The sequence below is a fragment of the Pseudanabaena sp. PCC 6802 genome, from assembly GCF_000332175.1.
Taxonomy (GTDB): Bacteria; Cyanobacteriota; Cyanobacteriia; order Pseudanabaenales; family Pseudanabaenaceae; genus PCC-6802.
In genome coordinates, this window is record NZ_KB235914.1 from 1893068 (window position 1) to 1950738 (window position 57671).

Annotated in this window: 49 protein-coding genes (1 of these 49 cut by a window edge); 17 read left to right on the plus strand and 32 right to left on the minus strand. The window is 47.7% G+C overall.

What is annotated here, in order from left to right:
* Positions 1-77: 77 nt before the first annotated feature.
* Together PSE6802_RS0113945 and PSE6802_RS0113950 are read right to left on the minus strand one after the other, a co-directional pair.
* Positions 78-290 carry a hypothetical protein gene (locus PSE6802_RS0113945; protein WP_019500675.1) on the minus strand — a complete coding sequence of 71 codons (213 nt, stop codon included), beginning with the start codon at positions 288-290 and terminating at the stop codon, positions 78-80.
* A 278-nt stretch (positions 291-568) separates the two neighbouring features.
* Positions 569-1555, minus strand: a complete 987-nt coding sequence (locus PSE6802_RS0113950) for a DNA polymerase III subunit delta' (RefSeq protein WP_019500676.1) — start codon at positions 1553-1555, stop codon at positions 569-571.
* A gap of 155 nt (positions 1556-1710) precedes the next feature.
* On the opposite strand from PSE6802_RS0113950, the gene rdgB reads away from it, so the two are divergent.
* The 3 genes from rdgB to PSE6802_RS0113965 all read left to right on the plus strand — a co-directional run bounded on the left by rdgB (position 1711) and on the right by PSE6802_RS0113965 (position 4262).
* Complete coding sequence (rdgB, locus tag PSE6802_RS0113955; protein WP_019500677.1) at positions 1711-2310, plus strand: RdgB/HAM1 family non-canonical purine NTP pyrophosphatase; 600 nt, start codon at positions 1711-1713, stop codon at positions 2308-2310.
* Between the two features lie 23 nt (positions 2311-2333).
* Entirely contained in the window at positions 2334-2936 is a 603-nt protein-coding gene (locus PSE6802_RS0113960; protein WP_019500678.1) for a Uma2 family endonuclease, read from the plus strand.
* Positions 2937-3101: 165 nt separating this feature from the next.
* A complete protein-coding gene (locus PSE6802_RS0113965; protein WP_019500679.1) occupies positions 3102-4262 on the plus strand; it encodes a SpoIIE family protein phosphatase in 1161 nt (386 codons plus the stop codon).
* Positions 4263-4269: 7 nt separating this feature from the next.
* Here PSE6802_RS0113965 and trxA read toward each other — a convergent pair whose 3' ends face one another.
* The 3 genes from trxA to PSE6802_RS28975 all read right to left on the minus strand — a co-directional run bounded on the left by trxA (position 4270) and on the right by PSE6802_RS28975 (position 6491).
* Positions 4270-4587, minus strand: a complete 318-nt coding sequence (trxA, locus tag PSE6802_RS0113970) for a thioredoxin (protein WP_019500680.1) — start codon at positions 4585-4587, stop codon at positions 4270-4272.
* Positions 4588-4609: 22 nt separating this feature from the next.
* A complete protein-coding gene (locus PSE6802_RS0113975) occupies positions 4610-5851 on the minus strand; it encodes a tetratricopeptide repeat protein (RefSeq protein WP_019500681.1) in 1242 nt (413 codons plus the stop codon).
* A gap of 67 nt (positions 5852-5918) precedes the next feature.
* A complete protein-coding gene (locus PSE6802_RS28975; protein ID WP_019500682.1) occupies positions 5919-6491 on the minus strand; it encodes a type IV pilin-like G/H family protein in 573 nt (190 codons plus the stop codon).
* Between the two features lie 280 nt (positions 6492-6771).
* Between PSE6802_RS28975 and PSE6802_RS28980 the strand changes: the two genes are divergently transcribed.
* Positions 6772-8724, plus strand: coding sequence for an ABC1 kinase family protein (locus tag PSE6802_RS28980; protein ID WP_019500683.1), 1953 nt, complete (start codon positions 6772-6774; stop codon positions 8722-8724).
* Positions 8725-8729: 5 nt separating this feature from the next.
* Entirely contained in the window at positions 8730-9035 is a 306-nt protein-coding gene (locus PSE6802_RS0113990; protein ID WP_026103301.1) for a hypothetical protein, read from the plus strand.
* Between the two features lie 149 nt (positions 9036-9184).
* Here PSE6802_RS0113990 and psbO read toward each other — a convergent pair whose 3' ends face one another.
* On the minus strand, positions 9185-10012 hold the full coding sequence (gene psbO / locus PSE6802_RS0113995) for a photosystem II manganese-stabilizing polypeptide (RefSeq protein ID WP_019500685.1): 828 nt from the start codon (positions 10010-10012) through the stop codon (positions 9185-9187).
* A gap of 120 nt (positions 10013-10132) precedes the next feature.
* Between psbO and PSE6802_RS34095 the strand changes: the two genes are divergently transcribed.
* Positions 10133-10441: a hypothetical protein gene (locus PSE6802_RS34095; protein WP_019500686.1), complete on the plus strand. Its 309-nt coding sequence runs from the start codon at positions 10133-10135 to the stop codon at positions 10439-10441.
* Here the strand turns inward: PSE6802_RS34095 and aat are convergent.
* Both aat and PSE6802_RS35360 read right to left on the minus strand, forming a co-directional pair.
* Entirely contained in the window at positions 10431-11009 is a 579-nt protein-coding gene (gene aat / locus PSE6802_RS0114005) for a leucyl/phenylalanyl-tRNA--protein transferase (RefSeq protein ID WP_019500687.1), read from the minus strand. The two genes, PSE6802_RS34095 and aat, sit on opposite strands and share 11 nt — an antisense overlap.
* A gap of 400 nt (positions 11010-11409) precedes the next feature.
* Positions 11410-11535: a hypothetical protein gene (locus PSE6802_RS35360; protein ID WP_263970349.1), complete on the minus strand. Its 126-nt coding sequence runs from the start codon at positions 11533-11535 to the stop codon at positions 11410-11412.
* A gap of 31 nt (positions 11536-11566) precedes the next feature.
* Between PSE6802_RS35360 and clpB the strand changes: the two genes are divergently transcribed.
* The gene (gene clpB / locus PSE6802_RS0114010; RefSeq protein ID WP_019500688.1) at positions 11567-14194 is read left to right on the plus strand and encodes an ATP-dependent chaperone ClpB; all 2628 of its coding nucleotides are present in this window, start codon (positions 11567-11569) and stop codon (positions 14192-14194) included.
* A gap of 96 nt (positions 14195-14290) precedes the next feature.
* Here clpB and ubiE read toward each other — a convergent pair whose 3' ends face one another.
* Positions 14291-14995 (minus strand): bifunctional demethylmenaquinone methyltransferase/2-methoxy-6-polyprenyl-1,4-benzoquinol methylase UbiE, encoded by a 705-nt coding sequence (gene ubiE, locus PSE6802_RS0114015; protein ID WP_019500689.1) that lies wholly within the window; start codon positions 14993-14995, stop codon positions 14291-14293.
* A gap of 120 nt (positions 14996-15115) precedes the next feature.
* Between ubiE and PSE6802_RS0114020 the strand changes: the two genes are divergently transcribed.
* Positions 15116-15772 carry a hypothetical protein gene (locus tag PSE6802_RS0114020; RefSeq protein ID WP_156815519.1) on the plus strand — a complete coding sequence of 219 codons (657 nt, stop codon included), beginning with the start codon at positions 15116-15118 and terminating at the stop codon, positions 15770-15772.
* 422 nt (positions 15773-16194) lie between these two features.
* Here the strand turns inward: PSE6802_RS0114020 and PSE6802_RS0114025 are convergent, their stop codons facing one another.
* Positions 16195-16698 carry a DM13 domain-containing protein gene (locus PSE6802_RS0114025; RefSeq protein ID WP_019500691.1) on the minus strand — a complete coding sequence of 168 codons (504 nt, stop codon included), beginning with the start codon at positions 16696-16698 and terminating at the stop codon, positions 16195-16197.
* 357 nt (positions 16699-17055) lie between these two features.
* Between PSE6802_RS0114025 and PSE6802_RS0114030 the strand changes: the two genes are divergently transcribed.
* On the plus strand, positions 17056-18102 hold the full coding sequence (locus PSE6802_RS0114030; RefSeq protein ID WP_019500692.1) for a CobW family GTP-binding protein: 1047 nt from the start codon (positions 17056-17058) through the stop codon (positions 18100-18102).
* 196 nt (positions 18103-18298) lie between these two features.
* Positions 18299-19600: an NF041680 family putative transposase gene (locus tag PSE6802_RS0114035; RefSeq protein ID WP_019498766.1), complete on the plus strand. Its 1302-nt coding sequence runs from the start codon at positions 18299-18301 to the stop codon at positions 19598-19600.
* An 86-nt stretch (positions 19601-19686) separates the two neighbouring features.
* On the opposite strand, the gene PSE6802_RS0114040 is transcribed toward PSE6802_RS0114035, so the two are convergent.
* The 10 genes from PSE6802_RS0114040 to PSE6802_RS28990 form a co-directional block, all read right to left on the minus strand.
* Positions 19687-20016 (minus strand): hypothetical protein, encoded by a 330-nt coding sequence (locus tag PSE6802_RS0114040; protein ID WP_019500693.1) that lies wholly within the window; start codon positions 20014-20016, stop codon positions 19687-19689.
* A gap of 226 nt (positions 20017-20242) precedes the next feature.
* Positions 20243-21718 (minus strand): carotenoid oxygenase family protein, encoded by a 1476-nt coding sequence (locus PSE6802_RS0114045; protein ID WP_019500694.1) that lies wholly within the window; start codon positions 21716-21718, stop codon positions 20243-20245.
* A gap of 241 nt (positions 21719-21959) precedes the next feature.
* Complete coding sequence (locus PSE6802_RS0114050) at positions 21960-22781, minus strand: ADYC domain-containing protein (protein ID WP_019500695.1); 822 nt, start codon at positions 22779-22781, stop codon at positions 21960-21962.
* A gap of 4 nt (positions 22782-22785) precedes the next feature.
* Positions 22786-23388 carry a hypothetical protein gene (locus PSE6802_RS0114055; protein ID WP_019500696.1) on the minus strand — a complete coding sequence of 201 codons (603 nt, stop codon included), beginning with the start codon at positions 23386-23388 and terminating at the stop codon, positions 22786-22788.
* Between the two features lie 62 nt (positions 23389-23450).
* A complete protein-coding gene (locus PSE6802_RS0114060) occupies positions 23451-23639 on the minus strand; it encodes a hypothetical protein (protein ID WP_019500697.1) in 189 nt (62 codons plus the stop codon).
* A 121-nt stretch (positions 23640-23760) separates the two neighbouring features.
* On the minus strand, positions 23761-24243 hold the full coding sequence (locus tag PSE6802_RS0114065) for a hypothetical protein (protein ID WP_019500698.1): 483 nt from the start codon (positions 24241-24243) through the stop codon (positions 23761-23763).
* A 341-nt stretch (positions 24244-24584) separates the two neighbouring features.
* The gene (locus tag PSE6802_RS31115) at positions 24585-26243 is read right to left on the minus strand and encodes a C1 family peptidase (protein ID WP_019500699.1); all 1659 of its coding nucleotides are present in this window, start codon (positions 26241-26243) and stop codon (positions 24585-24587) included.
* Between the two features lie 103 nt (positions 26244-26346).
* The gene (locus PSE6802_RS0114075; RefSeq protein WP_019500700.1) at positions 26347-26652 is read right to left on the minus strand and encodes a protease inhibitor I42 family protein; all 306 of its coding nucleotides are present in this window, start codon (positions 26650-26652) and stop codon (positions 26347-26349) included.
* A gap of 98 nt (positions 26653-26750) precedes the next feature.
* Positions 26751-27161, minus strand: coding sequence for a hypothetical protein (locus tag PSE6802_RS0114080; protein ID WP_019500701.1), 411 nt, complete (start codon positions 27159-27161; stop codon positions 26751-26753).
* A 188-nt stretch (positions 27162-27349) separates the two neighbouring features.
* A complete protein-coding gene (locus tag PSE6802_RS28990; RefSeq protein WP_019500702.1) occupies positions 27350-28645 on the minus strand; it encodes a calcium-binding protein in 1296 nt (431 codons plus the stop codon).
* Positions 28646-28875: 230 nt separating this feature from the next.
* Here PSE6802_RS28990 and PSE6802_RS0114090 point away from each other — a divergent pair, with 230 nt between their 5' ends.
* Positions 28876-32601, plus strand: coding sequence for a WD40 domain-containing protein (locus tag PSE6802_RS0114090; RefSeq protein ID WP_019500703.1), 3726 nt, complete (start codon positions 28876-28878; stop codon positions 32599-32601).
* Between the two features lie 61 nt (positions 32602-32662).
* Here PSE6802_RS0114090 and PSE6802_RS0114095 read toward each other — a convergent pair whose 3' ends face one another.
* The 7 genes from PSE6802_RS0114095 to PSE6802_RS0114125 all read right to left on the minus strand — a co-directional run bounded on the left by PSE6802_RS0114095 (position 32663) and on the right by PSE6802_RS0114125 (position 41581).
* Entirely contained in the window at positions 32663-33286 is a 624-nt protein-coding gene (locus PSE6802_RS0114095; RefSeq protein WP_019500704.1) for a Uma2 family endonuclease, read from the minus strand.
* Positions 33287-33993: 707 nt separating this feature from the next.
* Entirely contained in the window at positions 33994-36162 is a 2169-nt protein-coding gene (locus PSE6802_RS0114100; protein ID WP_019500705.1) for a peptidase domain-containing ABC transporter, read from the minus strand.
* Positions 36163-36313: 151 nt separating this feature from the next.
* The gene (locus PSE6802_RS0114105; protein WP_156815520.1) at positions 36314-36997 is read right to left on the minus strand and encodes a hypothetical protein; all 684 of its coding nucleotides are present in this window, start codon (positions 36995-36997) and stop codon (positions 36314-36316) included.
* Positions 36998-37002: 5 nt separating this feature from the next.
* Entirely contained in the window at positions 37003-40323 is a 3321-nt protein-coding gene (locus PSE6802_RS0114110) for a type 2 lanthipeptide synthetase LanM family protein (protein ID WP_019500707.1), read from the minus strand.
* A 287-nt stretch (positions 40324-40610) separates the two neighbouring features.
* Positions 40611-40904, minus strand: a complete 294-nt coding sequence (locus PSE6802_RS28995; protein WP_019500708.1) for a hypothetical protein — start codon at positions 40902-40904, stop codon at positions 40611-40613.
* 90 nt (positions 40905-40994) lie between these two features.
* Positions 40995-41261: a hypothetical protein gene (locus tag PSE6802_RS0114120; protein WP_019500709.1), complete on the minus strand. Its 267-nt coding sequence runs from the start codon at positions 41259-41261 to the stop codon at positions 40995-40997.
* Positions 41262-41305: 44 nt separating this feature from the next.
* Positions 41306-41581: a hypothetical protein gene (locus tag PSE6802_RS0114125; protein WP_019500710.1), complete on the minus strand. Its 276-nt coding sequence runs from the start codon at positions 41579-41581 to the stop codon at positions 41306-41308.
* A 203-nt stretch (positions 41582-41784) separates the two neighbouring features.
* On the opposite strand from PSE6802_RS0114125, the gene PSE6802_RS0114130 reads away from it, so the two are divergent.
* Positions 41785-45510, plus strand: a complete 3726-nt coding sequence (locus PSE6802_RS0114130; RefSeq protein WP_019500711.1) for a WD40 domain-containing protein — start codon at positions 41785-41787, stop codon at positions 45508-45510.
* On the opposite strand, the gene PSE6802_RS0114135 is transcribed toward PSE6802_RS0114130, so the two are convergent.
* Together PSE6802_RS0114135 and psbN are read right to left on the minus strand one after the other, a co-directional pair.
* Positions 45494-46900 carry an MFS transporter gene (locus PSE6802_RS0114135; RefSeq protein WP_019500712.1) on the minus strand — a complete coding sequence of 469 codons (1407 nt, stop codon included), beginning with the start codon at positions 46898-46900 and terminating at the stop codon, positions 45494-45496. The two genes, PSE6802_RS0114130 and PSE6802_RS0114135, sit on opposite strands and share 17 nt — an antisense overlap.
* A gap of 107 nt (positions 46901-47007) precedes the next feature.
* Positions 47008-47088: a photosystem II reaction center protein PsbN gene (gene psbN, locus PSE6802_RS34465; protein ID WP_071592296.1), complete on the minus strand. Its 81-nt coding sequence runs from the start codon at positions 47086-47088 to the stop codon at positions 47008-47010.
* Here psbN and PSE6802_RS34100 point away from each other — a divergent pair.
* From PSE6802_RS34100 to PSE6802_RS0114145, 3 genes are all read left to right on the plus strand, one after another.
* Positions 47087-47254 carry a WD40 repeat domain-containing protein gene (locus PSE6802_RS34100; RefSeq protein WP_019500713.1) on the plus strand — a complete coding sequence of 56 codons (168 nt, stop codon included), beginning with the start codon at positions 47087-47089 and terminating at the stop codon, positions 47252-47254. The genes psbN and PSE6802_RS34100 overlap by 2 nt on opposite strands.
* On the plus strand, positions 47221-47427 hold the full coding sequence (locus tag PSE6802_RS33450; RefSeq protein ID WP_156815521.1) for a WD40 repeat domain-containing protein: 207 nt from the start codon (positions 47221-47223) through the stop codon (positions 47425-47427). Before PSE6802_RS34100 ends, PSE6802_RS33450 begins: the two co-directional genes overlap by 34 nt.
* Positions 47428-47860: 433 nt before the next feature.
* Positions 47861-49876 carry a S8 family serine peptidase gene (locus tag PSE6802_RS0114145; RefSeq protein ID WP_019500714.1) on the plus strand — a complete coding sequence of 672 codons (2016 nt, stop codon included), beginning with the start codon at positions 47861-47863 and terminating at the stop codon, positions 49874-49876.
* Positions 49877-50014: 138 nt separating this feature from the next.
* Here PSE6802_RS0114145 and PSE6802_RS0114150 read toward each other — a convergent pair whose 3' ends face one another.
* The 3 genes from PSE6802_RS0114150 to PSE6802_RS0114160 form a co-directional block, all read right to left on the minus strand.
* Positions 50015-51001 (minus strand): NAD-dependent epimerase/dehydratase family protein, encoded by a 987-nt coding sequence (locus tag PSE6802_RS0114150; protein ID WP_019500715.1) that lies wholly within the window; start codon positions 50999-51001, stop codon positions 50015-50017.
* Positions 51002-51016: 15 nt separating this feature from the next.
* Positions 51017-51694: a hypothetical protein gene (locus tag PSE6802_RS0114155; protein ID WP_019500716.1), complete on the minus strand. Its 678-nt coding sequence runs from the start codon at positions 51692-51694 to the stop codon at positions 51017-51019.
* Positions 51695-51766: 72 nt separating this feature from the next.
* On the minus strand, positions 51767-52120 hold the full coding sequence (locus tag PSE6802_RS0114160) for a hypothetical protein (protein ID WP_019500717.1): 354 nt from the start codon (positions 52118-52120) through the stop codon (positions 51767-51769).
* Positions 52121-52302: 182 nt separating this feature from the next.
* Here PSE6802_RS0114160 and PSE6802_RS0114165 point away from each other — a divergent pair, with 182 nt between their 5' ends.
* Both PSE6802_RS0114165 and PSE6802_RS0114170 read left to right on the plus strand, forming a co-directional pair.
* Positions 52303-55953, plus strand: coding sequence for a WD40 domain-containing protein (locus tag PSE6802_RS0114165; RefSeq protein WP_019500718.1), 3651 nt, complete (start codon positions 52303-52305; stop codon positions 55951-55953).
* A gap of 611 nt (positions 55954-56564) precedes the next feature.
* On the plus strand, positions 56565-57671 hold the beginning of the coding sequence (locus PSE6802_RS0114170; protein ID WP_019500719.1) for a transglutaminase TgpA family protein. It continues 1212 nt past the right edge of the window; 1107 of the gene's 2319 nt are visible here — the first part of the coding sequence; it begins with the start codon at positions 56565-56567; its stop codon lies beyond the right edge, outside the window.

Below are 57671 nucleotides of genomic sequence, written 5' to 3' on the forward strand. Positions count from 1 at the left end.
TGCTTGCTAGTGGAATAGGGCTAATGGGATTCTAAACTATCAGGACTGCTCCTCACCGGACAGTAGTATCGTGCGGTTTACTCCTGGTCAAGGATTTCAATTAAAGCATCAGCTTCAAACACGGCTGCCCTGGCTTTTTGGTAGACATCTTCAAATTGCAAGTTGGCTGTTGCCAGCCCTTGCATAATCATGATGGCAAAGTATTCGCGCTTAGTGATGCCCGCAACATACGTGTCTTGATCTTTGTGGTAGCCCACCGGAAATGCACTATCATTACGCCTGGTTGTCATTGCCATTACTCCTCAATTTTTCATATGTTAAATCATAGCCGTAGACAGATTCGGTTAATACAGGGGGCGTAATTTATAGCCATAGACAGATCTGTTAGGACAGGGGGTGTGGGGGCTGCGCCCCCACGCAGGGGTGAAACCCCTGCACCCCGTCCTAAGACTGTTGACAGCTATACCTAAAGTTAACTGCTATAGAAAAAACCCATAGCAGACTTTGCTATGGGTGTATGCGACTGAAAATATTTGAACAATTTTATATTACCCAGCCTAAACTTTTATTACTCGGCAAATTCGCGTAGATTCGACGCATATTGCAAAAATGTTATTTCCCATACCAGACGAGGTTGCACGTAGCTGTTTAGTTGTTGCCTTGCTGCTTCCAGGCTCTGCATCATATTCAGTAACAATGCGGAATTGTCCGTTTTAGATAGCAAACTCGACTGCCAGTAATAGTTTTGCAGGTAGTCGATCAACCAAATTTGAGATTCGACATCTAGTTCTCGATCGATTTGCCTGGCTAATTCCAGGGCTTGAAGCGATCGTTGGGGGGGCTGCTGCACGGCTGCCAGCAAGTCGGGCGATATACTCTGAAATTGTGCCATCGCGGAGATGGCTGCTCCTGGGGAACCCTGGGCAAGTGTTATAACTGAGTCCGGTAAATTATCTCGACCAATTTGATGCAGTACTTGCTGTAGAGCGGACTGCGATAGGCGATAGAAGGGAATGCGCTGACAGCGAGAAACTAAGGTGGGTAAAACCGACCCTGGATCGGGAGCGATCGCGATAATTGTGGCCTGACCTGGTTCTTCTAGCGTTTTGAGCAGCGCATTTGCGGCTGGCTCTGCCATTGTTTGAGCTTCGGTGATAATTACTACCGATCGCTTGCTTTCGAGCGGCGGACGACTGAGAAAATCAGCCACTTCCCGCACTTGTTCCAGGCGAATTTGGGGGGCGGCGCGGCGCTTTAGCCCAGCCGCTTCGGCTTCAGCGGTCGTTAGCAGTTTGCCTTTATCGAGATAGGTCGGTTCTACCCATAAAACATCGGGATGGTTGCGAGCTTTGACGCGGCTGAAAGCATTCGAGACGAAATCGCTTGACCTGCGATCTGCAACTAGCATTTGCGTAAATGCTTGAGCGGCCAGAGACCGACCCGTGCCGGACGGCCCCACAAATAGGTAGCCAGGTGCTATGTGATCGCGGGCGATCGCCGCTCTCAACAGAGCGATTGCCTGCGATTGGCCGATAATTGCACTAAATGCATCCATAGATGAGGCCGCGATCCTGGTGGAAGCAGGGCAAAAGTTTGTGGCTAAGTACTTATCTGCCTACAATATATAGCAGTACGAATATATAACAGTCCGAAGCTATTCATGCATTAAAAGCTAAAAGCTGATAGCTAAAAGCTGATAGCTAACCTTGTATGACATTAAAAGAAGTAAAAATAAAAAATTTGGTGATTGCTAGCGGTAATCGCGGCAAAGTAGAGGAATTTAAGGATTACCTCAATGGTTTGGGCTTTAGTTTATTACCTAAACCCGATGAAATTGAGGTGGAGGAGACTGGCGCGACGTTTATTGAAAATGCCTATTTAAAGGCTTCTCAAGTGGCGATCGCCACGCAGGAGTGGGCGCTTGCGGATGATTCCGGCCTGGAAGTCGCCGCACTCAATGGCGCTCCAGGTGTATTTTCTGCTCGGTATGGCAAAAACGATCGAGAGCGCATCGCTCGTATTCTGGCGGAGTTGGGAGATCGGACGCAACGAGAGGCACAGTTTGTCTGCGCGATCGCGATCGCATCACCTGATGGCAAAATCGCAATCGATGCCGTTGGTATCTGTAAAGGTGAGATCCTCTATGCTCCCGCTGGCGATCGAGGATTTGGTTACGATCCTATATTCTATGTAGCTCAGTACAATTTGACTTTTGCCCAAATGTCGCCTCAGCTCAAGGCAGAAATCAGTCACCGCGGTAAAGCATTGGAAATACTTCGCCCTAAGCTCAAAGATTTAGCAATTTCATAAACTGTCGCATTAGGAGAAACGCCATGTCTGCGATCGCCAAAACTGCAACCGCAACAACTTCAGATCGGTCGAGCAAGAAGATATGGACAGATGAAGAGTTTATGGCGCTCAGCCAAAGCGATCGTCGCTACGAACTCGTGAACGGAGAAATAATTGAAATGGGAAATTCCGGCGCAAAGCACGGCTACCTTTGTAGCCTTTTGATTATGGCTTTGATGAATTACACGTTACCCCAACAATTAGGTGTAGTCTTAGACTCCAGCACGGCATTCAAGATGAAAAACGGTAACAAGCGCTCTCCTGATATTTCTTTTTTTGCCAAAGAACGTTTAGAAGGACTTGAGGAATTACCAACTGGATTTTTGGAAGGTTCCCCCGATCTGGCAATAGAAGTTCTCTCTCCTAACAATACAGTTGAGGAAATTCATGACAAGCTAGTGGAATACTTCGAAAATGGGACTCGTCTAGTTTGGGTCATCCATCCGAGCGAACATTACGTTCTGGTCTATCTTTCTGCCCAAGAACCAGATTGTCTGCTGAAATCTGGCGACTGTCTTGATGGCAAAAACGTCATCCCTGGCTTTAGCCTACCTGTATCGGAGCTATTCCAAAAATTACCGTTTTAAGTATAGCGGTTTTCAGATCGGAAGAGGTAGGGGGTTTGGGGACAACGCCCCCAAGAAGGCGAGGCAGGGAGGTCTTGGGGGGTTCCCGCTAGAGCCACTGCCGTGTGGAACCCCTTCACCCCATCAATAAAACACGTTCTCAATTGAAAAGCACTATACGATAGTATGTCTAAAATTCTAATTGTGGATGACGATGTCATAGTTCAGATGGTTTTAAAGAAAGCTTTGGTGGAACAAGGCTATGAGGTGGTTGTCGCCAAAAATGGAGAGGAGGGTATAGAGCAGGCGATCGCGCACCACCCCGCCCTAATTATCTGCGACTGGATGATGCCAGGAACTGATGGACTGGAAGTCTGTCGTCAAATCAAACAGAACGAGAGCTTATCGACTACTTTCTTTATTCTTTTGACTGCGCGTAGCGATGTCAAAGATCGTGTCAGAGGACTGGACAATGGTGCTGATGATTTTCTGTCTAAGCCGATTGAATTTACAGAACTTACAGCTAGAGTCCGGGCAGGACTGCGTTTGTATCAGTTAAATCAAGATCTGCGCGAGCAGAAACAATTAGTGGAGAAACAGAAACGACTGTTGGAATCCGAACTCAACGAAGCTGCAGAATACGTGCGATCGCTTCTACCCAAGCCCTTAAGCTCGACCGTTAAAATTGACTCGGCATTTATTCCATCCAGTCGGTTAGGAGGTGACTGTTTTGACTACTACTGGCTAGATGAAAATCGAATGGTCATTTATCTGTTGGACACATCAGGTCACGGCGTTGGTGCCGCATTGCTATCGATCTCGGTTTTGAATTTATTGCGTTCCAAATCGCAAACCTTGGACTTTGGCAATCCTAGCGCGGTGATGAAAGAACTCAATCAGGCATTTCAAATGACTCAGCAGGGTAATAGATATTTCTCGATGTGGTACGGAGTTTATCATCAAGCCGATCGCCGTCTCGTGTATGCCAATGCCGGTCATTCTCCTGCCATATTAATTTCAAAAGACATGAATGGTAGCGATCGGGTTCAGAAATTAGATTCACTAAGTATGCCTGTCGGGTTTTTCTTGAGGACGGAATTTTTGAGCGCAGAATGCCACATCCCGCCCGGCAGCAAGCTATACATCTTTAGCGACGGTATCTATGAAATCAAGCAGAGTGATGGGAAACTATGGGGAATTAACCGTCTGATCGAATTAATGTCAGAGGATGCCAGCGATCCCAACGTTAGTGGAGTCGAACGGGTAGTAAATTACGTGCAGCAGGCTAATGGTAGCTCGCGATTTAGAGATGATGTCTCGCTGTTAAAAGTGCAATTCGATCCCTGAACAAACTCTACACCCAAGCATTCAAGCGATCGTATAACTGGTCGGCGGTTAAAACCCCTTCAATGCGATCGACGGGCTGACCATTTTTGAAGATTACCATCGTGGGTAAGGCGCTAATTCTATATTCAGTGGCGAGGGCAGGATAGTTATCCGTGTTAATTTTGACAATCTGAGCTTTATCCTGCACTTTAGGGCTGACTTGCTCCAGGATTCCTGCCATAATTTGGCAAGGCCCGCACCATGGGGCATAGAAATCAACTAAAAGCGGTAGCTCCGATCCTTGAATCAACTCTTCAAAACTTGCAAATTGCTTCTTAACCGCCATACATTACTTCCCAAAGTGTTTGTTAATATTTTAAACCTAAATCCCTCATGCCATCTCGTATTATCTGGGCGCGGTTGGAATTATTTTGGCGTTCGTGCAACGCAATTGCTTGCACGAACGCAGCGATCGCTTCTTGCATTTGTCCCAGCTTGAGTAGAGTTACACCAAGATTTTGATGGGCATCAGCATACTCGGGATCGAGCGCGATCGCTTGCCGATAGGCTGAAGTTGCCGATCGCAGTTGGCCTGAAGACTTTAGAGCAATACCGAGGTTGTAAAATCCCTTAGCAAAATCAGGGGCTATTTGGGTTACTCGCTGATAGGCAGCGATCGCTTGCTCGTATTTCCCCTGGGCTTGCCAAAGATTCCCTAAGTTATTAAGGGCAGGCAACTTAACAAGATCGGGGACATCCAGAACTAAAGCCTGCTGGTAACAATTTTCTGCTATTTGCCACTCGCCCTGGTGGCTGCGCGCGATCGCGGCATGATAAAACAACTCAAATTGCACATGGGGATTGGCATCACTGGATTGGTTCAGGATAGCTATGCCCTGTTGGATTAAATCCAACCCTCGGCTGGGTTCCCCACTTTCCACATATAAAGCACCTAGCTTGCTGTGCATATAGGCATCGCTGGGAAATTCGGCTAAGTGTTTTTGCATTAAGCGCTTTGCCAGATTTTGCTTCCCCTTCATGTCGATTTCGCTACTTTGATAGCCATAGTGTTGGATGCTTACACCCGAGACTTCATAAACCTGCCAGTGGGGAGACTGCTGCCTAATTTTGCTAATACTATCGTCAATGGATTCGTGGTAGTAACCGCTAAAGTAAATATCCGCTCGTCTTCTAAAGAAGCGCGATACGAGAGAATAGGGGGATTGCTTCGCCTCGATCTCTTGTCTGAGCAGATTTGCAGATAGACAGTCCCTCTGTTTAACTAGCTGCTTGAGTTTAATTTTTGCAGATGGTTCTAGTTTCTCATCCGCATCCAGAACTAAAATCCAATCGCCAGAAGCTTGTTGAAGGGAGTAGTTACGTGCAGTAGCAAAGTCATCGCACCAGTCAAATTGAAATACCCTTGCCCCACGTTGCTTGGCAATCATTACCGTATCGTCAGTAGAGCCAGTATCGACAACGATCGCTTCGTCCACAAAACCTCGCACGCTATCCAGGCAATCGGCAATGCGGTGCGATTCATTTTTGACGATCGCGCACAAACTAACGACCGTTGATGTTTTGCCAAATCCTCGGGGCGATCGCGCCATGACTATAGATAAACTAAAGATACCTAGAGCATCTTATCGAAATGTAGCGATTCTAGGTAGATTGCTCTTATTGGGCATCATCAGAGAAGCTAGCCGGACATTGTGGCTCGTTTGTGGGGATATCGATATCACCGTTACCTATAGGGGCATTGCCAGTACTATTTGCCGTACATATTTTATATTTTATTAGGGATTCATTAGCAGCGGTTACCATCACCACAACCCCTGCATAGGATCTGACGGCTACTTTTTGGGCGGTGGCTTTATTCGTGATTCTGGTCGTGAGTAGTGCCGGATCGCCTTCTGAAGCATACTGGTAGTTTTGCGTTTGGGATGATAGCCCTACGCCCAGTTTATTAATATCATCGGTGAAAATCAGTTTTTCTGAGTAGTAGGCGTGCTGACCTTTGTTGAGCGCTCCCACATAGGCTTTAGCTTCTGCTTGTCTGGCTTTAGTAGTTTGATTCAAAAAACTAGGCAGAGCGATCGCCGCCAGAATACCAATAATAATAATTACGACCAGCAGTTCGATCAGCGTAAACCCACCTAAACCAGACTTTGCCCGCTTTTGGCGGAGATGGTCGAGCATATACACCAGAAACATCTGCCTAAATTTTGACTGCCCAAATTTTGCGTTCATATAATTACCCCTGCATCGAATGCCCGATCTCATGCCCCCGACATGCAACCAGAATTGTAGAAATCAGAACTTCGCTATTAGAACATAATTGACGAATATTCTGATGCAAACAACTTACCCACTTGCTAGCGGTTTTATTTCATATAGCATTAGGCTATTTAACGGAATTTTTACCTATGCAGGCAGATATAACCTTCATCCTAACCACGTATATCCCGCGATACAAGTTGTAGCTATCCAGTGATAGTTAAAATATTCTGTAAATTTACTTGCGAATTCTATGCCCATTGCCCCAAGTTCAGGATTGCAGCTCGACCGTTATGATGCCGAAGCCATTGCCGATCGCTATCGACGCATGCCCTTGCGGGTGTGGTGGCGGGGTCTCGGTATCTTTATCCCTATGTTTATGCTGTACCTGAGGATGTGGTGGGATGCCAAGATGGGGCGATCGGCCCAAATGGCACAAAAGCGCGCCCAAGAGATCAGGCAATTACTCACAAAACTAGGGCCTGCTTTCATTAAGATCGGACAGGCATTATCCACTCGTCCCGACATTCTGCCGCCAGTATATATGAACGAACTGGCCCAGTTGCAAGATCAATTACCAGCCTTCCCCAATGAAATCGCTTTTCAATTTATTCGCGAAGAGCTAGGTGCCGATCCCCTTGAGATCTATGCCGAAATTTCTCCTAACGCGATCGCAGCGGCATCTTTAGGACAGGTGTACAAGGGCAAATTGCATACGGGTGAAAAAGTGGCGATTAAGGTGCAGCGCCCGGATATTGCCGAAGGTATTGCCCTGGACATGTACGTTTTGCGGGGTCTAGCTGCCTGGGCAAAACAAAATTTTAAATTTATTCGTAGCAACCTGGTAGGGATCTTAGATCAGTTTGCCAGTCGCATTTTCGAGGAGATGGACTATATCCATGAAGGGCAAAATGCGGAAAAGTTTGCTCGATTTTACAGCCAGCAACCAGGAATTTACGTGCCGTTAATCTACTGGCAGTTCACCGCCAAGCGCGTCCTGACTATGGAATGGGTGGATGGGGTAAAGCTAACGGATCTAGATAGGATCGGGTCTCTGGGCTTTGATAGTCGAGAAATAATTGGAGTTGGCGTGGAATGCTCGCTACGCCAGTTACTGGATCGCGGTTTTTTCCACGCCGACCCCCATCCTGGCAACCTCCTGGTCATGAACGATGGCAAATTGGCTTACCTTGACTTTGGCATGATGAGTCATGTGGAAGCCGACCAGCGCTATGGGTTGATCGAGTCCATCGTACATTTGGTAAATCGGGACTATGAGGCTTTGGCAAGGGACTACGTGCGTTTGGGATTTTTAGATCCTGGTGTCGATCTCGATGGGATCTCTCCTGCCCTGGCAAAGGTATTTAACGAATCGCTGGATGTGGGTGTGGCGCAGATGAGCTTTAAAAACATTACCGACCAACTCTCCCAAATTATGTACGACTATCCCTTTGAAGTGCCAGCCTACTACGCGCTGATTATTAGATCGCTAGTTACTTTGGAAGGCATTGCCTTAGCAGTCGATCCGAGTTTCAAAGTTTTGAGTCTTGCCTATCCCTATGTTGCCAACCGCATTTTGACCGATCGCTCGCCGGAATTGCGTAATGCTCTTAAGGATTTGCTCTTTAGCGATGGCGCGTTCCGCTGGACTCGTCTGGAAAATTTACTCCGCAATGCCAAGTCCAACCAGGACTATAATCTTCGCGAAACCATCGACCAGGTTACCGACTTCTTGCTGTCCGATCGCGGTGAATATATGCGCGATCGCTTAGTGGACGAGTTAGTCAAGGGAATTGAAGTCGCTACTGCCCAAAGACTGCCAAAATCCTTTAGGAAGATGGCTAATACTAAAGAGCCAGGCAATGCATCCCAGCCAGCAACTGATACCAGCTTCGATCGCCTGGCTGCAATCTGGTCGATTTTGCAGCAAGATCGGCAGTTGCAACCCCTCGATATCGTACCGATCGCGGGACGCATTTTAATGAAGCCGGAAACACAGGAAATGGGACGCAATGTTCTCTCGCAATTGGCACAACGGGCTTTAGCTAGAATAATTCGAGAAATGGTATTGCGCGATGAAAGGGAAGCCGCCAGTAAATCAGCAAGTAAAACTTCGGCTCGCTCGATCCCTCTTGCTACTGGAGCAGCTAATCCTGCTCCGGTTGGCAAACATCTCAGCCGCCAGGTAAACGGACGTAGTTGGTAGATAACGTGCGGGTCAAACTAGAAAACGAAATACTATTTATCGATCGCGAGGATCTGCCTAACTACAAAAAAGGGGGGGCAGTTGTGCGGAATAGCTATTTTTGGGCATTAAAGTCAATTGCGGGACGAGCGTCGCGCGATCGCGACTGGGAGTTCGAATCTGAAGTATGGCTGGCTCTCGCCAGAATGCTCATGTCATTTCGGGAATCTGGCTATCTTTTTCTCAGCGAGACCACACTAGAATTTCCACACCACATCGATGAGATACCTGAGGTGCTGCGATCGGTTTCAGCTTGGCAAGACCAACCATGAAACTGAATTTGCCGCACCCATAGGCATAGGGTGCGGCAAATTCAAGAACGATTGATTGTACGGTTTAGGGGCATTAATCGCGGGGGCGGGGCAACCACAGGGGGGATTGCCCCTACAGGAAATCGATCTATGAGAAATCTCCCGAGTATCTAGCTTACTTTGCCGTAGAAAACGCCACGAATCTTGACTTCATGGGGCTCGACCGCGCCTAGATCGGTGCCAGAGAACTGTTCGCACTCAAACGTACCAGCAATTTCTCCTGTCTCGCTGCTTAATTTAGCAATTTGCAAAGACATATCGCCCTTGTAGGTGGTATCGTCCTTTACGCTCTTCTTCCCAAATTCATCGCGTCTGGCTGGTAGGGCTTCAGCGGCATCATAGCCGATTGATAAGCCGCGTCCTTTAGGATCGATGAAGCTAGGGCCGCGATAAGTAGGAACATCGGTTGTGCCCTCAAAGTTAGCAGAGGTGCCGATGCCATTCAGGCCAGGTTGAGTCTTAGCTTTGTATCCCTTGATGGTAAATAAGATGGCAATGCGTTCTCCACCTGGCATTTGCACGGTGATGGGTTGATAATCTAGACCTTCTTTTTCCTCAAGTGTCAGGCTACCATCTGATTGCAGGGTAACATCGGCTTGAACATAGTCAAGGCTAGTAGTCTTGCGAGTTACCAACTTAGCAGGCACAAATTCCGGAGCTTTACGCTTACTAGCTGACTCTTCTTTGACGTAAAATTCCGTTGGTTGCAGGCATAAATCGGTAATTTTCACGGTTTTGCCTGGTTCCATCGGAATCAAACCGCGCCCCCGAGTGCTACCTGCAATTTCAGGACAAAGGTTTGCCAACCCCGTACCTCTAACCTGGTCGTAGGTAAGACCGTCGTGGCGCTCAACCGCGATCGCATTACCTCCGAATGCAAGTGTGAATAGGCTGATACACAAGACTAAAATAACTCTAATAAAATAGCGATGATTCATGATTAACCTCTTGATTAATTTCCAGGAAAGCTGAAATAAACCATTTTTAAAATTTTCTCGATAGACTGACTGAGAATAAAAATTCCAATCATCATCTTAACGCGCACGAGGACACTTGTTTTGGAGCAATTTGAGCAACGCAACTCCCTAGAGCTGAACGCTTTGTCGGAGCAACTACGATCGCTTGCAAAAAAGTATGAAGGCGACCCCCAGAAACTGCTAGGTATTTTGCGAACCCTGGAGCAGTTACACAATGAGATCTGTGAAAACCTTTTCCAACCTGCTCTGCCTAATACTCGTCATGGTTTATTTGACTTACTTCAAGATATAGAAGCAAATGGTGGGTGGCCTTACATCTATCGTATAAGGTTAAGTGACCTATGTAGAAATTTGATCCAGGCTGAGGAGGAGGATGGGGTTAGGGAGTAAACCGACAAGGTTGGCTGAGGGCTATTTGTAAAAGTTGTTGGTATTCGCGATCTCCTACTTCGTAGGCTCCAAACCTTGCCAGGTGGGGGTTCATTAGTTGGGCATCAAATAGGACATAGCCTCTTGCCCTTAAATGTTGTACTAGCTTCACCATTGCGACCTTAGAGGCTTCAGGAATGCGATAGAACATGGATTCGCCAATAAATATGCCATTAATCGCAATGCCTAATATCCCGCCAGCTAGCTCCTCACCTTGCCATGTTTCAAAGCTATGTGCCCATCCAGCTTGATTTAGGTCGCGATAAACCTGCTTTAGTTCGGGTGAAATCCAGGTGGTCTCCCGGTTAGCGCAGAGGTCAACCACCTTATTAAACGCAGCGTTAATTTTGACGCTAAACCGCGCCTGGTTAAGAACCCGTTGCAGCGATCGCGGGTAGCGAAACCGCTCGTCCAGGGGAATTAGCGTGCGTTCGTAGGCATAAAACCATGCTAAAGGTTCATTTTCCGACTCCGCCATCAGAAAGTGTCCTTGGGCATAGCCGGAGATCGCAGTGTCAACGTCTAGCATTTACAGTCGAGATCGTTGCAAAAGTTTAACAATATTGCCATCAAATAATTAAGAAAATCTTAAGATAACGCCTCGTACAAATGAATAAAACCGGAAACTATAGCTTCCGGTTTTATTCATTTTAAAAGTTTTTTAAATTTAATTTTATAGTCAAGACCTTTATATAAGCTGGCCTCGATTCAATGATTCTATTCTTACTGAAATTTGCAAAATGTGGGGATCGCTTAATTATTTCTTCATAATTGCTAGAGTAGTCACGCAATTTAAGTAAATATACTCAATTTCCCTGGATAAATGCAAATCTTACCTTGTCTCAAGGCATACAAGGTCAATCTCTACCTGGTCAAGCAAGCTTGCACAATTGGCTGTTAGTTTTAACACATTAATTGTTTAGATATTATTAAAATTCTGGAGCGATCGCTTTAGGCTTGGAATCACTATCCAGGAGCTTTTGTACGGAAACACGCACTTCAGTGTTAAGTAGAACCGCCCTCTGGCAAATCAGAAACGACCATAAAATAGTCATCAATCCAGCATAGAGACATGAGGATGAGGGTATGCAGCCAACCAACCCCAATCAATTCACCGAGAAAGCCTGGGCGGCGATCGTGCGCACGCCAGAAGTAGTCAAGGCAGCCCAGCAGCAACAAATTGAAAGCGAGCATTTACTAAAAGCCCTACTTGAAGAAGAAGGACTTGCTACTAGCATTTTTAACAAGGCTGGTGTCAGCGTACAGCGCATTAGAGAGCGCACAGATGAGTTTGTCAACCGCCAGGCCAAAGTTTCGGGTAGCAACACATCTGTATACCTAGGACACAGCTTAGATAGCCTTTTAGATCGAGCCGAACAGGAACGTAAAGCGTTTGGCGATGACTTTATCTCGATCGAGCACTTAATCCTGGGCTATATCAAGGACGATCGCTTTGGGAAGGCATTATTCCAAGAGATGGGATTAGATGGCAACAATCTCCGTAAAATTATCGAACAAATTCGAGGCAGCCAAAAAGTGACAGATCAAACACCCGAACAAAAATATGAAGCCCTGGAGAAGTACGGGCGAGATTTAACTGAGCTTGCTAAGGCAGGTCGCCTCGATCCCGTCATCGGTCGCGATGAGGAAATTCGTCGCACTATCCAGATCCTATCGCGCCGCACCAAAAACAATCCCGTTCTGATTGGCGAACCCGGCGTTGGTAAAACCGCGATCGCCGAAGGTCTAGCCCAACGTATTCTCAACGGCGACGTGCCTGAGTCGCTGCGCGAGCGCAGGCTGATTGCCCTCGATATGGGTGCCCTGATCGCCGGTGCCAAATATAGAGGGGAATTTGAGGAACGCCTCAAAGCCGTTTTAAAGGAAGTGACGGAATCCCAGGGGCGAATAATTTTATTCATCGATGAAATACACACGGTCGTGGGGGCGGGGGCAACACAAGGTGCGATGGATGCGGGTAACCTGCTCAAGCCCATGCTGGCGAGGGGAGAACTGCGCTGCATCGGTGCCACTACCCTTGACGAATACCGCAAATACATTGAAAAAGATGCCGCCCTGGAACGCCGCTTCCAGCAGGTCTACATCGATCAACCTGGTATTGAAGATACGATCTCGATTTTGCGCGGTCTCAAAGAGCGCTACGAAGTTCACCACGGTGTCAAGATCTCCGATAGTGCCCTGGTTGCTGCTGCCACGCTATCCAATCGCTATATCAGCGATCGCTTTTTACCAGATAAAGCGATCGACCTGGTGGACGAAGCCGCTGCCAAGTTGAAAATGGAAATTACCTCCAAGCCGGAGGAACTGGACGAAATCGATCGCAAAATCCTGCAACTGGAGATGGAGCGACTGTCTCTGAAAAAGGAAACCGATCCCGAATCTAAAGAACGTCGCGAACGTTTAAGCAAAGAGCTAGCAGATCTAAAAAACGACCAGTCTACGCTCACAGCGCAATGGCAGTCCGAGAAAGAGGTAATCGACAGTATCCGCAAACTCAAGGAGGATATCGACCGCGTTAACCTAGAAATCCAGCAGGCAGAACGGGACTACGATCTCAACCGCGCTGCCGAGCTAAAGTATGGTAAGCTCACCGACCTGCAACGCCAACTGCAAGAGTCTGAAACCCGACTGAGCGAGGCTCAAACCACGGGGCGATCGCTCCTGCGCGAAGAAGTCAGCGAAGAAGATATTGCGGAAATTATTGCCAAGTGGACGGGCATCCCCGTCAGCAAGTTGGTGGAATCTGAAAAAGAAAAACTCCTGTACCTGGAAGCAGAACTCCACAAGCGCGTTGTCGGTCAATCCGAAGCCGTCACTGCCGTTGCCGATGCTATCCAGCGATCGCGCGCCGGACTGGCCGATCCCAATCGCCCGATCGCCAGCTTTATCTTCCTCGGCCCTACGGGGGTTGGTAAAACTGAGCTAGCCAAAGCCCTTGCCGCCTACATGTTCGACACCGAAGAGGCAATGGTACGCATTGACATGTCTGAATACATGGAAAAACACAGCGTTTCGCGCCTGGTTGGTGCACCTCCCGGCTATGTGGGCTACGAAGAAGGCGGCCAACTCACCGAAGCAATTCGCCGCCGTCCCTATGCCGTAATTCTGTTTGACGAAATCGAAAAAGCCCATCCCGATGTTTTTAACATCCTGCTGCAAATCCTCGACGACGGTCGGGTAACTGATTCCCAAGGACGGACGGTGGACTTCAAGAATGCTGTCATTATTATGACCAGTAATATTGGCTCCCAATATATCCTCGATATCGCAGGCGATGACTCCAAATACGAGGAAATGCGCTCTCGCGTGATGGAAGCCATGCAAAGCAGTTTCCGTCCCGAGTTCCTCAACCGCATCGACGAAATCATCATCTTCCACGCTCTCCGTCGCGAAGAGTTGCGTCGCATTGTCAAACTCCAGGTAAAACGCCTGGAGCAAAGGCTAGCCGAACGCAAGATGACGCTCAAGCTCTCGGATGCCGCCTTAGACTTTATTGCCGAAGTGGGCTACGACCCCGTCTACGGTGCTCGACCGCTCAAGCGCATTATCCAGCGCCAGATCGAGACCCAAATTGCTAAAGCAATCCTCCGCAGCGAATTCAGCGATGGCGATACCATCTTCGTCGATATCGAAAACGAGCGTCCATCCTTCAAAAAGCTCCCAGCGGACTTACTCGCTACCAGCTCAACCTGACGAGCAGTAAGGGTTTAGCATTTGTCTGGTAATCTCTGCCTTAAACGCAGGTATTCGTTACAAATGCTAAACCCCAGCGGCATCCCCACCCCCCATCTAATTCCTCAATACCAAAATCCCCATCATTCCTCCCGCGATCGCATAGTGAGTAGCCTTGCTAAATCCCGCCGCTAGTGCCAGTTGCTCCTGCTCTTTTCCCACCGGAAATTTTGCCAAGCTGGGTGCAATGTACTCGTATTCTTCAGCCATGCCCTTTTGCCTCGCCAGCGGCACCACAATCCGCTCCAGATAAAATTGCTGGAATTGTGCCATGAGGGCATCATCAGGACGGTGAAAATCAAGGATCGCGGCGATCGCTCCCGACTTTAAGACCCGTTGTAGTTCTGCTAAACATTGGGGAATATCAACTACATTTCGTAGACCATAGGCCATCGTTGCCCCATCAAATGTGCGATCGGCAAATTGCAGATCGAGGGCATCACCCTCTTGCCACACAACGCAACTTTGCAATTGTGGATAAGCAGCTATTTTTTGCGCGGCAATCTCTAACTGAGCGCAGGCAAAATCTACGCCAAACACTCGACCCGCTGGTGCGACACGGCGAGCTAACACGATCGCCAAGTCGCCGCTACCACAACACAAATCCAAAACGGTTTGCCCTGGCTGAGGATCGATCCACCGCACTGCCATTTTTTTCCAGATCCGGTGTTGCCCCAGGCTTAACAAACCATTTAAGTCATCGTAAACAGGAGCAATACGTTCAAATATCCGGCGCACGTTCGCTGCAGATTGAGTTGTCATTATTTTTGGATCGTTTAACCTTTGCTGACTCTGAACAAGTTTACCGATTAATGCAGGACATCGTAGGGGAATTACAATTAAGCTAGATAATAAGTAAATATGCTAGAACCACTGTGAAAGATGACACCACCTAGAGGCCGAAGATCCCAACGGAGAGGAAAACAGCCCAGTAATAGGAGTAATTTTTCTAAAAGCTCCCAAGGCTTAATGCACCAGGCGGGCAAAACCTGGAATATTGTGGTTGAAAAAATCCGCCTCACTGCTTCTCACCTGCAGCCAGCAAAATCCACTGAGGGATCGCCAAGATCTTGGCTAACACTGCCCCAACTACCATTATTCATAGCTGGTGGTATTACTCTATTAGTAACGATTGTTTTTGGCTCTGCCCTCACCAACCAGGGATTTATCTTTAGCTCCTCTGAGATCGGCGATCGCAACTGTCAAACTAAGCTAAATGGCAAGTGGCAGACTAACTGGGGCAACATGTCTTTCCAAGAAGAAGGTGGCTCGGCCAAAGTTAAGGGTAAATACGAATATCAAAATCTCGACCGAGGCAAGGTCAAGGGGGAAATTACAGGAACACTGAACGCGGATGTCCTTAACTTTGATTGGCAAGAAACTACTGGTAAAAATCAAGCTAAGCAACAGGGGAAGGGGAGTTTACTATTTCGCAACAATTGCAAAGACTTTTTCGGCAGTTATGGCCTCAACAATAACGATACAGGTTTAGGTAATTGGCGAGGCACGGTTTTGCAGGTTACCCCCATAGGAAAGTAGCGATCGCTGACAGCCAGGTTTCAACAGCATGACAAAAAATTCTTGCTGTAAGTTTTTCATTTATAGCTACAGCCAATAGGCTTAGGACGGGGTGCAGGGGTTCCACACGGCAGTGGCTCTAGCGGGGAACCCCCAAGACCGCCCTGCCTCCCCTGCGTGGGGCGCAGCCCCCACACCCCCTGTCCTAACAGATCTGTCTACGGCTATATATATAGCGTTTTTCAATTGAGAACAGGTTTTATTGACGGGGTGAAGGGGTAGAACCCCTTCTTGGGGGCAACGCCCCCAAACCCCCTTCTCGTTTTCATCTGAAAACTGCTATAGCCATACTAGCAGTCCTCGCAGGCGGACTTTGCTCGTATAGCCGCGACTTTCAATCGCCAGTCAATATTAGGGATAATTAACGTGGATTTGATGTGAGACTAACTACCCAAAGATGCCGTACCAAAAGTGGCATTAAATTGCTTGCACCAAATCGCTACAGAATGAAAATCAGACACCTGGACATTACTGGGAATTTCGTATTTTTGGGAGCCATTCGTACTCTGGAGGGGGCTGATATTGATGTAGTCCCCTTCTTTAATGCTATAGGTAGGGGGCTTAGTTTCTTTGAGTAAATCCCTAGACCGATGCAAAACCACCACTAAATCTGGACCTTTATCAGTTTTAAATGACCGATCGAACTCAATAAAGTTTTTGCCATTCTCAGTTACAATTCTTACCTTCCCTTCCGTAGGAACCTCGGCTTTAACAAAACTGCCAGAGCGATCGGAAGCATTGGTAGCTGTTGGAGTTGTTTTACTAACTTCATTAGGATTACTGGTGTTGGGGTTGTTGGGGTTATTAGCGCTATTATTTGAAGGTGTAGGCGTACAGCTAGCTAGTAGAAGTATGAGTGCCGTCGATGCCAAATTTTGAAATTTCATAGTTTACTGTCCCGGAATTGATAACTATATCTCACACAGAAATATACGAATGAGTCGGTTAACTAGTTTTGATTCAAAGATACGCCAGTTTGACAGACCTCACCCCCAACACCTCTCCTCGAAGGAGATGGGAGCAAAACCCCTATCCTACTGTTATTCTCCCTTGACTAAAAGGCGAGGGAAGTAGGGGCATTTACAGGGTTCGTCGAACTCACGTTAAAGATACTTAATACTTATACTTATTTACTGTGTCTCAAGGCCACGATCGCGATCGCAGGTATCAGGCGATCGCGATCGCTAAAATTAGTAACATATAATCAACTATACATTTGAACTTAGACACCTATTTCAGCCATTATGACTACACGATCCCAGGTGCCTGTGACTGTTTTAACCGGGTTTCTCGGTGCAGGTAAAACCACGTTACTCAATCATATTCTCACTGCCGAGCATGGCAAGAAAGTGGCGGTGATTGTAAATGAGTTCGGCGAGATCGGGATCGACCAGCAATTAGTTATAAATGCTGACGAAGAAATCTTTGAAATGAATAACGGCTGTATTTGCTGCACCGTGCGCGGCGACCTCATCCGCATCATTGGTAACCTCATGCGCCGTCGCCAAAAGTTCGACCATCTCCTGATTGAAACTACCGGGCTTGCCGACCCCGGCCCCGTAATTCAAACCTTCTTTGTGGATGAGGATATTCAGGCACAAATGAATCTGGATGCGGTGGTGACTGTGGTTGATGCCAAGCATATTAGCCAGCATTGGGGCGATCGCGAAGCCCTGGAACAAATTGCCTTTGCCGATGCGATCTTGCTTAACAAAACCGATCTGGTGAGCGAGGCAGAGCTAAAAGCCCTGGAGTCCAAAATTAGGTCGATGAACGCGATCGCTAAGATTTACCGCACCCAACTGCGGCAACCGGATGAAGCTCAGATTAAGGCCGTACTCGATGTCGGCGGCTTTGACTTGGAACGCATTCTAGCCATCGAGCCGCATTTCCTTGGAGATCGACACGATCGCGAGCACAACCATGAGCACAACCACGACCACGACCATGAGCACGACCACGACCACGGGCATGGCGAGCACGAACACGACCAATCGATTACTTCAGTTGGTATTGCTGTAGATGGAACTGTCGATCCGCAACGGCTCCACGATTGGATGGGAGGACTGCTGCAAACTCAAGGCCCGGATATCTTTCGGATGAAGGGAATACTTAACATAGATGGAGAGAGCGATCGCTTTGTATTCCAAGGCGTACATATGATCTTCGACGGTATCCGCGATCGACCTTGGAAGAGCGACGAATCGCGTCGCAATCAATTAGTTTTCATTGGACGCAATCTAGATGCTGAAAAGCTAAAGCGGGATTTTCATGCCTGCCTAGTCCGATAATCCACCCTCAAACCTCCCCTCCCAAGGGGGAGGTTTGGGGAGATTGTCATTCTGCAAATGAGAGACATCTTCTAAGGGAGCAGTTTTCATCTTATTACTGGAGTTTAGACTAAAAAGTGGTAAAAAGCAGCCAGCCATTGCAGACTGACCGCTTGATGATGGAAGCTGAAAAGACTATAAAATCAACAGCTTCATCATGATTAGTTTGGATAAACTTGAGCAATTTCGCAAGTACACGTACGAAATTATAGGGAACGGGAGAGATGCGCTGTTCGACTTGATGGATGCGGTACTGACGAGTCGGAGTGTTTCATCGTTTGTGGAACTTTCGTTAAGCCCATTATTTCGGAGGGAGTGGTCGAGTATCTATGAAGCACTGCAAGATAGTCATCCTCCACGTGAAGACTTGATGAAGCAATACATACAGCAAATGCCGGCAGCAGAGGTGACGATATTGGCGGGCGACCATACAGCCTGGTCGCGTCCCTATGCGGTGACATTACAAGAACGCACCTACGAACATCAACCTCAACCGGGAGTAGGAAGCAAACCTGTTACGGTGGGGCAAGGATACAGCACAATTGCCTGGATTCCAGAGTCAGAAGGGAGTTTTGCCTTACCGTTGCGGCATGAGCGGATCACCAGTTTCGAGAACCCGATTCAGAAAGCCGCTAGTCAGTTACGCTTGGTTTGTGCGGAAATTCCTGGGACTGTGCTTTTCCTGGGGGATGGCGAGTATGGGTGCGCACCATTTTTGCAGCAAACAGCAGACATCCCGTGTATCAAGCTGCTCAGGCTACGCCCCAACCGGGTTCTGTATCATGCCCCAAAGGATTACGAGGGGCATGGGCGACCCCATAAGCATGGAGAGAAATTTAGCCTCAAAGACTCTGACACTTGGTCTATTCCCCAAGCAGACATCACAATTGCAGAGCCTAAACTGGGACGATTGCAAATTCGTCGATGGCCAAACCTGCACTTAAAGCAAGCCGCAGACCATCCCTTTACACTCATTCTGGTCGAACGTCTTGATATGCCTGAATCGAAACCCCTGTGGTTGATTTGGGTCGCTAAAGACGAGCCAATCTTGAGTGAGGTATGGCAAAAATATCTGCGCAGATTTGCCATTGAGCATTGGTATCGCTTGGTGCGTCAACGTCTCCATTGGACAATCCCTCAGCTTTCTACCCCTGCTCAGATGGAGACTTGGTCGGACTTGATGCCTTTACTTACTTGGCAATTGTGGCTCGCTCGTGAACTTGTCCAAGACTCTCCTCTGCCTTGGCAGAAACCGATGACTAAATTGTCTCCTGGTCGAGTTGCAAATGCTTTTGCTTTAGTTTTGGTCAGGATTGGCTCTCCTTCCCCTGACCCTAAACCTCGCGGTAAGTCTCCAGGTTGGCCTCTTGGGAAAAAACGAACCCAACGGATTCGTTATCCTACTGTCAAAAAACGCTATGCCAAGCCCCTCAAAAAAGCTTCCGCTGCAACTGCTTAGCTCAACTTCTTCCCTTTTATCCTCTCTCTCGCTAGTTTCTATCTAGCGAGATGCTTCTTGTTGCCTTTTAGTCTAAACTCCAGTTATTAGTCCCAACGGGAATGATGCTTTTTGTAGTGATGATTATCATGGTAGCGATAATCCCACTTGTCATAACGGTTATATCTTTCTTCGTAGCGGGACTGATAGTAATCGGCACAACGGTAGTCATGACGATATTCCCAACGATTGCAGTAGGTATAATCTGGGCTATGCTTGTCGTAGCGAATAGAGCTATGCTCGTAACTGTTATACTCATTTGCCTGAGCGGGAACGGTAACTGCACCATAGGCAGCTAGAGAGATGGGTACGGCAGCTAACCAGCTTAGTTTCTGAAGGGAAATATGTTGAGAAATGTTTTTAACGATCGCAGACATAATTCAGTTCTCCTTGTAATGCGGATCTTGTTTCGATCCTTTGCTTGACTGCAATCATCATCGCCGAGATACCAGTGAAAGCTTGCGATCGCGATCGCTAAGATCGTGCGATCTTACAAAGCATAAGCCGCGATCGCGATCGCAAACCAGACTATAGGCTTAGGACGGGGTGCAGCTATAAATTACGATGAAGGTTTTATGGTGTTTAGCAATTAGCTGTAAGAATTTAGATTTCTGGGTCTGCGTTCGCAAATAGGCCGTGAAATTCCAGTGGGATGTGATGGGGTAAATAAGCACGACCTAGCTCTTTAAAAGAGCTGGCATCGAGAACTAACAGAAACGATCGCTGTCTCACTGCATCCAGAACTACACTAAGAATCGCTCCATCATCCTCATCTTTAGCATTGGGAGCAGCGACGAAGATGGGTTCGCCTGGATAGGTATTTGGATCAAACCATCCCTTTGTATTGCGATTATGTACGTCAATCTTGAGGAGTTGACCGACTAGAGTCGGCCAGTCGCGGTTGTGGCTCACGGCATAAGCGTAGCGATAATGCCTCGAACTGCAACGAGCATGGTTGATGCAAACCATTTCAATCTTACGATCTGACAACAACTCATAGTCTACGTCGCTAGAGTGGACGGGCTTATGAAGAGGTAAATGATAACGTCGATATTCTGCTAAGGGATGATCCTCCGATCTAGTCGCGTTGCGCAACAGGTTAAGGTAGGATTTGTACATTAGATCCGGGCGATCGGAAGCAGCGATGTCGATTAGAATCTCATCACCCTGCTCGTAAGCGTTAATGTGATGGAATGCGAAAAATGCTTTGCTTGTGAAACGGACAACCTGTTTGCCTGTTCGCTTGTCGATAACTAGAAAATTAGTGCCGCGTTGCGGTTCCCAACTCAAGCAGTGCATGGGTGCCTTACCGCTTAAGATAGCTTTCATGGATTTAATTATGAGGGGGAACTCCACCAGGATGATGAAGTTCTCTGTCAAGGCAAAGCTATGCATGTAGCACGGGTCGCGCACCGGAATTCTAGCAATTAGTTCGCGTCGATCGCTCGTTGCTTTAATGCGATAGAGATTGTAGGTATTGATGGGGCCAAAGCAAGTTAGGTAGTTGATGTATTCCTGATTCTGATAATCATATTGGGGATGTCCGCAGGAGAGATGCCCAAACAGGCGATCGCTAAAATAAAAAGCCCCTTGAGTTTCCAGCGAGATCGGATCGAAAATCGTCGGTACGGGTTGCTCGGTTAGAGCCAAAAACTTCCCATCTAGATGCATGAAACTGACATTGGTGTTATAGGTCTGACCCGTTCGATAGCCGATCGCGTCCAAAGTCATTCTGAGAATGCGATTGGCGAGGGAGGTGGGTTGAACTGTTTCAAAGCCAGAACTGAGCTGCCCGGTAGACATCATTTGGATGTAAGGGGAAGTACGCAAAAAACGATTGCGGTAGGCAACCCGACCTTTATGGAAAGCATAGCGATGTACCATAGCTAGACCGTCGAACCAGTGATTGTAACTAACCCGACCAATATCGAACTTAGCGGAGCCATTGCGGTACAGACAGCCATGCAGCCAGTGAGGAATTTCTCCTTCCACAGGCAAATTATCAATTTCGACCTCGGAGTTGAGACTGGTAAATGCTAGCTCTACGCCAGTTCGTGTAACAGTAATTGGAACAACCATATAGATAAACTTCCTATCTATGCTTTGCGGGCTTGGGCAAGCCGACTGTAATTTTCGAGATATAGCGGTTTTCAGATGAAAACGAGAAGGGGGTTTGGGGGCGTTGCCCCAAGAAGGGGAGGCAGGGCGGTCTTGGGGGTTCCCCGCTAGAGCCACTGCCGTGTGGAACCCCTTCACCCTGTCAATAAAACCTGCTCTCAAGTGAAAACCGCTATAAAACTCTGGGGATACTTTTTTAGAACTATCTAACCAACGAGCTGTTTGACATCAGTACTTCCGGTACGTGCAGGTTTCCCTTAGTTGATGTAATGGGGTTACCAATCTCTCGAAGCTCTCTCTTTAGCTTGTCGGGACATTCTTTTTGAATTTGTGCGAGTGACTCGGGCCAGCGAGTGCGATGAATAAAAGCGGCACCATCAGGTCGCCAGGCTGCTTCAAATATCATCCCACTCTTAATGGTTTGTGTTTGAATCCCCAGTATGTCATAGACATCAATTGGGGTTCCCTCCTTTGTATGCGGTTTGCCATTGCCGCAATAATCGGCACGAGCCATGCGCGTACAAGCTTGATGGAAGTCTTGTAAAGATCTACCTCGTACCGTCTTCCAGGGTTTATATCCCCACCTCACACATTTAGCTAAAACGCCACTCGTACATGCGAATGTAATTTCTTTACTATTAATGTGCTTGCCCGTCCGATCCCAATGGCCTGCTAAGGGAATTACTTTAGCCATGTTGTTTCGGTCTGGCTGGCACAGGTTGTGCCATGTCGAGTCAGATGGGTTTTGGTAGAGGAGCGTGTAGAGGTAGGTTTCTCGCTCTGGATCGGCTGGATCGAGTTCGACATTACTAATTTTTAGTCTTAGTGGTTTTCCGCGATCGCTGACAATATTGAGGATAGTCCCCTCTAAATCGCTCCCTTTAATGCTCGAAGTAGGTTGAATAGATGCTGGGAAATGTCTGCCAAAGTTCAAATTAAGTGTTTGACAAAGCCATTGCACCATTTGGACAGTCGCAACCCAGCAAACACTCCCAAGTACGAGCAACAGAATTTGTTTGCGCATGATGTCACCTCCTCACCGGGTTAGCCCCACGCAGGTGGAGCACTAACTGTCCGCCTTCCAAACCAATCTCTCGAACTGACATTTCCTTAAGATTAGCTGTGGTAACTGTCAGTTGAGTCCACCCAGTCCCATTGAGACTAACCCCATTCATGCTAAGACCTCCTCCATTGAAGCTAGTCCCATTTTGGAAACCTCCGTTTGGCATAAGGCTATTTACAGCATATCCGTTCAGGTTTGTCCCATTAGGGTGCACATGGAATACTAACTGTCCGCCTTCCAGTCCAATCTCCCGCACTGCCATTTCCTTAAGATTAGCTGTGGTAACTGTCAGTTGATTCCATCCAGTTCCATTCAGGTTAGCCCCATTCTGGTTAACCCCATTGAAGCTAGTCCCATTCAGGCTAGCCCCATTTGTAACATATCCGTACAGGTTAGTTCCATTTTGCTCAGGATCGCATTTTGGAGAACCTGGAGCACACACTGGCATTAGCATAACTCTGTCGCTATATCTATTACTCGTAAGCTGCTGCTCTGCTGTAGGTGCGGCAAGAGTAGTTGTTAAGGATATTCCTGCTACTAAAGCTAATTGATGTAGATTGTATTTCATAGTTGATAAACTCCTTATGGGTGTATAGTTTTCCAAATCAAGTCCAACACTACTAATTCCAATTAATCGTCATTAAGGTCAAGTCCGGATCGCCATCCCGCGATCGCCTTCGTCTCTCGTTCGCTAAACTCGTGAATTGTTTCTACAAGTTGCGCGATCGCCAGTCTTGCTAGCACCACTTCCGAGTTAGAGGTATATGCGCGCTCTGCTGGATTTTTGTCTTGGCAATGTTCTAAGTATTTGTTAGACATAATAGTTCTCCCAATCGAATTTCTTTATCTATAAGTCAGAATAGTTAGTATCACCAAGATTGTCAGCCGGAAAAGTTAAGTAAAAATCGCAATGTGGCGATCGGAAAAGATCGGATCTTGCCTAAGCTGGTACGGGTTCGAGCGGCTGACCGAGAATTTTCGCGATCGCCTCTGGTTGCATGGTCTGCAAGTATTCGGGCGTGAATTCTGATGGAAAAAACTCAAACAGGATGCGATTTTCCACCCAAAACTCGATCGCGCTGAAGGGGACGACATCGCCCTTCATGCGGGTCAGGACGCGCCAACCTTCGCGTTGGCCGATCTGCTCGATTTGCTGAGGCGCGATCGGGACTGAAATTGCTGCGTGCATGGATACCAGATCGGCAGGTTCAGTTTGCAGTACTTTAGCTGACTCAGTATCATTGCCTGGAGACCATACATCGCCTTCTTTAAACACCACAATGTGCGTGCCATAGTAGTCAAAGGGTATAACCAGGTAGCTGCCAGCAACTAGGAATTTATATACTTTGCCATTCATGATTTCAGCTAGGACGCTAGCAACCCGCAATGGGTTATGAGCATCAATCGAAATATGGTGAATCATGAGAATAACTCCAAAAAGTTGAAAGTTGCGCTCTTAAGCACACTTTTAGAATAGGGAAACTTTTTGTTGCAGTCAGCCAGAAAAAGTCAGGAAAGATCCAATCGGAAGATCGGAAAAGATCGGATCTGTATTACCTGGGCGCGATCGCCACTCCCTTGGAATAAATTTGTGGAAGGGCGATCGCTCTATTCGGCGTTGTGGGCAGTGTCTCCCACTGGGATTGCTATAGCAATTTTCAGATCGGAACAAGTAGGGGATTTGGGGGCAATGCCCCCAAGAAGGGGTGGGCCCCCTTCACCCCATCAATAAAACCCGTTCTCAATTGAAAAGTGCTATAAGAACTAGGAAAACACGAAGGCATTGACAGCCACCAAACGGTAGCCTTGAGCCTGCGACTCTGAGGCGCGCCAGTCGAAGTCTTCTCGCGCCCATCCCCATACTGCCGTTCTGTCCTCGCTGTTTTTAGCCCAGATGGCATTGAAGCGCTCCCCTTGTCCATTTGGCAACACGAAGGCATTGATATCCATGAGGCGATACCCTTGAGACTGTAAGGTTGAAGCTTTCCAGTCAAAGTCCTTTCGCGCCCATCCCCATATTGCCGTTCGATCCTCGCTATTTTTAGCCCAGATGGCATTGAAGCGCTCCCCTTGACCGTTTGGCAGCACAAAGGCATTGAGATCCATGAGGCGATAGCCTTGGGACTGCAGCTTTGCAGCTTGCGCGTCAAAGTCCTTTCGCGCCCATCCCCATACTGCAGTTCGATCCTCATTGTTTTTAGCCCAGATGGCATTGAAACGCTCTCCTTGTCCATTCGGCAATACAAAAGCATTCAGATGCATCAGGCGATACCCTTGAGACTGCAGCTTTGCAGCTTGCGCGTCAAAGTCCTTTCGCGCCCATCCCCATACTGCAGTTCGATCCTCATTGTTCTTTGCCCAGATGGCATTGAAACGCTCTCCCTGTCCATTCGGTAAAACGAAAGCATTCAGATCCATTAAGCGATAACCTTGCCCCTGCAATTCTGCGGCGCGACGGTCAAAGTCTGCCCTTGCCCATCCCCATACCGCAGTTCGATTCTCATTGTTCTTAGCCCAGATCGCATTAAAGCGCTCTGGACCTGGATCTGGCAACTTTATTCCGCTTGCCGTCCAGAAGGGGTATTCTGTATCAATACCTATCTCCCCATATCCGATCTTGCCAAACCCATTTTCTCCCCATCCAGTACCCCAGGAGTTCTTGACAATCCAACATTGCTCTGCTTCAGAATATCCAATAACCTCAACACAGTGCAGACCTACCTCTTCACCCGTAACGTGGGTGTAAACTCCACTACCATAGGTATAGAAATCCTCAAACACGTGAATAACAGCCGAACAGGGGCCATGGTTAGTAAGATAGTTTTTGCGGTCAACAACGTTTGCCAGGGTTGAGGAATTAGTGATCTTCACTGCCTTTGAGCGATCGGATATATTCACGCAATGGGCAATCCAATAATGACGATCTGGGTTGGGGTCGTTCTTTGGTGGGCTATCAAATGCAGTCATGTAGGAGAAGTTAGTCTCATTGATAACGCCGCGAACTTTGATTTGATCGTAGGCTTGATCTGGCCACCAACCCTCACACGAAGCGCCATGGGAAGAGCAGAAATGCAGATCGGCTTCCGACAAATTCAATGACTTCCCACGCTCAATAGATGCCATCGATTCTACCACTGCAGTCGTGCAGAACGAGACACAAGAACCACAATATCCCTGATCTTTGACTCCAGTTACATGATTGCCGTTTCGGTTACGCCAATCCACAGCAGGAGCAAAATTAGCAATAGGAGCAGCAGCTAACCGAGCCGGAGCCATTGCAGATGCAAGAGCAGCTCGATCTATGACAACTCCCAGTAGAGCCATCCTTTCTCGATCGCTTAAAAGAGATTGTGGGGTTTGGCGAGCCGTCCATCGAGCCTGAGTTTCTCCGAGACGAGCATTTACTTCATTGAACGAAACCATAGTAATTATTTCCTTTGGATTTGATTTAGATTGAATTTAGACAGCATGTTCCTGCAAGTCATGGTTAGCATGACTTTGGCGAAACGAATTTGGGTTGAAGCCGTTAAACGTCGATCGCAATCTGAATGATGTGTTGCATTTGGGGAGGTTGGTCTTTCTCCCAGGGTCTGCTTTGCACAAACCGAATAGATATCCGTCCGATCGCATGTGCTCGGATGACAAACACTTCATCTCGGCTAGAACCCACCGGTAAAGGTTGTTGGTACTCTGCCTCAACCTTTGACACATCAATCGATGTTGCATTTCCCTCGATCTCATAACTCCAGCGATATCCTGCTGTACCAAGGCCTGGCAGACGGAGTGTATATGTCTCTCCGATTTTGAGGGTAAGATTTGAAGGTACTTCCATTGTTGGTTCCTGAATCGCTTTTGATTTACAGAGTTGATGAGTAATGGCTCGGGCGATCGCTTCTTAAAAAATCGTATCAAAGCGATCGCTCGATCTATTTAGAAGTCAATCTGATTTGCTGTACCAGATAGACTAACTGACATGTATGTCTGCGACTGACCCACAGTTTTTACAAGGGTCGATCGCGTGCTAAAAATAGCGATCGTATTCATTGGAGCCGATTTGGTCGTAGCAGGTACGGTTATCGCAGGAACGAGCAAGGTTAAGGTTTCAACCGTGCCAACAGCCTTTTGATTTCCGCTCAGGTTAACGGTCACCATCTGACCTAACTGAGTCTGTTCTACATGAATCTCTTCGCCAACGAAGTTCAGAGTTTGACTGCCCCTGGTAAAGGAGAAGCGTGGAGTACCTGTAAAACTTGTAGTTTCGTATGTAACCCCGATACCGTAACCGCTGAGTATAAATTGATTCGGTTGTACCAAAACTGGTTGTGCTTGTACAGAAGTCATGGATTTTACCTCGTAATTTGTGCTGAGATTTGTAATTAGAATAGATAATTTCTTCGAGATCGGAAATCGGATAAGTTAAGTAAAAGTCAGAATTTAGGATCGGAAAAGATCGGATCTGCTCTCTTTAGGCGATCGCCGCTCCCTTTGAATAAATTTGTGGAAGGGCGATCGCACCTATTTCAGATTCCTTAAGCCACGACTACGAAATCCGAAAGACTGAGATTAGGAGCGCCACTTATGTCAGCAATAACGCCACCAGTACCGCCAACTGTCAACAAACCTGGTAAAGAACCATTTTGGTTGTAGACCAGGGTGCCTCTGTGATAGACGATCTTGGCATTGCTGAATTGAATATCGAAGACACTATCGACTACTTCAAAGTCTGAGGCAAGCAAACTACCTGGGCCACTCGCAAGCGCTGTGAAAGTGGTTTTATCGAGTACAATCTTGTCAGTACCGACTGCGAAGTCAGTAATCCGATCGAAATCGTCACCGCTATTTAAGGGGCGATTCATGTCGAAAAGGAAGCGATCGGAACCGGAACTGCCAGTCAAGATATCGGTACCTGACCCTTCACCTCCGTTAAGAGTGTCATTGCCATTACCGCCAATCAGAGTGTCAACTGAACCTTCTCCATCTAGGAAGTCGCTACCTTGGCTTCCGAGCAGGTTGTTACTGCCACTATTGCCATCGAGTGTAACCGATCCCTTGGTGAAAGCAGAAGCATCAATATTGACGGGAGCACTATTGTTTGAGAAAACAAACAGTTCCGCATTCTCAATTCCATTCAAGGAATCAGTACCGTCACCTGTCACGCTGGTATCAGTAAGAACAATATTAGATCCAACAGCAGCATTGACGAAAACTCTATCAATGCCATTCCCGCCGAAGAGAGCGTCATTGCCAAGTCCGCCCCTAAGGGTATCATTGCCATCTAGACCGTTAATCGTGTCATTTCCTGCTAAACCACTCAAGTTATTATTGCCAGCGTTACCAAGCATGAGATTGCCTAGATCGTTGCCACCACCAGAAGTATTACCAGTCCCAACTAGAGTAAGTCTTTCTACGTTTGCAGGCAAAGTGAATGAGACAGAAGAGTTGACGATATCATTTCCTTCATTAGCTAGCTCGGTGATGGAAGTATTGAATACTCCAACTGCATAGGTATCATTATCCGCTCCACCCACGAGGGTGTCTATACCTAAACCACCATTCAGGATATCGCTACCAGCACCACCGTTCAGGCTGTCATTACCTGCACCTCCAAAATTATCCCCAACGAGTTGGTCGTTACCAAGACCTCCACTCAGGATGTCATTACCATCCGCACCAAAGAGGAAGTCATTATCTGCTCCACCTATGAGTGTATCATTACCTCCCAGACCATTAACAGTATCATTACCTGCTAAAGCATCGATAAGGTTAGGCAATGCATCACCAGTGATGCTGTCATTACCTGGGGTAGGATTTCCAATAATAGCCATAATTTTCTCCTTTGATTGATTTTGTGCTTATGCGTTTTATTTGTTGCGATCGCTATCTTCAAATTGCATCGCGGCGATCGCTGATTTCTTGTTCAGAATAGAAGAATTATTTAGTGCTGTCTGCCGGAAAAGTTCAGGAAAAGTCAGGAAAGAATGTCGGAAAAGATCGGATGGCGATCGCTATTAACGGGTGTAAAATATAGTACTGTTACGCGTTATGGATTGCGATCGTGACTGCTGAAGAAGCCTTAGCCCTACTCGATACGCTATTAGAGCCAAAGCTTAAAGACATCCAGGAGCAGGTCTTTCGGTACGCTTGGCAAGGATGGACGTACCCCGAAATTGCCGAGTATCTCGGCTATGACAGCAGCTATATTCGCGATGTCGGTTACGAATTGTGGCGACAACTAACTCAGAAATTAGGCGAGCAAGTCACGAAAAAGAACGTGCAAGATGTATTGAAGCGACAAACTCGACTGAGACAGAGTATTACCAAACACCTTGCTGCCTCCAACCCCGCCGCAATTGATGCACCTGTAGCGATCGCCCCCGAAGCAACCCCAATACCCAGAACGCCTGACACAGCTAACATTACCGATGGCGATAGGATAGTTCCTGCATCAATAGGATCGAGCACCAGTAATAACCAGTACTGGGGAGAAACGATCGATGTTTCGACGTTCTACGGTCGCGGTATAGAAATGGAGCGATTGCTGCAGTGGCTGATTGAGGATCGCTGTCGCTTGGTATCCGTGGTTGGCATGGGGGGAATTGGCAAGACTACTCTGGTAGTAAAGTCGATCGGGAAACTGCAGGACGAATTCGACTTTCTGATCTGGCAATCCTTGCGCAACGCTCCTCCGATCGCTGAAGTATTGGTTACCTCAATTCAACATCTCTCTCAGCAACGCGAATCGCCTGTGGATCGATCGATTGAAACCCTAATCTCCCAGTTGATAGACTATTTCCGTTCCTATCGCTGTTTGTTGATATTAGATAACTTCGATGCGGTTTTAGAAAGCGCCGGGGGTACCAACTCATCGTCGGGTAGTGGGGCAAGGCAATATAGGGAGGGATGTGAGGGATATGAGGAACTGCTTAGAAGAGCCAGCAGCGAATTTCATTCTAGCTGTTTAGTTCTGACAAGTCGCGTAAAGCCAAAAATATTGAGTCCGTTAGAAGGGGATAGACTATCCGTGCGATCGCTGCTTTTAACTGGGTTGAGCAAGGCAGAAATACCAGAGATTTTCAAAGTTGATGGCTGTTTCTCGCAAGTAGAAACCGATTGGGAGCGTTTGACTGAGATTTATGCTGGCAATCCCCTGGCGCTCAAAATCGTTTCGACTACAGTACGAGATCTTTTCGATGGCAGCATTCCAGAGTTTCTAGCTCAGGGGGCGATCGCATTTGGGGATATTAATTTACTGCTAGACGAACAATTCGATCGCCTCACTGATTTGGAAAAGCAGGTGATGTATTGGCTGGCGATCGATCTCGAATGGGTGACACTTGCGCAATTGCGGGAGAATTTCTTTCCCAGTCCGCTGTCGCATACCTTGATGGAGGCACTGCTATCTCTGGTGCAGCGATCGCTGATCGAGAAAAGTGCTGGCAATTTCACGCTGCAACCAGTGGTGATGGAGTACGTAACGGAACAGTTGCTTGGACATATTAGCGAGGAACTGGAAACGCAGGAGTTAAATCTATTTGTCGATCATGCTTTGATTAAGGCTCAGGCGAAGGATTACATTCGGGAGAGTCAAGTCCGCGTCATTCTAGAACCACTGGCTCAAAGATTAGTTGGTAAATGGCGATCGAAGAAAGAAGTAGAATATCGTCTTAAAAGCATTTTATTCAAGTTGCGATCGGCTGCGCCACGCAAGCTAACGGAGTTTCCCCACTCAGTTGGATATGCGGGCGGGAACATTATCAACCTATTGCGCCAACTCCAGATCGATCTGAGCGGCTATGATTTCTCTCATTTGAATATTTGGCAAGCTTACCTTCAGAATACGGCGCTCCATCAGGTCAACTTTGCGTATGCCGACTTCGCCAAATCGGTGTTCGCTGAAACTTTAGGTAGTATTTATACAGTTGCGCTTAGTTCCGATGGCAACTTTTTAGCAACGGGCGATACCCATCCCGAAGTTCGTTTGTGGCAAATGCCAACCGGTCGGCATTTACTGACTTTAGTGGGGCATAAGGGGTCGATTTGGTCGCTGACATTTAGTCCGGATGGAAAAACACTTGCCAGTTCGAGTTTCGATGAAACCATTAAGCTATGGGATCCTCACACAGGGGAGTGTCTCAGAACTTTTCGACATAGCGAAGTTGGAGGTATCCGATTCAGCCCATGCGGTCAGATCGTCGTTGTTTCCGGTCATGACAGTAAAATTCAGCTTTGGAACGTAAACACTGGGGAATGCTTTAGAACATTGCACGGTCATACTGGTGGAATAGCAAATGCTACATATAGTCCGAATGGACAAATCCTCGCCAGTTGCAGTAGCGATGCCACGATTTGTCTTTGGGATGTAAAAACTGGGGAATGCCTCAAAACCTTACACGGGCATAGTAGCTGGATTTGGACAGTGGAATTTACTCCCGACGGTCGCACACTTGCTAGTGGTAGTAAAGATAGTACTATTCGTTTGTGGGATATAGCTAAGGGAGAGTGTTTTAAGATTCTTGAAGGGCACGGCAGTTGGGTTAGATCGCTCGTAATTAGTTCAGATGGAAAAACCTTGATAAGCGCTAGTGAAGATCGTACGATACGATTGTGGGATTTAGAGACTGGTCAATGCCTTAAAATCCTCCAGGGACATACAAGCAGAATAACATCGATTGCCCTCAGTACAAACGATCTAACGCTTGTTAGTGGAGGCTCCGATCTTGCTATCAAAATATGGGATGTCAAATCTGGGAAATGTAGTAAAACATTACAAGGGCACGGTCACATAATTAGTGCTGTGGTATTCAGTCCCAACGGTCAAACTTTAGTCAGCGCCAGCTCCGATCGCACGGTTCAGATGTGGGATGTAGACTCTGGAGCACGTCTGAATACATTACACGAGAATGTCGATATAGTCTGGGCAGTTACGTTCAGCCCAGATGGTCAAACCCTTGCTACGAACAGCGATCGCGCTGTCAAACTCTGGAGTACGAGTACCTGTCAGTGTCTCAAGACATTGCACCGTCGCAGTGCAGGTTTAATCTCTTCAGTCGTATTCAATGGCAACGGTCAACTCCTGGCTAGCACCAGTCACGATAAAATCGTCAGACTTTGGAATACAAGTACTGGTGAATGTTTGAGGGAGTGGCAGGGAGATACTACAATTGTATATTCAGTGTCGTTCAGCCCGGACGATCGCATCCTCGCCACGGGCGGCATCGACGCAAGAATCAAGCTGTGGGATGTAACTACTGGTGAATGCCTCAAAACGTTGCATGATGGCACCCAAGTCTGGTCGATTGCCTTCAGTCCAGATGGGCTAATCCTGGCTAATGGGAGTAGTCGTAATACGGTGAAACTGTGGGAGGTAGACTCTGGGAAATGCCTCAAGGAGTTGGAAGGGCACAACAGTCAGATCTGGTCAGTTGCCTTCAGTCCAGATGGACAAATCCTAGCCAGCGGGAGTAGCGATCGCACGATTCGACTTTGGGATATGCGGACTGGGGAGTGCCTTAGAACGTTGCAGGGACACTCAGATTCGGTAGAGTCTGTTGCTTTTAGGCCAGATAATTCTCAAACTCTAGCAGAATCAATAAATTCACATCAAATCCTGGCTAGTGGCAGTAAGGATGAAACGATTAAGCTTTGGGATGTGGAGACAGGCGAGTGCCTCGCAACATTGCGATCGCCCCGACTCTATGAGGGCACGAACATTACGGGTGTTACAGGAATAACTGAAGCTCAAAAAACGACGCTGAAGGTGCTGGGAGCAATGGAGCAGTAGGTAGAACTCGGTGGTTTTGAGTGCCATTGTTCTGTGTGTGGGGAGCTAGAAAGTTTAGAGGTTAGGGGGCTGTTTCAGTGGTTTCAGGGAGAAATTCAACGTTTGCGTATAGCTCGGATAGGGGAAATTTCAGATCGACACTGGCGAGATAGACTTCAGGATTGGCTGCATCAAAATTTAGCTGCTCGTTGAAAATGTGAATTAATTCCCAGTTATTGCTTTGATTGCGGCGATAGATTTCAAGGCTAGGTCGATCGCAGTCAATTAGTAGATATTCCTGTAAAGTTTCAATGCGACGATAGTTACGGAATTTCTGACCGCGATCGCGACTTTCCGTGCTTGGAGAAAGCACTTCAGCGATCAGGCAGGGATATTGGATGAAATCACGGGCTTGGCGATCGCGATCGTCACACGTAATACTGATATCAGGATAATAATATACGCCTTTGTTGGGGATGGCGACTTTGGCATCATTGACCAATACTTTGCAACCTTTCCCGCGCAAGTGAAGGTTGAGCAAGGTAGAAAGGTTGACTGGTATTTGACTATGGGGAATACTACCGCCTGTCATGGCGATAATTTCTCCATGTTCGTATTCGTGCTTGGTGTCTTGCTGCGCTTCCCATGCCAGATACTCTTGGGGGGACATGGGGGCGCGATCGCTATGTTTTAGTTGGGCAACCATAAATCATTCTCCTTAGCTTGCATTATGCCACTCCATCATTCATATAGCGTTTTTCAGATCGAAAAAGAATTTACTTATGGGGTGAAAGGGTAAAACCCTTCTTGGGGGCAACGCCCCAAACCCCCAGTCTTCCGGAAGCGAAAAGCGCTATAAAGCTTACGTTTTCATAAAGCTGAGAGAGGGAAATTCTAGTTTAATTTTATAGCGTTTTTCAATTGAGAACAGGTTTTATTGACGGGGTGAAGGGGTTCCACACGGCAGTGGCTCTAGCGGGGAACCCCCAAGACCGCCCTGCCTCCCCTTCTTGGGGGCAACGCCCCCAAACCCCCTTCTCGTTTTCATCTGAAAACCGCTATAGCAAGATGAATCATGGGATTGTGGGCAGTAAAATTTGTTTCGTCAAAGCGATAAAAGTATTGCCATTTGGAGATTTAGATAGATGAGATTACCAGCTTTTGCGAACTAGAAGTCATAACTATAGCCGTAGACAGATCTGTTAGGACAGGAGCAGGGGTGTAACCCCTGCACCCCGTCCTAAGCCTATTGGCTATAGCAATACATAAGAAAAGCATCCCTTTACAGATTTTCCTGTTTGCAAAGGTATGCTGCTTTTAATAGCTGCTAATGAAGTTGCTGGACGTACTTGTCGATCCCTCGGCTAATAGTATGGGATATCCAGAACCACTTGGATCTGTCAAAATTGTTTGTTATCGCGTTTTTCGCTCGACAGAGGATGTCAAACTTGGTATTTCTCCTAGATCTGAACTAAGTACTAAAGAAGCATAGTATCCTCTTTGACTAAGAAGTTCCTCATGGGAACCTCGTTCGACTATTGTTCCGCGATCGACGACGAAGATCGTGTCGGCATTGCGAATGGTGCTTAAGCGATGCGCGATCGCAATCCGCGTGCATCCCAGCCGATCTAAATTCTGCTCGACCAAACTCTCTGTCATTACATCCAGGTGGCTGGTAGCCTCATCCAGTAGGATGATGGCAGGCTGATGGACTAAAGCGCGAGCGATCGCTAAGCGCTGGCGCTGACCGCCGGATAATCCAGAACCTCCTTCAGCAATTCTAGTTTCGTACCCCATCGGTAGTTGCACGATATCTTCGTGGATTGCGGCGAGCTTTGCTGCCTGCACTACCTGTTCTAAATCGAGGCTGGGGTTGTTAACCGTGATATTTTGCCGAATGGAACCGCTAAAGAGAAATGGCTCTTGCAACACTACTCCGAACTGACTGCGCAAGGTGCGCCAGTTGAAAGCCTGGAGAGGGATGCCATCATACAGAATCTCTCCCATAGTTGGGAGATACAGACCAAGTAATAGCTTCGCTAGAGTGCTCTTCCCGGAACCAGACCGACCTACTAAAGCAATCTTTTGGCCGGGTTCGATCTCAAGCGAAATGTCGCGCAAGACAAATGGGGCATTTTCGTCGTAGCGAAAGCTCACCTGGTTTAGTTGAATCCGACCCGTCAGGGGTGGTGCGGTTTTTACCCCATGCAGCTTTTGTTCCGGCTCGGCTGTCAAAACATCGACCAGTCGCTCCAGGTGCGCGCCAACTAATTGCAATTTCTGACCGTTGGATACTAAAGATGCTAAAGGTACGAGAAAAGCCATAGCAATTGCGTTAAATGCTAACATCGTTCCCAGACTCATCGTTCCATTCAGCACCAACAGCGCTCCCACCCACAACAATACGAGCGGCGAACCCATCCGCAGTGCTAGCATTGCTGTATCAATCCCAGCCGCTAAATGGTTGCGCTGCAATGAAACATGGAGTTGATTGAAAAATAGATTCGACCAACGGTCAAAGGCTCGATCTTCGCTACCAGATGCTTTCAGTGTTAAAATTCCGGTCAGGGCTTCCACAAGATAGCTATGGGATTCTGACTGAGCGAGTAGATCTCGCTGCATTAAATCGTGTATTCGCCCTGTGGTAGCGAACAAAAGTCCCAACTGCAGCATGCCTGCGATCGAGACAACTAGACCAAATATAGGAGCCTCAGCCAATAGAAGTGCAAGATAGCCCAATACAAAGGCACCATCCAGGACTATCGATAGAGTTTGACTTGTAAGAGTTTCTCGGATAGTGGCGTTACTTGCCAGCCGCATCAACAGATCGCCAGTAGTGCGGCGCTCGAAAAAGCTGAAGGGAAGGGCGAATAAGCGATCGCAGAAATCAAGCATCATGCGAGCATCCATGCGGGCTTGCAAATAGATCAGTAGCGATGCGCGCAGATAGCTAGTCACTGCCTGCGCCAAAAGCGGCATCGCCATACCTACAGCTAGAATTGGCATAGAGCTGGCAATCTGGAGTGGGAGAACGCGATCGACCAATATCTTGGTGAAGATTGGCACTGCTAAGCCAAATACTTGAAGCAGTAGAGAACTCCCCAAGATTTGCGCGAGTAAGCCAGGTCTATCTAACACGTACTGAATCAAATAGTTGCGCCACGATCGCGTATCTTTACGGTCGCGACGTTCAAATTGAGACCCTGGCTCGAAGGTCAAAACTACACCCGTAAAGCCCGTTGCGAATTCGGCAGATGTCAACTGCCTTCGCCCCAAGGCTGGATCGACGATTTCAACTCGCTGCGGCGACCAACGCTCGATCGCGATGAAGTGATTGAATTCCCAGTGAGCGATCGCGGGTAGTTGCACGTATTTAAAATCTGCCAGATCTGCGAGAGAATATGCTTTCACTCTCAATCCATAGGAGCGAGCGCACTTAGCGATCGTCTCGGCGAGCGCTCCATCTCGACCAATGTTCATGCGATCGCGACACTCAGCCACAGTTGTTTCGCGACCGAAGTAGCTGAGAATCATAGCCAGACAGGCTGCACCGCATTCAACAGCGCTAAGTTGCAACCTCATGGGAACTCGATATCGCGATCGCGATATCAATTTTTTTGCACCAAAAGCATAGGAAAGCAGATGCCTAAATCGCCTGCCGAGCGACTCAACCTGGGAGTAAATTTTTTTTGTGTGTGGGAATGCATTCATTTTCTCAGTGACGGAATTGGGTTTACTTAAAGTTTTGTGGCAAGCTTTGCGGTAAAGCATCTTCAGTAAATAATTGCCCCACGATCGGCAACAGGGATATAGCACGCTGCGAACCAATTTCAACCTCGACATGACCCAAACTTCCCAAATACACGTTGGCAGGTAACTGGGTAGGAGCAGTCTCCCACGGCGCGATCGCGACTGCAACGGGCTGGGCGATCGCCTGCGCAGCTCCGGGGCTAAGGGCAAACTGTTTTTGGATAGAATCGGGGCTGCGAATCTCTGATTCAACGGTTAGAATTGTGCGACTGAAGCGATCGTCTATACCAGCAAATTTCAAGAATAGCTTTTGCTGAGGTCGCAACTTCGACAAGTACTGAGGAGGTAAAAAGATTACCACAACTGCTTCTTTATCTATGCCATTGGTTTGGTTGGTTTGACTGGCACGACTCTGCCAGCGCGTGACAATAGCTTGGCCAGAAGCATAGATGGGAATCTTGGCAACCCAAGCACACAAGCCACTGGTGGCAATTAGTCCCAAGAGCGCCCAAAGATAGAGAAAGATCTGCGGAGAGACCATGCGGGGCAATACTGACCGTTCGCGACTTTCGATATAGCGGCGAACCGCATCATCTCGAAAAATAGATCGCGTTCCCTTCCGATCTCCTCCGGAAATTTCGCTGGATTGACCTTTTCGATCTCTCATCGCTCCTACTCCCATAACAGCACTGAAGGCAGTCGATCTGGCTGTGCCAAGCGAAGCAGTTGATAACCAATTCCGGCTGTGCCCTGGAAGAAACCAGGATTAAATACAGAATTGGGTAAGTTGGGAAACAGTTGATACGCTCCCGTGCGCCTGGCTCTAGACACAACATTTGTTGCGTTTTGGAAGGCAGTCTGATGCCAATCAGAACGGGAGCAGCGTTGCGCGCCGACTAAGAGCGCTTCTACCCGACCCAGATTGCCGCAGCAGAGATGATCGATTATTTGCAAGGCATATTTTTGAGTGGTTTGTAGAGCAACTTCAATCTCGCGTTCGACTTCAGGTGTTTTCACAATCTCGAAGCTGCCCAAACGTCCCAATCCAATTCCAGTTGCACCATGACACCACTGAGTTAGAAAACTGTGCTGTCCTGCCTGTCCTGCTCCACGAAAATCTGGCCAGTTAGCATGAGACTCGGAAAAAACGCTGCGCTCGTACTCAATCCCTTCTAGGGCAGCTTCTAAGTAGTCACGGTTATTGGTGACAGCGTAAAGCCGTAGTAGTGCATAGGAAATGCCAGCAGCTCCATGGGAAAACCCTGTTAGGGGTTTTGCCCCAAGGGTTGACCAGGCTGGAGGCGAACCTTCATAGCTGGCCTGATGGGCGATTAGATGCTGTCCGCAGGCGATCGCTCTCTGCAATACCGATGCCTCTTTTGTAGCCTCATACAGAGACAATAACCCTAACATCGCTCCGGCTGCTCCACTAAAAATATCCAATTGCCGATCTGCCGCAATTAGCTCTGGCGCTATCCAATTGGACAGAGAACAAGCATCTTGCAGGAGCGTTGCATCATCCAGGAATTGACTTATCTTCACAAATGTATAGATCGTCGAGCCTACACCTGACGCTCCTCCAATTCCGTTCAGACGGGCAATGCGCTGCTGAGATTCTCGATCTATAGTCTGGATCTGCCGCCGCATAGACTGTAGTGTCTGTAAGGCTAGATTGCGAAAGTGAGAATCGCTGGATACCTGGCTGAGCGCGGCGAAGAATAGAGACACCCCACAGCGGCCTTCATACAGATTATCGTTTAACACCTGTAGCTGGAATCGTTCAGACTTAATTTCATAACCTAAGCCAATCCAGTTAAGGCTGCCATCTGGTTCTGCAATGGCTCTAGCCTCGATTTCAGCAGCAATCTTCTTTGCTTCCGCGATCGCTTGTTCCGAATTCAGCAACGGTAATGTCTCAGCATTCCATTGCTCGCTTTTATCGCTTGAGGTTTGAGCTACCTTAGCGTAAAAGGAGCTTTGAATTATGGCAATTTGTCTCGCTAGGTCAGCGAGATCGAGCGTCTGTAATTGGTTCAGCACTTGCTCGTAGCTGGATTTGCGAAAGTAGTGTGGAATAGCCTGGCTTTTGCCTACACTCAACTCATCGCAAGCAGCGCTAGCAGTAAAAAAGGGAAAGTCTAACTGCTCCATAGCTTGCAGTTCTGCATCCAGGATCGGCCAAGCATCAGGTTTGTTTTGAGCAATTAGAAAAGCACAACTGAGGCGATCCAGTTCAATACTATAGTCCACTCCGTGCTTTAGATAATCGGGTGCCCATGCATTTTGCAAGATAGTACCGTAAATGCGGGTGGCGCGGAAGATAAAGCGAATCTGTCGATCTTGCATATCGGCAAGTGGGCTTTCTGGAGCCAGTAACTCATCCCTATTTACCATCAAGAAACGATACATCTGTTCAAATCCCATAGCGATTTGCGTTTGATAATCGTTGGCTGACAAAGCTATTGCACCTAAGCGCGGCACGTTTTTCTCAAGAGGAAATGCTACAGGCTCGTACTGCTGGTGCATATGGTCGGTGTTGATTGCTTTCCAGCGAAGAACTTTTCGGGAAGTTTGCTGGGGAGCGCTACTGCCCAACCCACTGATGTCATAGGCAATGCGGCGATCGCTACTAAAGTCCCAGCGGGGCAGTAGTCCCGTGCGCAGTACGGAGTCCCAAAGGTGCTGTGCTGCGGTTGTCTCAAACTCCTGGATAAATGGTGAATTTTCAATCAAATTTGCTTCATGGTGCAGCAGAGTTTCCATATCGATTAATACTAAGTCCTCACCATGAGCGATTAGGTTTTCGTGGTGGCAGTCAGTTCCTCTGAGGACGTAAAGTACGCACAGTAACATCCCAGCTCGCTGGTGAAAGCGCGACGCAGCAGCCTCATCCGCGCAAGGTTGGTGCTCGACATATTCTACCCAACCGTAATCGCTCCGGTTAAGCACCTGAATCGCTTTAAAATCCAGGAACTGGCTGCGCTGGTTACACCAGTTCAAAAATTCATTAAAGGCAACTTCTAGTCCTAAATCTTTAGGTTTATAGACGAGCTTAAACCCAGACTCAAAGGTTAGTACAATGACAGATCGACCTCGCTTATGGGGATCGGAAAGAGAGGTTTGGATAGCTGTGACTTTGTTTTGGAAAAATGGAACTGTTGTCGAGCTAAAGATACGCTGGATGTCCGCTCGATCCCGGACAAGACGTTCGAGGAACTCGGTTGCGAATTCAACCCAAAAATCTACTGCTGATGCCACTAACCGACCGAGGACTGGATACTTTTGAAAAAAAGCTAATAAACCATCTTGCAGCAGGCGCTCGACAAACTGAGTATAGTGGATTTTGCTGCGATCGCTTTCCATGTCTAAACCCAGCAAAGTAAGCAAATTCTGACCAAAGGGACGAACCTGAGAAAATTCAAAATTTAGCGTCCTGGTGCAAATTCCTTCCAGCCGTTCCAGCAAACTGCGCTCTAAAGCCTGATATGCTGCTTCTGAGAGAATAGATAGGGGAAGGGTATCCTCCGTATGTTGGAGAGAACCGAAGCCAGTCAAGAGTTTCTGCCTGCCAACTGCGATCGCGGGTAGAAGAATATCTTCAAAGGGAATCGGATTGTCTGGATCGATTGGCAGAGATGGTTGAGATGCAGGTGAAAATCCCGTGGCTGTCTCAATAATTTGTTGTAGGGTTTCTGCCCATTCCGGCAATGACTGAGTTGTATTAAATTGTATAGCTCCTAACCGAGAGCGAACCGTATTAAGATTCAAGCCTTGCCACTGCAAACGTCTCTGAAAAGTTTCCCAATCGCCTCGGGCAGTGACTTGGCACCAACGATCGAGACGGCGATCGATTTCCGACTCGTTTGTCCGCAGGTTATCCCTACTAAAGCGATTTGAATCGAGGCGTTCCCACAGCGTGCTGGCGTTAGCAACAATCGATACTAAATCTGTATGAGAGCAGTTGACTGGAGGTGTAATTGATATCTGAGGCATAGGGCAATTCCTGAGAATAAGAGGTGGATATAGCTATATTCAGATCTGTTAGTATGAGGGGTGTGGGGGCGTAGCCCCCACGCAGGGGTTCTACCCCTGCACCCCGTCCTAATCCTGTTGAATATAGCTATAAATACTAAACAAAGTAGAAGTAAGGGAAAAGCGATCGCTGACAATCCTTTAAGCAGGGAAGAAGCCACCTTCCTGCAAACAGAGACGTCAATCTCGGGTAGTTTGGAAGCCACTCAACCAGAAATTAGTCGAGTGGCTCGGAATGGTGGTCTATATCAACAAACGCCATCGGCGGCGTAGAGACAAGATCTCACTTTGGTCGTATCGAACGTCGTATCCGAACAGCACCACCTGCTGCCACTCACTGCCAGTAAGTCAGCTTCGCTAAGTTCGCGATTCTCTAACATGAGTCCGGCGATTGTCTGAGCTACTTTCTCTTGAGTGAAAGAGTAGCCCTTTTGCGCGCTAGCGGTTGCGATCGATTTAATCGCATCTGCCAGGCTGCCAGCTTCTTTTACTTGCTGTTGCAGTTGAGCATTTTGCAGCAGTTCTTTGATATTCTCAATCATGAGATTATTCTCCTTGATGAAATTAGACAATGAGAGATGTTTGCGAGTATTTCATCAGCACATTGCATTAACGAGCAATTGGCAGCAACACTACAAGATCACAACGCTTGTACCACCACACATAGTCTCTCCGCATCTAGCCGCACCAGCAACGGCGAGCAAGTCGGTTTCGGAGAGTTCGCGCTCTTCTAACATTAACTTGCTGACCGCCTGAGCTACTTTCTCTTGGGTGAAAGAGTAGCCCTTTTGCGCGCCAGCAGTTGCAATCAGCTTAATTGCTTTAGCCAGACTGTCAGCTTCTTTTACCTGCTGTTGCAGTTGAGTATTTTGCAGCAGTTCTTTGATATTCTCAATCATGAGATTATTCTCCTTTTACTATTAATTGAAATCGCCAACTAGTTCTATAGACAACAAACTCCAGGTGTTCCATGTGTTACTGTCTGTGTGTTCCAGGGAATATACCCCCCAGCAACTGCAAGTAACTCCCCTTCTGGGAGTTCGAGCTTCTCTAACATTAGCTCGCCGATCGCCTGAGCTACGCTCCCTTGAGTGAAAGAGTAACCCTTTTGCGCTCCAGCAGCTGTAATAAGTTTAATGGCATCTAACAGGCTGCCAGTTTCCTTAACTTGCTGCAGCAGTTGAGCATTTTGCAGCAAATCTTTGATGTTCTCAATCATGGATTTATTCTCCTTGTTGAAGTTGGATAATGTGAGATGTTTGCTAATGTTTCATCGCCACGCTTTCAGAATAGGAAAATTTTTTGTTGCTGTCTGCCGGAAAAGTTCAGGAAAAATCAGGAAAGAATGTCGGAAAAGATCGGATGGCGATCGCTAGAACGAGGTGTAAAATGTAGTATGGATGCGTGCCATGAATCGTGCTTATGACTGCTGAAGAAGCCTTAGCCCTACTTGACACCCTTCTGCAAAAGCAAAAACTTAAAGACATCCAGGAATCGGTCTTTCGTTATGCTTGGCAGGGATTGACGTACCCAGAGATTGCACAGTACCTCGGTTATGATGCCAGCTACGTTCGCGATGTCGGTTACCAATTGTGGCAACAACTTACTCAGGAATTTGGCGAGCAAGTCACCAAGAAGAACTTGCAGGAAGTAATCATGCGGCAGTTTTACCTTAGTCAAAAAGGTAATGCCCGATCGCCTCTCTCCTCTGAGAGCACACCTATCGAGACTATAGCAATCGCTTCTGAAGAAGCCCTAACACACAAAGAAATTGACGCGGCCAACTCTACGGTCAGCGATCGAATAGATCCGGCATTGAGGCGATCGCTCGACACCACCAGTAGCCAGTATTGGGGAGAAAGAATCGATGTTACATCGTTCTACGGGCGCAGTACAGAAATTGCGCAGTTGCAGCAGTGGATTGTTGGCAGCGGTACGCATCCTGAAAAGAATCGCTGCCGCTTGGTGTCCGTCCTGGGTATGGGAGGGATTGGCAAAACCACACTAGTCGCAAAACTAACCGAGCAAATCCAGGATGAGTTTGACTTTCTGATCTGGCAATCGCTGCGCAATGCTCCTCCGATCGCAGAAGTATTGACTACCTCAATTCAACATCTCTCTCGGCAACAGACAACTGTAATATCTCAGGCGGTTGAAGCACAAATCTCTCAACTAATGGACTATCTTCGTTCTCACCGCTGTTTATTGATTTTTGACAACTTCGACGCAGTTTTAAGCAGTACAAGCGATGGGTCGAGGCCATATAGGGAGGGGTGTGAGGGATATAACGAACTGCTCAGAGAAGTCAGTAGCAAATTTCATTCTAGCTGTTTGGTTCTGACTAGTCGCGTAAAACCTAGAATATTGTTTCCATTTGAGGGAGACAAACTACCCGCTAGATCGCTGCTTTTAGCCGGATTGGGCAAGACTGAGATTCTAGAGATCTTTAAAGTTGATGGCTGCTTCTCGCAAACAGAAGCTGATTGGGAGCATTTGACCGAAACTTACGCAGGCAATCCTCTCGCACTTAAAATTGTTTCGACGACAGTGCGGGATATTTTCGACGGTAGTATTTCAGAATTTTTAACCCAAGGAGCGATCGCCTTTGGCGATATTAATTTACTCCTCGGCCAACAATTCCATCGCCTATCGAACTTAGAGAAGCAGGTGATGTACTGGCTGGCAATCGATCGCGAGTGGGTAGCACTTGCAGAGTTGCGGGAGGATTTCTTTCCCAGTCCGCCTCAGCATACTTTACTGGAGGCACTGCTATCTTTGGCGCAGCGATCGCTGATTGAGAAAAGCGTTGGCAGTTTCACTTTACAACCTGTGGTGATGGAGTATGTGACGGAACAGTTGCTAGGACATATCTGCGAAGAGTTGGAGACGCAGGAGTTAGATTTGTTTATCAGTCATGCCTTGATTTTAGCTCAGGCAAAGGACTACATCCGAGAGAGTCAAATTCGCGTCATCCTAGCACCATTGGCGCAAAGACTTGTGGACAAATGGCGATTGAAGCAAGAAGTGGAATATCGACTGAAAAGTATTTTAGACAAGCTGCGATTGACTGCGTCGCACGAGCTAAGGGAATCTCACAGCTTAGTTGGATATGCTGGCGGGAATATTCTCAACCTATTGAACCAACTTCAGCTCGATCTGAGCGGTTCCGACTTCTCTCATTTAAGTATTTGGCAAGCCTATCTGGTGGATACAGATCTGCATCGAGTTAACTTTGCCCATGCCAACTTCTCAAAATCGGTTTTCAAGCAAACGTTTAGTGGAGTTTTTACCGTTGCTTTCAGCTCGGATGGGAGGTCGCTCGTTGCAGGAGACTCACTTGGTCAGGTCTTACTGTGGCGCGTTCCCAACGGCCAACCTCTTTGGCAGGCAATCGGACATACTCAATGGGTGCGATCGGTTGACTTTAGTCCTGATGGAGCATCCGTAGTTAGCAGTAGTTTAGATGGCAGTATCAAACTATGGGATACCCGTACGGGGCAACTGCTGCAAACGTTACCAGGACACAGCCCCCTCCGCGTTGTTACCTTTAGTCCCGATGGCACTACGATTGCCAGTGGCGGTCTCGATCGCGCTATCCGAATATGGGATGCCAAGACTGGGCAATTACTGCAAGCCTGGCAAGGACATACAAACACGGTCAAGTCCCTAGCTTTTAGTCCTGATGGCACCAAGCTTGCTAGTGGTAGCTTCGATCGTACGATCAAAATCTGGGATGTTAGCACAGGTCAACTTCTAAAGACCTTACCAGGACACGATGGCATCATTCTGTCCGTGGATTGGCATCCCGATGGTGCAACCATTGCAAGCTGTGGTGGAGATCGTGTCATCAAACTGTGGAACGCCTTCACGGGAAAACTGGTGAAGATCCTGGAGGGGCACACCCACTGGATATGCTGCCTGCAATTCAGTACTGACGGTCGAATTCTCATTAGTGGCAGCGACGATCGCACCATCAAGCTCTGGGATGTTCCCACTGGAAAACTCTTAAGAAACTTGCCGGGTCACCGCTACTGGGTGATGGCAGTGGCACTTAACGCTGATAGCACAATCGCTGCCAGTGGTAGTGAAGACCAAACTGTGAAGTTCTGGGAAGTGAGCACTGGAAAACTGCTCAACACTTTGCAAGGGCATAGCAATTCAGTTCTTAGCGTAGCCTGGAGTATAGATGGTCAGGTGCTTGCCAGTGGTAGCGCGGATTTCACTGTCAGTCTTTGGGATGCCAATATTGGCGAACATGTGAAAAGGTTATCGAGGCACACCCACGGAGTATGGTCGATTGCCTTTAGTCCCGATGGCAGGTTCCTTGCCAGTGGAAGCGATGACAGTACCATCAAACTGTGGGAAGCAAATGCGGGTTCTCTGATTCGCACGTTTGAAGGACATACACACTGGGCATTGTCGATCGACTTTAGCCCCGATGGGACTAAACTGGTTGCTGGCAGTATGGATCAGGGTGTGTGGCTTTGGGAAGTCAATAACGAACAGGCTTTCCAGAGATGGCAAGGGCATACCAATTTGGTGTGGTCTGTGAACTTTAGCTCAAATGGACAGGTTCTTGCCAGTGGTGGTGACGACTATACCGCCAAGCTGTGGGATGTCCAGAGCGGGCAGGTTATCCAAACTTTTGTACATCCCAATTCCGTTCTATCAGTCAAATTTAGTGTTGACCAGACAGCGCTTATTACAGGAGGAGCAGATTGCCTTATTAGAATCTGGGATTTGAGTACGGGCCAAATAGCAAGAACACTCTCCGACCACACAGATCGGATCTTAGCGATCGCTCTCAATCGCGAGGGCACGTTGATTGCCAGCAGCAGTGCCGATCGGACAGTGAAATTGTGGGATATCAATACGGGAGAACTATTGCAAACCCTACAAGGGCATAACTATTGGGTGCATTCAGTTGCTTTTAGCCCGAATGGCGATCGCCTTGCCAGCGGTAGTGGCGATGGCACGATTAGGCTGTGGGATGTCGAGACAGGTGGGTGCTTAACTACACTCAGAACACCCAGACCCTATGAAGGCACGAACATTGCAGGTGCTATCGGATTGACTGAAGCTCAAAAAATGACGCTGAAGGCATTGGGAGCAATTGAACTGGAATCAGTTGCTAATTTCGTTGGCTAAGCTTCAGACAAATGATTGCATGGTCTTGGCGGGTAATCGGGTAAAAGTAAGCCAAAACTAGACTCAATCCTAAAAGGAGAGCTGTGGCTGGCCCAAATATCAGGCGAATCACCCAAAGTGCGGCATCGGGTTGAGCCAAAACTTGCTGTCCAGCAACGTTGGACACAAATCCTGCCCAGTCTAGTGATTTGCCAACCCCAAATAGAGCGATCGCTGCTCCAAATTTCTGAAATTGAGTCATAAAGCCATAAAAAATACCTTCCCGACGCTGTCCATGCAAAAGTTCATCCAGATCGACCACATCAGGCAACATAGAAAATGGAACTAGGAGAACAACTGAAGCTCCAATCCCTCTCAGTACGCTTAGTGCGTACAGCCAAACCACCTGCCCCGGTTGCAGAAAAAACATACCTATTTGCGCCAAAATCGCAATGGGTATGCCTATCGAGTAAATAACTCGTTTATCTACTCTATATCTCGCTGCATTCCAAACAACCAGCGTGAGGACGATCGCCACCTGAGCCGCCAGCACCACTTGAGTAACGATTCGATCTGATAGCCTCATCCAATTCACGATGAAGTAGGGTGTGGTGGTCAGCATCACGTTGATCGCTAAGTTGGAAAAAAAATAGATGCCAACCACACACAAAAACGAGCGGTTTTGGAGAATTAGATGCAACTGCGAACGAAAAGTGTGTCCTATAGAAGGAACGGGTTGCTCGCTTGACTGCTCTGTTTTAACCTGTCTGCGGATTCTCAGCGCGCTGAAATACATCACCAGTACAGCAAACCCTGCAAATACCCCACCCACTAACTGATACTGAAGAGTAGAGTTAGCGACAATTGAGAAAATTGTTCGGGCTAACACTAAAGATACGATCGATCCACCGATCGTGAACATAGACTGGATGCTACTCAAACTGGTACGCTCCGTGTAGCTCTGGGTAAGCCCAGGTGCAAGAGCTTGGTATGGCACTGTAATCGCTGTAAAAGCAGTATCGAATAGGATAGAAACAATCGCGTAGTACCAAAATAGGCTATTCTGGCGGGAGTCGAAGCCGAGACCAAAATTAGGAACGACCCAGAGCATTGCAAAGAAAATGCCAAAAGGAATCACACCCCACAAAATCCAGTGAGATCGAGTCCCCCAACGAGACTGAGTGCGATCGCTCAACCATCCAACCAACGGATCGTTAATAGCATCCCAAACTCTACCAATCAGCAACACCATTCCAGCTAAAGACGCGTTTAAACCCGCTATATTTGTCAGGAAATACAGAAAAAATAGTGCTTGGATTGTAGAGGGAGCCGCGATCGCTAAGTATCCAGCTCCATAGGTTAATTTCGTACTAAAACTTAGTTGCTCTGATGGTGTTTCTTGAGATTTCATATTCCACGTCGGTTGTGATACAAGATGTAGTAATTGGATTGTTCATTAATCGATTTGAGCTTAAACTACCGATTTAGGCTGCAACATCAGATCTATAGTACTACCGACTAATCTTTGCAATCCTCACATGGATTGCTTAGTTTTTTGTTGGGCGACCCGAAGGCTGTATAAATTGACAGAGCGGTCATGCAGATTGTAAACGCAGCGATCGCTCCCAATCGAGAGGGCACGTTGATTGCCAGCAGCAGTGCCGATCGGACGGTAAAGTTGTGGGATATCAATACGAGAGAACTATTGCAAACCCTACAAGGGCATACCTATTGGGCGCACTTAGCGCCGATGGAAAGCGTCTAGCCAGTGGTAGTGGCGACGGCACAATTAAGTTGTGGGATGTCAAGACAGGCGAGTGTTTAACTACGCTCAGAACCCCCAGGCCCTATGAAGGTAAGAACATCACAGGTCCCACTGGATTGACTGGATCGCAAAAAATAGCATTGAAGGTGTTGGGAGCCATAGAGTTAAGCTGACATTCATCTTGGAGATAGAAGCTGCGATGATGGCAACATGTCACAGTTTGGGGTGTAAATCGACATGAAGTTTGAGCGTTACAAAATTAAATAATTTTCGCGATCGCATGAGAGGATAACTGCGATAAACTTAACTTAAGTGTCTATAAACATAGTTTTCCCAAGTAATACTTAAGTTGATTTCAAAAGTATGACTATATAAGGCATCGAAACTTTTGTGATGCGGAAAAGCACATTGAGTTGGTTGCAGATCCATCCTCTTAAACAGCATAATCGCTACATCCTAGTAGCATTCTAAAAGCAGTGCCCATAAATCCCATAAAGGGGAAATTAGTTTTCTTGCCGATTATCAGTGCTTGATGAAATGAGCTTGATTTGCCTATCAATAACTAGTTATTTTATTGCTTTAGTATAAAAATTGGAGAATTGAACTATGCCAGAGGTAAAATTTGGTAGAAAGGACGAACCTTCTATCTCTCTACGGCGCAGCGACGATTTAATTGCCGTGCGGACTCGATCCACCCGTTCCCTGCGGAGGGGGCCAGTTCAATCGAGCGCAGCCGCAGAAGTCGCTGACGGTCAGCTAGTTTTGGACTTTCCCGAAGCAGGGGTAGAAGTCTATCGCGTTGATGCAAGTTCCGGGCGACGCACTCTGGACGAACGCAAACAATCGCTTCGCATGATGCCTGACATCCGTTTTGCAGGTGGAGTTTTTGTGGACGAGGCATCCAACGAGCCATACATCTATACTGAGAACCTTTTTATTAAGTTTATTGATGAGGCCGATCCCGAGGATTGTCAAGCAGTTATTAGGGAGGCTGGACTGACTGTCAAGGAAGAACTGACCTATGCTACAAATGCCTTTTTCGTTGCCGCACCTGAAGGAACGGGAGCGCAGATATTCGATTTAGCTGTATCCTTATTAAATCGCAGCGATGTTGAATTCTGCCATCCAGAGCTTTTGCGCCGTCGTGCCAAAAAAGGTATATTCCCACCCCAATGGCACCTCAAGACAACCACGGTTAACGGCATTCTCATTGCAGCTAGCGCCAATGTTGAGGCTGCGCATCTCATCACTAAAGGGACTGGCACCACCATTGCCGTAATCGATGATGGTATTGATATCGATCATCCAGAATTAAGTCGAACGGGGAAGGCTATCGCAACCCGCGATGCAACGCTCGGCACGAGCGATCCGCGTCCTAAAGATTTCGATCGCCGCTATCCAGACAACCACGGCACGGCGTGCGCGGGTGTAGCCTGCGCGGATGGGGCGTTTGGGGCTTCAGGTGTCGCTCCAGAAGCTAAGTTAATCCCAATTCGCTTGGCATCTGGTTTGGGATCTCAACAAGAGGCAAACGCCTTCAGATGGGCTGCTGATAATGGTGCTGATGTCATTTCTTGCAGTTGGGGGCCAGCAGATGGGGAATGGTGGAATCTTGGAGATCCCCAGCACAAACACTTCGAACCACTGCCTGCAAGCACGCGCTTAGCCCTGGACTATGCAACTACCAAGGGTAGAGGAGGGAAAGGATGCGTCATCCTATTTGCTGCTGGTAATGGTAATGAGAGCGTCGATAATGATGGATATGCCAGCTACGGAGGCGTAATTGCAGTTGCAGCCTGCAACGATCGCGGTAAGCGCAGCGTCTATAGCGACTACGGAAAAGCAGTGTGGTGCTGTTTCCCTAGCAGCGATTTTGGACACCCCCCCTTCAACCATCCCGATGCCCTCACAACCGGGATCTGGACGATAGATCGAGTTGGGGCGCGGGGATACAATCCAGGCAATTCTCAGTTGGGAGATGCGGGTGGAAATTATGCTAATGACTTTGGTGGAACCTCCAGTGCTTGTCCGGGCGCGGCAGGAATAGCAGCTTTAGTGCTTTCTGTTAACCCAAATCTGAAGGGAACAGAAGTGCGCGATATTTTGCGCCAAGCCTGCGATAAAATCGATCCGCAGGGCGGACAGTATGATGCGCAAGGTCGAAGCGATTTCTACGGTTACGGTCGCTTAAACGCTGAAACAGCCGTGAAGCTTGCCAAACCCAAACCCACAAACTCTATCCTCATCAGTCGCAATTTTAACCAGCCTCTCCCGGACTTACAATCAGTGCAAGTCTCAATTGATGTGGCTGAAACTCAACCAATCGGCAGGCTCTCCGTTACAATCGATATTCTGCATACCTTCATAGGCGATCTGGAAATAAACCTGATACCCCCTAGCAGCTTGGGCGCAGAGAAAATTGTCTTGCACAACCGCAAAGGTGGCGCAACTCAGAACCTGAAACAGGTTTATGATGAGACTCTAATTCCATCCCTATCAAATTTTAAGGGGAAGAGCATTCAAGGAACGTGGTCGCTTGAGATTTACGATCGCGCTGCCCGTGATGTGGGAACTTTGATCGGTTTTGGTTTGGAATTAACTTTACCGAACCCGATCGCTTGAGATCCAGGGGTATTCTCAGAGGGGTAGTGCTCCGTGCCCACCCCTCTTCAATCGAGAAGATATAGCAGTTACAGATCGAAGGGGACGATCTTGAGGTACAGCCCTACCCCTACAATCGCAGATCCATCTGCAGCCATATCAGGCTCGATCGCGAGCAATGGGTGAATGCAAGTTATGTCTATCGACTTTATAGAAGGATAGATCGACATTTTGGTAATAATCAACTGTTTTACAAATGCCATCATAGGTATCGGTGAATTGATAATCTCCAAAAACTTGTTGAAAGCGTTTGGTATCCATTATCTTTCTGGGAGCACCATCGGGATAGTCGGTGCGAAAGACTAACTCACCTCGAAAGCCAATCGCTAGAGCGATCGCTTCGGCAGATTCTCGAATTGTATATCCCTTTCCCTGAGCAAGATTTATAGGTTCGGGCAATGCTAGATCGCGATCGATCGCTAGAGCGAGCAGTTTTGCCACATCTTCAACATAAATCCATTCGCGAATTGGCGCGCCACTTCCCCAAATTTCAAAAGTTGGTTGTCGAGCCATTTCTGCCTTCAACATCCTGATAATCATGCCGTTGAGTGCGTGCACCCTGGTCGCATCTGTAGAGTCACCTGGGCCAAACGCATTGGGAATGAAGAAATGGCGGGTATCAATCCCAAATTGCATTTTATAGCACGCGGCCAGATTATAGATAAATCGCTTGGCATTACCGTAGGAATAAACGCTTGGGTGAACGTCTCCCTTTAGCCAGTCGGACTCGGTATAAATTTCTGCCTGCCCAGGATAGCAGCAGTTGGAAAGTGGATTAATAACTACGCTTTCGGGACAAACATCCTGAATCGCTCGATATAAATTGAGCGCCATTTGCGTGTTATCAGAAAAAATAACCGCATGTCGCTTAGCTACATAGGGCAGCCCGCCGACATGCGCGGCAAGATTAACGATTACTTTCGGTCGATATAACCTGAGGAAGTATTTTATATCTTCGTAGCGGGTTAGGTCTAATCTATTCCTTCTCGATAGGGCGATCGCCTCATAGTTAGAGTTGCTAAGTACTTTCATGAGGCTTTTGCCGATGAAACCATGTCCGCCTAATACGAGAATCTTCTGAGCCATGAGACTGTCCTCTGTTTAGTGTTTTGCATAGTGAAGCAGTTCGTTTGTCCATGCCTCAAATAGCGCAAAGACTTCATCGACGATCGCCAGGCAACGTACCTGGTTTGACTCGTCCATCGGAATTTCTGCAATCTCATCGCGATCGCTGCCGACTGAATGGCCGGACTCCAGGCTAAAGTGAAATTCTCCACAGTAGCGCAGTTGAATCCCACGTCGGGCTTCAATTGCCTTTGCCAAACTAAGCATAGTACTAAAGAGTACGTTTCCGGTCTCCTCAATTGCTTCGATAACGGCAATGCGCTCTATTGCATTTGCATTGGAGATGAGAGTTGCAAGTCGATAGGTCAGGATGCGGTTTTGGCGCGTCTCATCGCTCCAAAGAAATCGCATCCACGACGTTGGGCTACACAGACGGTCGAAACCGAGTTTAGTGAAATCCTCCAAATACCAAGGCCAGTGATGGTCGTCCTCATAAGTGTGAATATTGACCCGTTGCTGATATGCATCAGTTGCGGGTTCCTCGCGTAGCATATACTTATTGATATCGCTGAAGCTCAGGATGAAGTGCGCCATACAAGGATAGAAAGCCATTCGCTCCTCTTCAGTCAGGCTGGAGTCGCGCATAAATTGGAATAAAGGTAAATTAGTGTAGGTTTGCTTCTTCTCTAAGATTTTGTTCAACACACGTTTCATAATTATCTCTTTCGTCTCAGATCGATATATAGATTGATGAATTTCCTTTGAAATGAGATTTATTTAGATGGTTTAAGTTTCCGAGCAGGCCATCTCCTGAAGATTCAGGATTACCTCTTTGCTATTTAGCGTGGCATGAACTCGAATGCCCTTTACGCCTTCGGCAAAGAACTCAGTTTTTACTCGAATCGGACCGATCACTTGAGCCACAATATCCTTAGGCGGAGATGCGACAAAATCAAAGTCATAAATCCCGTCGGGTGGTGCCTGAACGTAGGTGTAAGGTACCAGTTGTGGATTAGACCAGCCTGGCGTAGGGACGGTACCAAAGACAGTAACGAGCAGCTTAGGCGGAAAACTTTCCAGGATTCCCAGGTTAATCTCGGTAATTTCCAGTATTTTTTGGGTTGGATGCGTGAATTTCATTATCGATTTCCTTCGTTATTGGTTGATTTTCCTAGAACACCATTCCAGGTTAGGAAACTTATTTATTACTGTCAGCCAGAAAAGTTAAGGAAAGATCGGGTTATTAAGATCGGAAAAGATCGGGTGCTGGGGAACAAAAGATCGGGTTAAAATGTAACGCAGACGCAACATGGCTCGTACTCATGACTCCCAAAGAGGCTTTAGCGCAACTCGACACCCTTTTACAAGGAGCAAAGCTCAAAGATATACAGGAAACTGTGTTTAGCTATTCCTGGCAAGGATGGACTTACCCGCAAATCGCTCAGCATTTGAATTACGATGTCAGCTATATCCGCGATGTTGGTTACGAGCTATGGCGACAACTCAGTCAAGAATTTGGCGAGCAGGTTACTAAGAAAAACGTGCAGGCCGTATTGCGACGGCAAATGCTTCAGACTGAACTGGTACATGCACAAGCACCCAACGCTAATGCTATCCATTCAGAACCCGATCCCATACCCAACTTATCAGAAGAACCTGCCAACTACGATAATCGCAAATATTGGGGTACAACTATTGATATTCCATTATTCTACGGACGCGCGACGGAACTGAGCTGCCTGCAACAGTGGGTGGTTGAAGATCGCTGCCGCTTAGTATCGGTAGTGGGGATGGGTGGTATTGGCAAAACTACATTAGTGGCAAAACTAACCGAGCAATGCCAGGATCGGTTCGACTTTCTAATTTGGCAATCTTTGCGCAACGTTCCGCCGATCGCCGAGGTACTGGTTAACTCTATTCAATATCTCTCCCACCAGCAGATAACCATACCGTCGCTATCAATTGGAACTCTTATTTCTCAACTGATAGAACTTTTACGCTCGTCTCGCTGTTTGTTAATATTTGATAACTTCGATACGGTTCTGGGCGCTAACGCGGTAAATGCGTTACCAGACTCTGGATTGGGTTCTGATGCCCTGCAATATCGACCAGGATGCGAGGGATATGCAGAATTACTCAGAAGGGTAGGGAGCGAACTCCATTCTAGTTGTTTAATTCTAACCAGTCGAGAGAATCCCAAAGTATTAACTCCCCTAGAGGGAGCTAACCTTCCAGTGCGCAGCTTACTTTTAACCGGCTTAAATACTTCAGAGATCCAGGAGATTTGCCAAGCCGATGGTTGTTTCTCGCAAACAGAGACCGACTGGGACGATCTGACCGAGATATATGCTGGCAATCCCCTCGCGCTCAAGATCGTCTCCACCACAGTACGCGATCTATTTGATGGCAGCATTCCAGAGTTCCTAGCACAGGGGACGATCGCATTTGGCGATATCAACTTACTCCTGGACGAACAATTTCATTGCCTGTCAGACTTTGAAAAGCAAGTAATGTACTGGCTGGCAATCCATCGCGAATCGGTGTCGTTGACAGAACTGCGCGAGGATTTTGTGCCAATCCCACCGCAGCATATTTTACTAGAGGCACTACTGTCTTTGTCACGGCGATCGCTAATTGAGAAAAGTGCTGGCAGATTCACATTGCAACCCGTAGTGATGGAATACGTAACGGAACAACTGCTCGATCGCATCTGTACTGAATTGGCAACGCAGGAACTGGATTTGTTTATCAGCCATGCCCTGATCGAAGCTCAAGCTAAGGATTACGTGCGTGCGAGCCAAACCCACCTGATTTTAGCACCCCTGGCCGCACGCCTGATCTGTCAGTTTCGCTCCAAAACAGAAGTAGAGCACCAACTCAAGCAAATTTTATTTAAACTGCGATCTCAATTCCCCAGCACGGTTGGATATGCAGGCGGCAATCTAATCAATTTATTGAATCAACTCCAAATCGACCTAACTGGTTATGATTTCTCTCACTTGAGTGTCAGACAAGCTCATCTCCAGGATGTCAATCTACATCATACCAACTTTGCCTATTGCGATCTGAGTAAATCTACATTTGCTCAAACCTTTGGCAGTATTCTATCTGTAGCATTTAGCCCTGACGATCGACTGCTAGCTGCCGCAGGTACCAGTGAAGATATCCACTTGTGGCAATCGATCGACGGACAAGAGTTATTTACGCTCAAAGGACACAAAAATTGGGTTCTGTCAATCGCATTCAGTCCTGATAGTCAACTCCTTGCTAGTGCGGGCGAGGACAACTCGATCAAGCTTTGGGATGTTCGAGATGGGAACTGTCTCCTTACATTATTAGGACATACCGACTACGTCCATACCGTTACTTTTAATCCAGACGTGCAGGTGCTTGCCAGTGGCAGCATCGATCGCACGATTAAACTATGGGATGTTCAGACTGGTGAATGTCTCAATACTCTACACGGTCACGCCAGTTGGGTCGAATGCGTTGCGTTCGACCCTACCGGGCAAATTCTCGCTAGTAGTGGCGGCGATCGGGCAATCAAACTATGGGATACGATCGCGGGCGAGTGCATCCAGATGTTATCTGGACATGAAGCCCAGGTTAGTTCTATTGCCTTTAGTCCTGTTGACAGGATGCTCGCTAGTTGTAGCGGCGATCGGACAATTAAGCTATGGGATATCCAGACGGGTCAGTGCCTGAAAACACTGCGCGGGCACGGCAGTCAAGTCTGGTCGATCGCCTTTAGCCCGGACGGGCAAATACTTGCCAGCGGTTCCCACGATCGCGCGATCAAACTGTGGGATGTCAATACTGGCGAGTGTTTGAGAACTTTACAAGGACATACCAGTCAAGTCCGCACGATTGCGCTCAATTCCTCAGGGACAGAATTGGTAAGTGGGAGTGGCGATCAAACCATCCGGTTTTGGGATGTTAGCACGGGACAATGTCTTAAGACCTTACAGGGTTACAGCAGTCGCATCTGGTCGATTGCTTCCCATCCTTCTGGCGTGCAACTTGCCAGTGGCTCCTACGATCGCATGGTGCGGGTATGGGATGTCAGTACGGGAGAATGTCTCAACACCTTAGCGGGGCATAGCAGTTGGGTGCGCTCCGTGGCATTTAGCCCTGATGGAAAGATTCTGGCCAGTGGGAGTGGCGATCAAACCGTCAAGCTTTGGGATACGAATACCGGGCAATGTTACCGCACCCTGTCAGGACATAGCAGTTGGATTCGTGCAGTTGCTTTTAGTCCCGACGCTCAAATTCTAGCCAGCGCTTCTCACGATCGAACTATTCGACTATGGGATCTCAACACCTATCAGAGCGATCGCATCCTGTCGGTGAAGACTATCTGGACGAGGGCGCTCGCCTTTGCCCCGGTAGGCAAATCCGACAATCCCCATGAAACTTTCGTAGTTGGTTGTTGGGATGATAACACATTGGGACTTTGGCACGTACAAACTGGCGAACTGCTAATGACCTTTGCCGGACATACAGCGCAGATTTGGTCGGTGGCTTTCAGCCCTGACGGTCAGACCCTTGCCAGTGGCAGCCGCGATCGCACGATTAAACTGTGGGACGTGCGTACGGGTCGGTGCTGGCAAACCCTAGATGGACACGCAGGCGATATCTGGTCAGTGGCTTTCAGTCCCGATGGTAAGATGCTTGCTACAGGCGGTGACGATTGCAAAGTTAGGCTTTGGGATGCGCGTGCGGGTCAAGTTCAGGCAATTTTGCAAGGGCATCATGGCTCCGTGCAGTCAGTTATTTACAGTCTCGATGCCCGAACGCTTGCGAGTGGGAGCGAAGATGAAACGATTAAAATTTGGGATATCGCAACTGGTGGATGTCTGAAGACACTGAGAGCCGATCGCCCCTACGAAGGTATGAATATTATGGGCGTTACCGGATTAACTGAAGCTCAGAAAATGACGCTGATTTCACTTGGTGCGATGGAGGAAATATAGCGGTTTTCAGATGAAAACTGCTATAGAGAATCACATTGGTGCTATTTGGCATTTTGTTCGTCATTACAATGCATCCTTACTTCTTTAGGACTACCCCTTTTTTATATCCTCTGATCGCTGTCACTGTTATATAGCGTTTTGCAATTGAGAAAGGCGTTAGTTTATGGGGTGAAGGGGTTCCACCCCTTCTTGGGGGCAAAGCCCCCAAACCCCCTACCTCTTACGATCTGAAAACCGCTATAACAATGAGATTGGTTCGAGAGCATTTAGCTTTTCGGGAAAATCAGGTAGTTGATGCAGTGCTATATTTATAGCCGTAGACAGATCTGTTAGGACAGGGGGTGTGGGGGCGCAGCCCCCACGCAGGGGAGGCAGGGCAGTCTTGGGGGTTCCCCGCTAGAGCCACTGCCGTGTGGAACCCCTGCACCCCGTCCTAAGCCTATTGGCTATAGCTATAATTCAGATCTGGATTTATGCAGCTAGATCCTCCAGCCCCTTTAAAAAGGGTTCTGGGATTTTACCCTCTTACAACAATTAAGAGGGTAAAGAGATCGAGAAGATTTCAGATCTCAAGTGTGTAAGTTCCACGGATATTTAAACAGGACTAGAAAATGTCTGCCGTTACCAATACACTCAAACGCTTTCCGCCTTTTCGCAATTTCCAGCACTACATAGAATCGCAACCGTTACCCGAGGCGGAGGAATCGATCCCGCTCAGAGTCATGGTGCAATTACTGGTATTTGTCGGAATTGCCGCCAGTGATGTGGCAGGGAATACTAATAATAGTGTCTGGGCAATTCCATTCAGCGCGGTAGGAGCAAGTTGGGGTTGGTACGCACGGCACAGGCGGAATATCTTAGTCAAGTTTTTAATTGCGATCGCCATGATCGCGATGTTAGTGTCATTTCTCGGCAGCCTGATTACTCAAGCCGAAGAAACCAGGTTATTGCTGGCCAAACTGCTGATCCAGTTGCAAGTATTGCATAGTTTCGATCTACCGCGCCGCAAGGATTTGGGATATTCGACGGTTATTGGGCTGATCCTCTTGGGCGTTGCAGGCACGCTCAGCCAGACTACGATCTTCGGTTTATGGTTACTGCTATTTTTAGCGATCGCCGTGCCAGTTCTCATTCTCGATCATCGCTCGCGCTTGGGAATTCCCACACCCAAAATACAGTTTAAAAGTATGGGCATGGCTCCCCTACCGATGTTGGGGCTATTGGTGGCAGTTACAGTCCTGGGGTTGGGTATTTTTGCTCTACTGCCGCGATTGCCGGGCTTTCAATTGCGGAATTTCCCTGTTAGTGGCAATGTCACCATTCAACGCCAGATACCGGCTGGTGGGATTGTCACCCCTGGCAGAACCCGACGGCAGGGACAAGGTGGTGGGGCTGGTAATAATAACGAGACGGGTGGAGATAGCGCCACCGAACCAGCAGTCTTGCCTCCCTTATTCGGTACCGAGATTGATGAAACCAGGAACGTGCCGTTAAAACCAGAACTGGTGATGCGGGTGCGATCGCAGGCAGAATTATTTTGGCGCGTGCTGTCCTACGATGAATATACGGGTAGGGGCTGGCGGATCTCGCGTAACGATCGATCTCAGATTCGCACTCTGCGCCGTCAGGTCTTTAACTACGAGTTTTACCTGCCGGACGCGCCCGGCCTTTTCCCAAGGACTGGAGAGATTAGGGATGTCGTGCAAACATATACGATT

Bases quoted from the DNA above. Each gene is read 5' to 3' on its own strand.
- PSE6802_RS0113945 (WP_019500675.1), bottom strand. From the start codon at position 290: ATGACAACCAGGCGTAATGATAGTGCATTTCCGGTGGGCTACCACAAA.
- PSE6802_RS0113950 (WP_019500676.1), bottom strand. From the start codon at position 1,555: ATGGATGCATTTAGTGCAATTATCGGCCAATCGCAGGCAATCGCTCTG.
- rdgB (WP_019500677.1), top strand. From the start codon at position 1,711: ATGACATTAAAAGAAGTAAAAATAAAAAATTTGGTGATTGCTAGCGGT.
- PSE6802_RS0113960 (WP_019500678.1), top strand. From the start codon at position 2,334: ATGTCTGCGATCGCCAAAACTGCAACCGCAACAACTTCAGATCGGTCG.
- PSE6802_RS0113965 (WP_019500679.1), top strand. From the start codon at position 3,102: ATGTCTAAAATTCTAATTGTGGATGACGATGTCATAGTTCAGATGGTT.
- trxA (WP_019500680.1), bottom strand. From the start codon at position 4,587: ATGGCGGTTAAGAAGCAATTTGCAAGTTTTGAAGAGTTGATTCAAGGA.
- PSE6802_RS0113975 (WP_019500681.1), bottom strand. From the start codon at position 5,851: ATGGCGCGATCGCCCCGAGGATTTGGCAAAACATCAACGGTCGTTAGT.
- PSE6802_RS28975 (WP_019500682.1), bottom strand. From the start codon at position 6,491: ATGAACGCAAAATTTGGGCAGTCAAAATTTAGGCAGATGTTTCTGGTG.
- PSE6802_RS28980 (WP_019500683.1), top strand. From the start codon at position 6,772: ATGCCCATTGCCCCAAGTTCAGGATTGCAGCTCGACCGTTATGATGCC.
- psbO (WP_019500685.1), bottom strand. From the start codon at position 10,012: ATGAATCATCGCTATTTTATTAGAGTTATTTTAGTCTTGTGTATCAGC.
- aat (WP_019500687.1), bottom strand. From the start codon at position 11,009: ATGCTAGACGTTGACACTGCGATCTCCGGCTATGCCCAAGGACACTTT.
- PSE6802_RS35360 (WP_263970349.1), bottom strand. From the start codon at position 11,535: ATGACTATTTTATGGTCGTTTCTGATTTGCCAGAGGGCGGTTCTACTT.
- clpB (WP_019500688.1), top strand. From the start codon at position 11,567: ATGCAGCCAACCAACCCCAATCAATTCACCGAGAAAGCCTGGGCGGCG.
- ubiE (WP_019500689.1), bottom strand. From the start codon at position 14,995: ATGACAACTCAATCTGCAGCGAACGTGCGCCGGATATTTGAACGTATT.
- PSE6802_RS0114020 (WP_156815519.1), top strand. From the start codon at position 15,116: ATGACACCACCTAGAGGCCGAAGATCCCAACGGAGAGGAAAACAGCCC.
- PSE6802_RS0114025 (WP_019500691.1), bottom strand. From the start codon at position 16,698: ATGAAATTTCAAAATTTGGCATCGACGGCACTCATACTTCTACTAGCT.
- PSE6802_RS0114030 (WP_019500692.1), top strand. From the start codon at position 17,056: ATGACTACACGATCCCAGGTGCCTGTGACTGTTTTAACCGGGTTTCTC.
- PSE6802_RS0114035 (WP_019498766.1), top strand. From the start codon at position 18,299: ATGATTAGTTTGGATAAACTTGAGCAATTTCGCAAGTACACGTACGAA.
- PSE6802_RS0114040 (WP_019500693.1), bottom strand. From the start codon at position 20,016: ATGTCTGCGATCGTTAAAAACATTTCTCAACATATTTCCCTTCAGAAA.
- PSE6802_RS0114045 (WP_019500694.1), bottom strand. From the start codon at position 21,718: ATGGTTGTTCCAATTACTGTTACACGAACTGGCGTAGAGCTAGCATTT.
- PSE6802_RS0114050 (WP_019500695.1), bottom strand. From the start codon at position 22,781: ATGCGCAAACAAATTCTGTTGCTCGTACTTGGGAGTGTTTGCTGGGTT.
- PSE6802_RS0114055 (WP_019500696.1), bottom strand. From the start codon at position 23,388: ATGAAATACAATCTACATCAATTAGCTTTAGTAGCAGGAATATCCTTA.
- PSE6802_RS0114060 (WP_019500697.1), bottom strand. From the start codon at position 23,639: ATGTCTAACAAATACTTAGAACATTGCCAAGACAAAAATCCAGCAGAG.
- PSE6802_RS0114065 (WP_019500698.1), bottom strand. From the start codon at position 24,243: ATGATTCACCATATTTCGATTGATGCTCATAACCCATTGCGGGTTGCT.
- PSE6802_RS31115 (WP_019500699.1), bottom strand. From the start codon at position 26,243: ATGGTTTCGTTCAATGAAGTAAATGCTCGTCTCGGAGAAACTCAGGCT.
- PSE6802_RS0114075 (WP_019500700.1), bottom strand. From the start codon at position 26,652: ATGGAAGTACCTTCAAATCTTACCCTCAAAATCGGAGAGACATATACA.
- PSE6802_RS0114080 (WP_019500701.1), bottom strand. From the start codon at position 27,161: ATGACTTCTGTACAAGCACAACCAGTTTTGGTACAACCGAATCAATTT.
- PSE6802_RS28990 (WP_019500702.1), bottom strand. From the start codon at position 28,645: ATGGCTATTATTGGAAATCCTACCCCAGGTAATGACAGCATCACTGGT.
- PSE6802_RS0114095 (WP_019500704.1), bottom strand. From the start codon at position 33,286: ATGGTTGCCCAACTAAAACATAGCGATCGCGCCCCCATGTCCCCCCAA.
- PSE6802_RS0114100 (WP_019500705.1), bottom strand. From the start codon at position 36,162: ATGAGGTTGCAACTTAGCGCTGTTGAATGCGGTGCAGCCTGTCTGGCT.
- PSE6802_RS0114105 (WP_156815520.1), bottom strand. From the start codon at position 36,997: ATGAGAGATCGAAAAGGTCAATCCAGCGAAATTTCCGGAGGAGATCGG.
- PSE6802_RS0114110 (WP_019500707.1), bottom strand. From the start codon at position 40,323: ATGCCTCAGATATCAATTACACCTCCAGTCAACTGCTCTCATACAGAT.
- PSE6802_RS28995 (WP_019500708.1), bottom strand. From the start codon at position 40,904: ATGATTGAGAATATCAAAGAACTGCTGCAAAATGCTCAACTGCAACAG.
- PSE6802_RS0114120 (WP_019500709.1), bottom strand. From the start codon at position 41,261: ATGATTGAGAATATCAAAGAACTGCTGCAAAATACTCAACTGCAACAG.
- PSE6802_RS0114125 (WP_019500710.1), bottom strand. From the start codon at position 41,581: ATGATTGAGAACATCAAAGATTTGCTGCAAAATGCTCAACTGCTGCAG.
- PSE6802_RS0114130 (WP_019500711.1), top strand. From the start codon at position 41,785: ATGACTGCTGAAGAAGCCTTAGCCCTACTTGACACCCTTCTGCAAAAG.
- PSE6802_RS0114135 (WP_019500712.1), bottom strand. From the start codon at position 46,900: ATGAAATCTCAAGAAACACCATCAGAGCAACTAAGTTTTAGTACGAAA.
- PSE6802_RS34100 (WP_019500713.1), top strand. From the start codon at position 47,087: ATGCAGATTGTAAACGCAGCGATCGCTCCCAATCGAGAGGGCACGTTG.
- psbN (WP_071592296.1), bottom strand. From the start codon at position 47,088: ATGACCGCTCTGTCAATTTATACAGCCTTCGGGTCGCCCAACAAAAAA.
- PSE6802_RS0114145 (WP_019500714.1), top strand. From the start codon at position 47,861: ATGCCAGAGGTAAAATTTGGTAGAAAGGACGAACCTTCTATCTCTCTA.
- PSE6802_RS0114150 (WP_019500715.1), bottom strand. From the start codon at position 51,001: ATGGCTCAGAAGATTCTCGTATTAGGCGGACATGGTTTCATCGGCAAA.
- PSE6802_RS0114155 (WP_019500716.1), bottom strand. From the start codon at position 51,694: ATGAAACGTGTGTTGAACAAAATCTTAGAGAAGAAGCAAACCTACACT.
- PSE6802_RS0114160 (WP_019500717.1), bottom strand. From the start codon at position 52,120: ATGAAATTCACGCATCCAACCCAAAAAATACTGGAAATTACCGAGATT.
- PSE6802_RS0114165 (WP_019500718.1), top strand. From the start codon at position 52,303: ATGACTCCCAAAGAGGCTTTAGCGCAACTCGACACCCTTTTACAAGGA.